49 protein-coding genes (1 of these 49 cut by a window edge) are annotated in these 56,638 nt (G+C 73.4%); 32 read left to right on the top strand and 17 right to left on the bottom strand.

The genetic code is table 11. The features are described from left to right. The 4 genes in view from ACGFMP_RS09575 to ACGFMP_RS09560 are tightly spaced (at most 56 nt apart) and all read left to right on the top strand, a layout consistent with a single transcriptional unit that may run on beyond the window. Positions 1-509: the 3' portion of a response regulator transcription factor gene (locus ACGFMP_RS09575; RefSeq protein ID WP_393671449.1), read on the top strand. 226 nt of this gene lie to the left of the window's left edge; 509 of the gene's 735 nt are visible here — the last part of the coding sequence; its start codon lies beyond the left edge, outside the window; it ends in the stop codon at positions 507-509. Beyond that, positions 506-1,987 (top strand): sensor histidine kinase, encoded by a 1,482-nt coding sequence (locus tag ACGFMP_RS09570; RefSeq protein ID WP_393671448.1) that lies wholly within the window; start codon positions 506-508, stop codon positions 1,985-1,987. The genes ACGFMP_RS09575 and ACGFMP_RS09570 overlap by 4 nt, the downstream gene beginning before the upstream one ends. A gap of 56 nt (positions 1,988-2,043) precedes the next feature. Then, positions 2,044-2,484: a hypothetical protein gene (locus ACGFMP_RS09565; RefSeq protein WP_393671447.1), complete on the top strand. Its 441-nt coding sequence runs from the start codon at positions 2,044-2,046 to the stop codon at positions 2,482-2,484. Next, entirely contained in the window at positions 2,481-2,699 is a 219-nt protein-coding gene (locus tag ACGFMP_RS09560) for a hypothetical protein (protein ID WP_393671446.1), read from the top strand. The genes ACGFMP_RS09565 and ACGFMP_RS09560 overlap by 4 nt, the downstream gene beginning before the upstream one ends. A gap of 212 nt (positions 2,700-2,911) precedes the next feature. Here ACGFMP_RS09560 and ACGFMP_RS09555 read toward each other — a convergent pair whose 3' ends face one another. Then, entirely contained in the window at positions 2,912-4,609 is a 1,698-nt protein-coding gene (locus ACGFMP_RS09555) for a bifunctional 3'-5' exonuclease/DNA polymerase (protein WP_393671445.1), read from the bottom strand. Between the two features lie 360 nt (positions 4,610-4,969). Continuing rightward, positions 4,970-5,341: a thioredoxin gene (trxA, locus tag ACGFMP_RS09550; protein WP_333769794.1), complete on the bottom strand. Its 372-nt coding sequence runs from the start codon at positions 5,339-5,341 to the stop codon at positions 4,970-4,972. A gap of 121 nt (positions 5,342-5,462) precedes the next feature. On the opposite strand from trxA, the gene ACGFMP_RS09545 reads away from it, so the two are divergent. Next, positions 5,463-5,672 carry a hypothetical protein gene (locus tag ACGFMP_RS09545; RefSeq protein ID WP_393671444.1) on the top strand — a complete coding sequence of 70 codons (210 nt, stop codon included), beginning with the start codon at positions 5,463-5,465 and terminating at the stop codon, positions 5,670-5,672. Between the two features lie 55 nt (positions 5,673-5,727). Here ACGFMP_RS09545 and ACGFMP_RS09540 read toward each other — a convergent pair whose 3' ends face one another. Further along, positions 5,728-7,101 carry a citrate/2-methylcitrate synthase gene (locus tag ACGFMP_RS09540; protein ID WP_393671443.1) on the bottom strand — a complete coding sequence of 458 codons (1,374 nt, stop codon included), beginning with the start codon at positions 7,099-7,101 and terminating at the stop codon, positions 5,728-5,730. Positions 7,102-7,211: 110 nt separating this feature from the next. Here ACGFMP_RS09540 and ACGFMP_RS09535 point away from each other — a divergent pair, with 110 nt between their 5' ends. The 6 genes from ACGFMP_RS09535 to ACGFMP_RS09510 all read left to right on the top strand — a co-directional run bounded on the left by ACGFMP_RS09535 (position 7,212) and on the right by ACGFMP_RS09510 (position 11,929). Continuing rightward, positions 7,212-8,387, top strand: a complete 1,176-nt coding sequence (locus ACGFMP_RS09535) for a citrate synthase (RefSeq protein WP_393671442.1) — start codon at positions 7,212-7,214, stop codon at positions 8,385-8,387. A 157-nt stretch (positions 8,388-8,544) separates the two neighbouring features. Next, positions 8,545-9,498, top strand: coding sequence for a zinc-binding alcohol dehydrogenase family protein (locus tag ACGFMP_RS09530; protein WP_393671440.1), 954 nt, complete (start codon positions 8,545-8,547; stop codon positions 9,496-9,498). 129 nt (positions 9,499-9,627) lie between these two features. Further along, positions 9,628-10,527 (top strand): zinc metalloprotease HtpX, encoded by a 900-nt coding sequence (gene htpX, locus ACGFMP_RS09525; protein ID WP_393671439.1) that lies wholly within the window; start codon positions 9,628-9,630, stop codon positions 10,525-10,527. After that, on the top strand, positions 10,527-11,084 hold the full coding sequence (locus ACGFMP_RS09520) for a hypothetical protein (protein WP_393671438.1): 558 nt from the start codon (positions 10,527-10,529) through the stop codon (positions 11,082-11,084). The genes htpX and ACGFMP_RS09520 overlap by 1 nt, the downstream gene beginning before the upstream one ends. Before the next feature lie 152 nt (positions 11,085-11,236). Further along, entirely contained in the window at positions 11,237-11,422 is a 186-nt protein-coding gene (locus tag ACGFMP_RS09515) for a hypothetical protein (RefSeq protein WP_393671437.1), read from the top strand. Between the two features lie 63 nt (positions 11,423-11,485). Continuing rightward, a complete protein-coding gene (locus ACGFMP_RS09510; RefSeq protein WP_393671436.1) occupies positions 11,486-11,929 on the top strand; it encodes a nitroreductase family deazaflavin-dependent oxidoreductase in 444 nt (147 codons plus the stop codon). A gap of 189 nt (positions 11,930-12,118) precedes the next feature. Here ACGFMP_RS09510 and ACGFMP_RS09505 read toward each other — a convergent pair whose 3' ends face one another. The 3 genes from ACGFMP_RS09505 to ACGFMP_RS09495 form a co-directional block, all read right to left on the bottom strand. Beyond that, entirely contained in the window at positions 12,119-13,573 is a 1,455-nt protein-coding gene (locus ACGFMP_RS09505) for an MFS transporter (RefSeq protein ID WP_393671435.1), read from the bottom strand. Positions 13,574-13,621: 48 nt separating this feature from the next. Further along, positions 13,622-13,987, bottom strand: a complete 366-nt coding sequence (locus ACGFMP_RS09500) for a nuclear transport factor 2 family protein (RefSeq protein WP_393671434.1) — start codon at positions 13,985-13,987, stop codon at positions 13,622-13,624. A gap of 96 nt (positions 13,988-14,083) precedes the next feature. Next, the gene (locus ACGFMP_RS09495; protein ID WP_393671432.1) at positions 14,084-15,493 is read right to left on the bottom strand and encodes a hypothetical protein; all 1,410 of its coding nucleotides are present in this window, start codon (positions 15,491-15,493) and stop codon (positions 14,084-14,086) included. Positions 15,494-15,737: 244 nt separating this feature from the next. On the opposite strand from ACGFMP_RS09495, the gene ACGFMP_RS09490 reads away from it, so the two are divergent. From ACGFMP_RS09490 to ACGFMP_RS09465, 6 genes are all read left to right on the top strand, one after another. Further along, positions 15,738-16,694, top strand: coding sequence for a hypothetical protein (locus tag ACGFMP_RS09490; protein WP_393671431.1), 957 nt, complete (start codon positions 15,738-15,740; stop codon positions 16,692-16,694). 48 nt (positions 16,695-16,742) lie between these two features. Then, positions 16,743-18,269, top strand: a complete 1,527-nt coding sequence (locus ACGFMP_RS09485; RefSeq protein WP_393671430.1) for an APC family permease — start codon at positions 16,743-16,745, stop codon at positions 18,267-18,269. Between the two features lie 179 nt (positions 18,270-18,448). Then, positions 18,449-20,416, top strand: a complete 1,968-nt coding sequence (locus ACGFMP_RS09480) for a primary-amine oxidase (RefSeq protein ID WP_393671429.1) — start codon at positions 18,449-18,451, stop codon at positions 20,414-20,416. Between the two features lie 162 nt (positions 20,417-20,578). Continuing rightward, positions 20,579-21,763 (top strand): CaiB/BaiF CoA transferase family protein, encoded by a 1,185-nt coding sequence (locus ACGFMP_RS09475; protein WP_393671428.1) that lies wholly within the window; start codon positions 20,579-20,581, stop codon positions 21,761-21,763. Positions 21,764-21,821: 58 nt separating this feature from the next. Beyond that, the gene (locus ACGFMP_RS09470) at positions 21,822-23,036 is read left to right on the top strand and encodes an acetyl-CoA C-acetyltransferase (RefSeq protein ID WP_393671426.1); all 1,215 of its coding nucleotides are present in this window, start codon (positions 21,822-21,824) and stop codon (positions 23,034-23,036) included. Positions 23,037-23,087: 51 nt separating this feature from the next. Beyond that, positions 23,088-25,271 carry a 3-hydroxyacyl-CoA dehydrogenase NAD-binding domain-containing protein gene (locus tag ACGFMP_RS09465; protein ID WP_393671425.1) on the top strand — a complete coding sequence of 728 codons (2,184 nt, stop codon included), beginning with the start codon at positions 23,088-23,090 and terminating at the stop codon, positions 25,269-25,271. 111 nt (positions 25,272-25,382) lie between these two features. Here the strand turns inward: ACGFMP_RS09465 and ACGFMP_RS09460 are convergent, their stop codons facing one another. Next, a complete protein-coding gene (locus tag ACGFMP_RS09460; protein WP_393671423.1) occupies positions 25,383-26,099 on the bottom strand; it encodes a MerR family transcriptional regulator in 717 nt (238 codons plus the stop codon). Between the two features lie 94 nt (positions 26,100-26,193). Between ACGFMP_RS09460 and ACGFMP_RS09455 the strand changes: the two genes are divergently transcribed. Further along, positions 26,194-27,633 (top strand): M1 family metallopeptidase, encoded by a 1,440-nt coding sequence (locus ACGFMP_RS09455; RefSeq protein ID WP_393671421.1) that lies wholly within the window; start codon positions 26,194-26,196, stop codon positions 27,631-27,633. Positions 27,634-27,655: 22 nt separating this feature from the next. Here ACGFMP_RS09455 and ACGFMP_RS09450 read toward each other — a convergent pair whose 3' ends face one another. Then, on the bottom strand, positions 27,656-28,699 hold the full coding sequence (locus ACGFMP_RS09450) for an acyl-CoA desaturase (RefSeq protein WP_393671420.1): 1,044 nt from the start codon (positions 28,697-28,699) through the stop codon (positions 27,656-27,658). A gap of 174 nt (positions 28,700-28,873) precedes the next feature. Between ACGFMP_RS09450 and ACGFMP_RS09445 the strand changes: the two genes are divergently transcribed. The 5 genes from ACGFMP_RS09445 to ACGFMP_RS09425 all read left to right on the top strand — a co-directional run bounded on the left by ACGFMP_RS09445 (position 28,874) and on the right by ACGFMP_RS09425 (position 33,323). Then, positions 28,874-29,380: a GNAT family N-acetyltransferase gene (locus tag ACGFMP_RS09445; protein WP_393671418.1), complete on the top strand. Its 507-nt coding sequence runs from the start codon at positions 28,874-28,876 to the stop codon at positions 29,378-29,380. Positions 29,381-29,446: 66 nt separating this feature from the next. Continuing rightward, positions 29,447-31,843 carry a Tex family protein gene (locus tag ACGFMP_RS09440; RefSeq protein ID WP_393671417.1) on the top strand — a complete coding sequence of 799 codons (2,397 nt, stop codon included), beginning with the start codon at positions 29,447-29,449 and terminating at the stop codon, positions 31,841-31,843. A gap of 98 nt (positions 31,844-31,941) precedes the next feature. Beyond that, positions 31,942-32,124, top strand: a complete 183-nt coding sequence (locus tag ACGFMP_RS09435; protein WP_393671416.1) for a hypothetical protein — start codon at positions 31,942-31,944, stop codon at positions 32,122-32,124. Positions 32,125-32,190: 66 nt separating this feature from the next. Further along, positions 32,191-32,736, top strand: a complete 546-nt coding sequence (locus ACGFMP_RS09430) for an MOSC domain-containing protein (RefSeq protein ID WP_393671414.1) — start codon at positions 32,191-32,193, stop codon at positions 32,734-32,736. Between the two features lie 5 nt (positions 32,737-32,741). After that, complete coding sequence (locus ACGFMP_RS09425) at positions 32,742-33,323, top strand: NADAR family protein (protein ID WP_393671413.1); 582 nt, start codon at positions 32,742-32,744, stop codon at positions 33,321-33,323. A gap of 37 nt (positions 33,324-33,360) precedes the next feature. On the opposite strand, the gene ACGFMP_RS09420 is transcribed toward ACGFMP_RS09425, so the two are convergent. After that, on the bottom strand, positions 33,361-36,378 hold the full coding sequence (locus ACGFMP_RS09420; protein ID WP_393671411.1) for a carbohydrate binding domain-containing protein: 3,018 nt from the start codon (positions 36,376-36,378) through the stop codon (positions 33,361-33,363). Between the two features lie 244 nt (positions 36,379-36,622). Here ACGFMP_RS09420 and ACGFMP_RS09415 point away from each other — a divergent pair, with 244 nt between their 5' ends. Next, complete coding sequence (locus ACGFMP_RS09415) at positions 36,623-38,002, top strand: FAD-dependent oxidoreductase (RefSeq protein WP_393671409.1); 1,380 nt, start codon at positions 36,623-36,625, stop codon at positions 38,000-38,002. 79 nt (positions 38,003-38,081) lie between these two features. On the opposite strand, the gene ACGFMP_RS09410 is transcribed toward ACGFMP_RS09415, so the two are convergent. Together ACGFMP_RS09410 and ACGFMP_RS09405 are read right to left on the bottom strand one after the other, a co-directional pair. Then, positions 38,082-39,092, bottom strand: a complete 1,011-nt coding sequence (locus ACGFMP_RS09410) for a hypothetical protein (protein WP_393671408.1) — start codon at positions 39,090-39,092, stop codon at positions 38,082-38,084. Positions 39,093-39,218: 126 nt separating this feature from the next. Further along, entirely contained in the window at positions 39,219-39,749 is a 531-nt protein-coding gene (locus ACGFMP_RS09405) for a PadR family transcriptional regulator (RefSeq protein ID WP_393671407.1), read from the bottom strand. Between the two features lie 108 nt (positions 39,750-39,857). Here ACGFMP_RS09405 and ACGFMP_RS09400 point away from each other — a divergent pair, with 108 nt between their 5' ends. Then, on the top strand, positions 39,858-40,616 hold the full coding sequence (locus tag ACGFMP_RS09400) for an alpha/beta fold hydrolase (protein ID WP_393671406.1): 759 nt from the start codon (positions 39,858-39,860) through the stop codon (positions 40,614-40,616). Here the strand turns inward: ACGFMP_RS09400 and ACGFMP_RS09395 are convergent. Further along, positions 40,600-41,211 carry a class I SAM-dependent methyltransferase gene (locus ACGFMP_RS09395; RefSeq protein WP_393671405.1) on the bottom strand — a complete coding sequence of 204 codons (612 nt, stop codon included), beginning with the start codon at positions 41,209-41,211 and terminating at the stop codon, positions 40,600-40,602. The two genes, ACGFMP_RS09400 and ACGFMP_RS09395, sit on opposite strands and share 17 nt — an antisense overlap. Before the next feature lie 476 nt (positions 41,212-41,687). Between ACGFMP_RS09395 and ACGFMP_RS09390 the strand changes: the two genes are divergently transcribed. Both ACGFMP_RS09390 and ACGFMP_RS09385 read left to right on the top strand, forming a co-directional pair. Beyond that, positions 41,688-42,089 (top strand): roadblock/LC7 domain-containing protein, encoded by a 402-nt coding sequence (locus ACGFMP_RS09390; protein ID WP_393671404.1) that lies wholly within the window; start codon positions 41,688-41,690, stop codon positions 42,087-42,089. A gap of 136 nt (positions 42,090-42,225) precedes the next feature. After that, complete coding sequence (locus ACGFMP_RS09385; RefSeq protein WP_393671403.1) at positions 42,226-43,173, top strand: DUF6397 family protein; 948 nt, start codon at positions 42,226-42,228, stop codon at positions 43,171-43,173. 54 nt (positions 43,174-43,227) lie between these two features. On the opposite strand, the gene ACGFMP_RS09380 is transcribed toward ACGFMP_RS09385, so the two are convergent. Further along, positions 43,228-45,741, bottom strand: coding sequence for a DEAD/DEAH box helicase (locus tag ACGFMP_RS09380; protein WP_393671402.1), 2,514 nt, complete (start codon positions 45,739-45,741; stop codon positions 43,228-43,230). Positions 45,742-45,875: 134 nt separating this feature from the next. On the opposite strand from ACGFMP_RS09380, the gene ACGFMP_RS09375 reads away from it, so the two are divergent. Beyond that, a complete protein-coding gene (locus tag ACGFMP_RS09375) occupies positions 45,876-46,670 on the top strand; it encodes a metal-dependent hydrolase (RefSeq protein WP_393671401.1) in 795 nt (264 codons plus the stop codon). Positions 46,671-46,718: 48 nt separating this feature from the next. Here the strand turns inward: ACGFMP_RS09375 and ACGFMP_RS09370 are convergent, their stop codons facing one another. Together ACGFMP_RS09370 and ACGFMP_RS09365 are read right to left on the bottom strand one after the other, a co-directional pair. Then, on the bottom strand, positions 46,719-48,500 hold the full coding sequence (locus ACGFMP_RS09370) for an ABC transporter ATP-binding protein (protein WP_393671400.1): 1,782 nt from the start codon (positions 48,498-48,500) through the stop codon (positions 46,719-46,721). After that, positions 48,497-50,494, bottom strand: coding sequence for an ABC transporter transmembrane domain-containing protein (locus tag ACGFMP_RS09365; RefSeq protein WP_393671399.1), 1,998 nt, complete (start codon positions 50,492-50,494; stop codon positions 48,497-48,499). The genes ACGFMP_RS09370 and ACGFMP_RS09365 overlap by 4 nt, the downstream gene beginning before the upstream one ends. A gap of 340 nt (positions 50,495-50,834) precedes the next feature. Between ACGFMP_RS09365 and ACGFMP_RS09360 the strand changes: the two genes are divergently transcribed. Together ACGFMP_RS09360 and mscL are read left to right on the top strand one after the other, a co-directional pair. Next, positions 50,835-52,640, top strand: coding sequence for a carbohydrate-binding module family 20 domain-containing protein (locus ACGFMP_RS09360; protein WP_393671398.1), 1,806 nt, complete (start codon positions 50,835-50,837; stop codon positions 52,638-52,640). A 101-nt stretch (positions 52,641-52,741) separates the two neighbouring features. Then, positions 52,742-53,182, top strand: a complete 441-nt coding sequence (gene mscL / locus ACGFMP_RS09355; RefSeq protein WP_393671397.1) for a large conductance mechanosensitive channel protein MscL — start codon at positions 52,742-52,744, stop codon at positions 53,180-53,182. Between the two features lie 100 nt (positions 53,183-53,282). On the opposite strand, the gene ACGFMP_RS09350 is transcribed toward mscL, so the two are convergent. After that, a complete protein-coding gene (locus tag ACGFMP_RS09350; protein ID WP_393671396.1) occupies positions 53,283-53,780 on the bottom strand; it encodes a MarR family winged helix-turn-helix transcriptional regulator in 498 nt (165 codons plus the stop codon). 109 nt (positions 53,781-53,889) lie between these two features. Here ACGFMP_RS09350 and ACGFMP_RS09345 point away from each other — a divergent pair, with 109 nt between their 5' ends. After that, entirely contained in the window at positions 53,890-55,704 is a 1,815-nt protein-coding gene (locus ACGFMP_RS09345; protein ID WP_393671395.1) for an ABC transporter ATP-binding protein, read from the top strand. 90 nt (positions 55,705-55,794) lie between these two features. Beyond that, a complete protein-coding gene (locus ACGFMP_RS09340) occupies positions 55,795-56,175 on the top strand; it encodes a hypothetical protein (protein WP_393671394.1) in 381 nt (126 codons plus the stop codon). On the opposite strand, the gene ACGFMP_RS09335 is transcribed toward ACGFMP_RS09340, so the two are convergent. Further along, the coding region (locus tag ACGFMP_RS09335; RefSeq protein WP_393671393.1) for a lactate utilization protein C at positions 56,141-56,638 on the bottom strand (498 nt) is incomplete at its 5' end. The genes ACGFMP_RS09340 and ACGFMP_RS09335 overlap by 35 nt on opposite strands.

Genomic DNA, 56,638 nt, shown 5'->3' with positions numbered 1-56,638 from the left:
TCTGCCGCACCCTGCGCGCCACGGGCGACGACCTGCCGGTGCTGGTGCTCTCCGCCCTCGACGAGGTCGCCGACCGCGTCGCAGGACTCCAGGCGGGCGCCGACGACTACCTGGTCAAGCCCTTCGCGCTCGAGGAGCTGGTGCTGCGCCTCGGAGCGCTGCTGCGCCGCCGCCCGCCCCGCCCCGACGACCAGGTGCGCGCCTGCGGCCTCGTCCTCGACCCGGCCGCAAGGACCGCCACCAGGGACGGCGACCCGCTCGACCTGACCCGGCGCGAGTTCGAGCTGCTGGAGACGCTGGCCCGCAACACCGGCATCGTCCTCACCCGCGACCAGCTGCTCGACCGGGTGTGGGGCTACGACTTCGAGGTGCGCACCGACGCCGTCGACACCTTCGTCAGCTATCTGCGGCGCAAGCTGGAGGCCGGCGGCCGGCCCCGGATCCTGCACACCGTACGCGGCGTCGGGTTCGTCCTGCGCCCCGGCGACGGCGGCGGGAGCGGCACATGAGACTCTCCGCCCGCATCGCCCTGGCCGTCGCCGTCGTCGTGCCGCTGCTGGTCCTCGGCTCCGGCTGGATCATGGTCCGGCTGGTCGGCCGGGACGTGCACTCAGCGGGCGACGCCCACCTGCGCGAACGCGCCGCCGCCGTGCGCCCCGCGGCTCTCGGGCTGCTGCGGGCGATGGCCAACGACCGCCCGGCGAGCGTCGAACAGGCCAAGCAGCGCAAGCTGTTCACCACGGCGCTCGACGTCGGCATCCGGGTGGCGGGTCCCGACGGCACGGTCACCGGCGGCCCGCAGCCCGCCGCGTCCGTCACCCTGCCCCCGGCGCAGGACGCCGCCCGCCCGGTCACCGTCGCGGCGGGACCGCGGAGCTGGCGGGTGCTGGCCGTGCCGCTCACCGCGGTGAGGCCGGACGCGACCGGCACCCTCTGGCTGTTCTCCACCGACGCCGCCGGCCAGCGGCAGATCGCCCAGGTACGCCGCCGGGTGCTCACCGTCGCCCTGCTGACCGCGCCGGCCGCCGGCCTCGCCGCGTGGCTGGCCGCCGTACGCCTGGCACGCCCGCTGCTCGCACTCCAGCGCAGGGCCGCCGGCATCGACCCGCGGACCAGCGCCGCGCGGCTCGACCACGCCCCTACCGGCGTCCCCGAGGTCGACGGCCTGGCCCGCACCCTGGAGACCGTCCTGGCCCGCTACGACGAGCAGGCCGCCCGTACCGCAGAAGCCCTGGTCACCGCCAGGTCCTTCTCCGCCGCCGCGTCCCACGAACTGCGCACCCCGCTGATGAGCATGCGGATCAACCTCGACGTCCTCGACGGCGACCCGGCACCCGAGGGCGCGGAACGCGCGGAGGTCGTCGCCGACCTGCGGGCCGGCCACGAACGGCTGCTCGGCCTGCTGGTGATGCTGCGCACCCTCGCACAGGGCGACCTGGTCGAGGCCGACGCCTTCGTGCCCGTCGACCTCGCGGAGCTCCTCGACTCGGCGGTGCGCGACCTGCGCCGCGACCACCCGGCGGCCAGGATCACCGCCGACGCGGCGGGTCCCTGCGTCGTACGCGCCTGGCCGCAGGGCCTGCGCTCCGCCGTCGACAACCTGCTGGTCAACGCGATCGTGCACGGATCGGGCCCGGTCGAGGCCACTCTGCGGCCCGCCCCTGACGGCACCGCCGTACGGCTGACCGTCGGCGACCACGGGCCCGGTGTGCCGCCCGAGGCCGCGAGCGCCGTCTTCACCCGCTTCCGGCGCCGCCCCGACAGCCCCGGATCAGGCCTCGGCCTGGCCCTGGTCGGCCAGCAGGCCGCGCTGCACAGCGGTACCGCCACCGTGACCGGCCGCCCGGACGGCGCGCCCGGCGCCTGGTTCGTCCTCGACATCCCCCACATGGCGCAGGGCCCCGACCTGCCCCGCCGGCGCGACTGGCTCACCGCGGACGCCGCCGTGCCCGCGGGGCCACAAGGTTTCCACAAAGACCGCTCCTAGCCTCCGGCGAAACCGGCACCGCGCAGCAGCCGGTGCCGTCACCGAGGAGGTCAACCATGCGCACCACCCGTACCGCGGTCGCCGTCACCGCGGCGGCCGCGGCCCTGCTCACCGCGGCCGGGACCGCCGCAGCCGACACCGCCACCCCCAAGCCCTCCGCGTCGGCCCCCGCGACCGGCAAGGCGCCGACCGGGGACGGCGCCCGCGCGCTGTGCAAGCGGCTGCCGCAGGTCGACGCGCACATCGACCGGGCACTGGCCCGGCTCAACGGCCCGGCCACCGAGCGCGGCTCCATCGCCCGGGTCCAGCAGCGGATCGCCAACGCCGACGCCAAGGGCGACACGGCCGTCTCGACCTTCCTCAAGGACCGGCTGGCCTTCCGCCAGTCGCTGCTCCCCAGCCTCAACAAGCGCTCCACCGACCTCGGCGCCGTACGCACCTGGTGCGGCACGCAGGACTTCCCGGCCAAGGGCGCCAAGAAGGGCAAGACCAAGTGAGCCGGGCGCACCGGCGGGCGCTCGCCCTGCTGCCGGCCGGAGCCCTGGCCGCGCTGCTGCTCACCGGCTGCGGCAGCCACGGCAGCGCGGCCGGCACCCCGGGCAGCACCTCGCCGGCCCCGGCCGCGTCGGAGATCGCCCACATGCAGAAGCTGCTGGACGACGCTGACTCCGCAGCCTCGGCGGCCGACTCCGACGCCGCATCCGACAACTGACCCCCGCCGCCCCGCCCGGCCCACCCGGAGCCGCACACCCGCCGCGCCACCGGCCCGGCTCCGGGGCGGCCGGCCCCGGTGGTTTCGCCTCCCGGCCGGGTGGGGCTGCCGGGGCGTCGTGGCTGCTAGCCGCGGGCGGACCGGCTGGCGTTCCTCCCGGCCGCCGGGCCGGCCCGGGAACGCGCGGGTCGGTGCAGGAGCGAAGGCGAGGGCTACTTCGCGTCCGCGTAGCGCTGCACGGCGTGGGTCTCCAGCGGGAAGGGCACCGGAGTGGCGCCGAAGACCAGTCGGCTGGCCTCGCCGGCTGCCGCAGCGACCGCGGACTCCACGGCGGGGGCGAGGCCGGCCGGGGTGTGCACGACCACCTCGTCATGCTGGAAGAACACCAGCCGCGGCGCGGGATCGATCGCGGCCAGCTCGCGGCGCAGCGCCGCGAGCATGGCCAGCGCCCAGTCCGCGGCGCTTGCCTGGATCACGAAATTCCGGGTGAAGCGGCCCCAGGACCTGGCCGCCCTGCGATCGGGGGAGGCCCCCTCGGCCGGGTCCGCCGTCTCGTCCACGAACCTTTCCGCCGAGGGTGCGGGCGAGGTACGGCCGAGCTGCGAGCGGACGATCCCGCCCGCCTCACCGGTACGGGCCGCGGCCTCCACCAGCGCGAGCGCGACCGGGAAACGTTTCCGCATCACCGCGAGGAGCTGCCCCGCCTCACCGCTGGTCTGGCCGTACATGGCGGCCAGCAGGGCGATCTTGGCCCGCGGCCGGTCCCCGGAGAAGGCGTCACGGGCCACCGCCGTGTACAGGTCGCCGCCGGCCGCGGCCCGGGCCAGGCCCTGGTCGCCTGACATCGCGGCCAGCACCCGGGGCTCCAGCTGGCCGGCGTCCGCGACCACCAGCAGATGGCCGGGGTCGGCGACGACGGCGGCCCGCAGCGGGCGGGGGATCTGGAGCGCCCCGCCGCCCCTGGTCGCCCAGCGCCCCGACACCACACCGCCGACCACGTACTCCGGCCGGAAGCGGCCGTCGCGCACCCACGCCTCACGCCACGCCCAGCCGTGCGCGGCATGGATACGCGACAGCTCCTTGTAGCGCAGCAGCAACTCGGCCGCGGGGTGGTCGACCCTGCGCAGCTCGTGCGAACGGGTCGAGGGCAGCTGCACCCCGACCCGCGCGAAGGCGGGCAGCAGCTGGGCGGGGGAGTCGGGGTTGACCGGGCGGCCCAGCTCGTCCTGGATGCGCTGCGCCAGCTCCCCGAGCCTGGCGGGCCTCGCACCGCCGGCCGGGCGCGGGCCGAGCAGCCCGGTCAGCACCTCGTCGTGTGCCCGCGCGCTCCACGGCAGGCCGTCCCTGCGCATCTCGACCGCGGCCAGCGCGCCCGCGGACTCCGCCGCGCACAGCAGCCGCATCCGGCCGGGGCGCTCTCCCACGGCGATCCGCCGCTGCTGGGCGGCGTGCACCTCGACCAGCGCGGTCAGCGGGTCGGTGCCGGGCGGCAGATGGTGCCGGTCCGCGGCGAACAGCACCGGCTGGTCACCGCCCCCGGACTCCGGCGCGTCCTGCGGCTCGGGCAGCCCGTGCAGCCGCGCCCACGCCGCCCCGAGCGAGCGGGGCCTGCCGTGCCTGCCCTCCTGGCCGAGCAGCAGCGACTCGACCAGCTTCACGTCATGGCAGCGTCCGACCCTTGCCCCGCCCCGGTCGAGCAGCCCCTGGTAGAGCTCCTCCGTCCCGCCCCACACCCAGCGGGGACGGGACGCGGCCTCGATCTTCCGCACCGCCCCGGCGAGATCGGCCACCACTTCGGAGCCGCCGACCCTCGCGCCGTCTTCACCGACCCCGCACAGCCTTCCGCCGCCGCCGACCGGATCGGCCACGACAGCCACCCGCCCGGCTCCGGCGTCCACGGCTCCACCCACTCCACGAGAGTAGGTCCGGCCACTGACAACGGCCGCAATGCCGGCACGGCCGGCAACCGACACGGTCGGCAACCGGCACGGCCGGCAACCGACACGGCCGGACGGCTGACGGCGGAGGCGGCCGGCCACGGAAGGACGGCCGACCACGGAGGGGCGGCCGGCTTCCCGACCGCCCGCGACAGAAGATCCGAGGGAGGCCTGTGAACCGAAGGATGACCGGCGGAGACAGAAGCCCTGGGGGAGGCCTGCGACCCGAAGGACGACCGGCGGAGGATGAGCGGTGAACGATGACCGGTGCACGATGACGGAACGCCGAAAAGCCCGGCGGCGCGTGGCGCCTGCCGGGCTCAGGGGCGGAGGTCAGCCCTGCTGCGCCTGGGCTTCCTCGACCGACTTGTGCACCTCGGCCATGTCCAGGGCGCGGGCCTGCGCGATGACGTCCTCGAGCGCGGGCTCGGGCAGCGCGCCGGGCTGGGCGAAGACCGCCACCTTGTCCCTGACGATCATCAGGGTCGGGATCGACTGGATCTGGAAGGCCGCGGCGAGCTCCGGCTGGGCCTCCGTGTCGACCTTCGCGAAGACCAGGTCCTGATGCTTCTCCGACGACTTGTCGTACACCGGCGCGAAGGACCGGCACGGACCGCACCAGGCGGCCCAGAAGTCGATGAGGACGAAGTCGTTGGCGGACACGACCTCGTCGAAGTTCTCCTTGGTCAGCTCCACAGTGCTCATGCCCCCCACAACGGGTGGCGGCTCCGGGAAATTCCGCGCCACTCCCGCCCTCATGTCACTCGTCCGAGTGATGCCGGGCGCGGGTCCATGGCGGGCGGCGCCGCGCACTCGTTGTCGGCGTATGGCACCGACACAGTGGCAGAGACAGCGGAAAGCGGAAGTCGCCGAGCAGCCGGCGCCGGGCGGAACGGTTCTGCGGCACGGTGCGGAGGCGCCGGTCTTCGCGGCGCTCGCCGACCAGTGGCGTTCCGCCGGGCGTATGGTCCCCGGCCAGACCGACACGGAATGGGCCGAACTGGTCGGCCGCATGCCCCGCCTCGTGCGCAGGTAGCGCCCGCCCGGCAGCCCCGCGGACGGTCGCGGCCGCCGCCCCGGGCGCAAGCACCTCACGACCGCGGCAGCGGCAGCGGCTGGGGGGCCGGCGGCCCGTCGTACACCCCGGTCGGACGCATGCGGAGGGCCGGCTCCCCGTACTCCTCGAGCGCGTGCGCGACCCACCCCGCCGTCCTGCCCACGGCGAAGATCGCCTCGCCCGCCTCCGCCGGCATCCCTGAGGCGACCGACAGCACCGCGAGCGCGAGGTCGACGTTCGCGTGCAGCGGGGTGTGCCGGGCCGCCGTGCGGACCGTGTCGTGTGCGGCGGCGAGCGCGTCGGCCGCCGCTGGCACCTCCGCGAGCCGGCTGAGCAGCAGCCGGGCCCTGGGGTCCTCGCCGCGGTAGAGCCGGTGCCCGAGCCCCGGCACCCGCTGCCCCGACCGCAGGTGCGCGGCGACCACGGGTCCCGCGCCGCCCTGGTCGAGGACGTCGCGGAGCATCCGGTGGGCCAGCGCGCTCGCCTGCCCGTGCAGCGGCCCGTCGAGTGCGCCCAGCCCCGCGGAGACCGCGGCGTAGGGGTGTGCGCGACCCGAGGCGGCGAGGCGTACCGCGAGGGTCGAGACGGCCAGGTCGTGGTCGATGAGCAGGGTCAGCGCCGTGTCCAGCACCCGCAGGGACGCCGGGTCCGGGTCCCGCGGGGTGAGCCGGGACCACAGCCGCCCGGCGATCGGCCCGCTCCCGCCGGTGCCGGCGGCGTCCGCCGCGTCCCTACCGGTCCCGGCCGCCTCCCGCGCCGCCTGCGCGTCGCGCGCGTCCCGCGCGGCCGCACCATCCGCCCCGCCGGCCGGCGGCAGCGCGTCGACCAGTGTCGGGATGAGCCCGCGCGCCGACCCGAGCACGGCGTCCTCGGTGAGGTCGAAGCGCAGCGGGTCCGCCCCGCCCGCGGCGATGACCGCGACCCGCATCCGGTCCATCGGCCCGCTGCCCGCGGGCAGCGCGCCGGCCGCCGCCCGCGCGGCGGCGAGCGGCTGCGGGGGAGCGGAGAAGCGGATGCCGCGCCGCAGTTCGCCGGTCCACAGCCAGTGCGCGACCTCCTCGTAGGCGTACGACTCCGCGAGCGCGACCGCGTCGACGCCGCGGAAGGCGTAGCGGTCCGCGGCCGGGTCGATGAGGGTGATGCCGGTGCGGATCCTGCCCCAGCCGCCCTCGGAGCCGCCGCCTTCCGCCCCGCCCGCGGTGCCGGCCCGGCCCCTGGCCGCCAGCGCGGCGACCTCGGCGGGGTCGAAGGTGCTGCCCCGCCCGCCCGCGGCCCGCCTGCTGCCGAGCAGTCCGCGGCTGACGTAGGCGTAGAGGGTCTCCGGCTTGACCCCGAGCCGTGCGGCCGCCTCCCGCGTGCCGATGCGGCCCTCGCCGCTGTTGCCGCCGCCTGCCGTCCCGTCCGTCATGGGCGCCACCGTATCCACTCCGTGCCGGCCTTCGTTCATATTGATCAGTCAATATTGACACCGTCAGAATCAATCATGGACAGTCAAGTCAAGAGTCAAGGAGGAAACCGATGCCCACCACAGAACTGCCCGCCCCGCCGCAGGTGCCCGCGCCGATCGAGGCCCCGCGCGGCCTCAAGGGCGTGATCGTCACCGACACCGCGATCGGCGATGTCCGCGGGACCGAGGGCTTCTACCACTACCGGGAGTTCTCCGCGGTCGAGCTGGCCGAGAGCCGCGGCTTCGAGGACGTGTGGCATCTGATGTTCCACGGCACGCTGCCGTCGGCGGCCGAGCGCTCCCGCTTCACCCGGCAGACCGCCCGGCTGCGCCACCTGCCCGCCGAGGTGCGCGACGCGCTGCCCGCCGTGGCCCGCGCCACCGGCGCGTCGGGGCCGCTGGCCGGGCTGCGCACGGCGCTGTCGCTCACCGGCGCGGCCGCAGGACTGCGGCCGCTCTACGACCTCGACCCCGAGCAGCGCAAGGCGGACGCGCTGGCCGCCTGCGCGGCCGTGCCGACGCTGCTGACCGCGCTGCACCGGCTGGGGCGCGGCCTGGCGCCGGTCGAGCCGCGCGACGACCTGCCGTACGCCGCGAACTACCTGTACATGCTCACCGGCGAGGAGGCGGAGCCCGCCCGGGTGCGGGCCGTCGAGCAGTATCTGATCTCGACCGTCGACCACGGCTTCAACGCCTCCACCTTCACCTCCCGGGTCATCGCCTCGACCGGCGCGGACCTGGCGGCCTGCCTCGTCGGGGCGATCGGGGCGCTGTCAGGACCGCTGCACGGCGGGGCGCCGAGCCGCGCGCTCGACACGCTGGACGCGATCGGCAGCCCGGACCGCATCGACGGCTGGCTGCGCGAGCACATCGCGGCCGGCGAGCGGATCATGGGCTTCGGCCACCCCGTCTACCGCACCGAGGATCCGCGGTCGCGGCTGCTCAAGGGCATCGCCAGGGGGATCGGCGGCGACCTGGTCGACTTCGCCGTCCAGGTGGAGGCGCGCGCCGAGGCGCTGCTGGCCGAGTTGAAGCCGGGGCGCGAGCTGCACATCAACGTGGAGTTCTACGCCGGTGTGGTCATGGAGCTGTGCGGGCTGCCGCGGGAGATGTTCACGCCGACCTTCGCCGCCGCCCGCGTGGTCGGCTGGAGTGCGAACATCCTGGAGCAGGCGGCGGACACCAAGATCATCCGCCCGGCTGCCCGCTATGCCGGCCCGCCGCCGCGGCCGGTCCCCGCGGCCTGACCGCGGCCTGACCGCGGGGACCGGCCGCGGCCTGATCGCGACGGCGTACGGCGGCTCCCTGTCGGGCGGGGATTGCGGCTGGTGTCCATACCGACCAGTCGGTAATATCTGGGCCGATGCCGGGACCCCGGCATCGGGCACACCCCGAGGAGCCGCCGTGCGCGCGATCCAGATCACCGAATTCGGCGGACCCGAGGTCCTGCGGGAGGCAGAACTGCCCGACCCGGTCGCCGGCGAGGGACAGCTGCTGCTCGACGTCGACTCGGCAGGGGTGAACTACGCCGACACCCACACGGTGGAGGACTCGTACCTCGCCCGCTCCAGCCTGCCGATGGTGCCTGGCGCCGAGGTCGTGGGCCGCACCGCCGGCGGCCGCCGGGTCGTCGCCCTCACCGACAACGGGGGATACGCGCAGAAGGCCGTCGTGCGGGAGCAGCTGGCCCACGACGTGCCCGACGAGGTCACCGACGGGCAGGCGCTCGCGCTGGTCGTGCAGGGGCTCACCGCGTGGCACCTGCTGCGGACGTCGGCGCGGATGGCGCCGGGCGAGAGCGTCGTGGTGCACGCGGCGGCAGGCGGCACCGGCTCGCTCGCCGTCCAGCTCGCCAAGGAGTTCGGCGCGGGCCGGGTGATCGCCACCGCATCCACCCCGGACAAGCGCGAGCGCGCGCTGCGGCTGGGCGCCGACGCAGCCGTCGACGCCGACCCCGAAGGGCTCACGGAACGGCTCACCGCGGCCAACGGCGGGCGCAAGGTCGACATCGTGCTGGAGATGACCGGCGGCCCGGTCTTCGACGCCTCACTCGCCGCGCTGGCCCCTTTCGGCCGGCTGGTCACCTACGGCATGGCCTCCAGGACCCCGCCCACCCCGGTGCAGGCCGCCCAGCTGATGGGCCGCTCGCGTGCCGTCGTCGGCTTCTGGCTGATGCACTGCCTGGGCCGGCCGGGGATGTACCGCGAGCCGATGGCCGAGCTGCTCGCGATGACGGCGGAGGGCCGGCTGCGGCCGCAGCTGGGCGGTGTCTACGGCCTCTCGGAGGCGGCCAGGGCGCATGCCGAACTGCGTGCGAGGCGCACGGTCGGAAAGCTGGTGCTCGATGTGACCCGATGAGCGGAACCGGATGGGTCGTCCCGCTCGTTGGATCGGTGCAACAGTGGGAGATGCAGACACACCCATATCCAGTGGAGCACGCAGGGCCGCCGCCCGCGACCCGCGCCCCCGCACAGCTCGGGAGGGGCCATGCCACGCAACCGCTTCGCAGAAGACCGGGGACTGACCACCCGCATGGTCGTCACGATGTTCCTGATCGGACTGCTCTACGTCGTCTTCGTCGGCGCCCTGCTCGCCCTGCTGCGCGGCGCGTGGCCGATGATCCTGATCATCGCGGGACTGCTCTTCGTCGTGCAGTTCTGGTTCAGCGACCGCATCGCCGCCTTCAGCATGGGCGCCCATGAGGTCACCCCCGAGGAGCAGCCGGAGCTGCACGGCGTGGTCGACCGGATCTGCGCGCTCGCCGACCTGCCCAAGCCCAAGGTCGCGGTCGCCCGGTCCGACGTGCCCAATGCCTTCGCGACCGGCCGCAACCAGAAGAACACGGTGGTCTGCGTCACCACCGGGCTGCTGCGCCGGCTGGAACCCGAGGAGCTGGAGGGCGTCGTCGCCCACGAGCTCTCCCACGTCGCGCACAAGGACGTCGCGGTGATGACGATCGCGTCCTTCCTCGGCATCCTGGCCGGCGTCATCACCAGGATCGGCCTGTGGGGCGGCTTCCGGCGCAGCCGCGACCCGGGCACCGCCGCCCTTTTCATCCTGGTGCCGCTGGTCAGCGCGGTGGTCTACGCGATCAGCTTCCTGCTCACCCGGATGCTGTCGCGCTACCGCGAGCTGTCCGCCGACCGGAGCGCCGCGCTGCTGACCGGCCGCCCGTCCGCGCTGGCGTCCGCACTGACCAAGGTCAGCGGCGAGCTGGCCGCCATCCCCACCAAGGACCTGCGCGCCGCCGAGCCCTTCAACGCCTTCTACTTCGCCCCCGCCCTCACCACCAGCGCCACCGTCTCCAAGCTGCTCGCCACCCACCCCAGCCTCGAACAGCGGCTCGCCCAGCTGGCCGCCATCACCGTCGAGCTGGACCGGCGCTGATGGGCCTGCTCGACGTGCTGCTCGGCCGCAGCAAGCCGGTCCGCCCCGACCTCGACCAGCTCTTCGGGCTGTCCTCGGCCGCGATCACCCTGGAGGCGGCAAGCGAACTGCGGCCGACAGGGCTGGGCTCGGTGTGCTTCGCCGCCGTCGAGGGCGGCGCCTTCGCCGAGATCCAGCAGGACCTGCGTGCCCTGCTCTCGGTCGAGTCCACCCGCGACTCCTACGGCTACACCTGGCTCCAGTCCCGGCACGAGCCGACCGAGGTCACCGACCTCGTCACCGATCTGCACGCGGTCAACTCCGCGCTCGAGGCGGGCGGATTCGGCCCGCAGCTGCTCTGCTCGCTGGTCGGCTTCCGCGACCCGCAGGGCCGCCGGGTGGCCCTGGTCTACCTCTACAAGCGCGGGTCCTTCTACCCTTTCGCCCCGCTGCCCGGCGAGAAGCGCGACCACGCGCTGGAGCTCCAGGTCAGGGCGCTGGTCGCCGACGACCTCCGGCTGGAGGCCGACCTGTCCCGCTGGTTCCCGGTCTGGGGTGCGCCCGGCATGGCCAGCTGAGCCCCTTCGGCGGACGCCGGACGGAATCGAACCGGCGTGCGTCGAAAAGCGGTTCGCGGGCATGCGGTCGGGGGGGGGGGGCGCCCGCGCCCCGCCCCCCCCCCCCCCCCCCCCCCCCCGCCCGACGGGCGGCCTCAGCCGAGGAGGGGTACATGCTGGCAGCCGTGGGCGCCGTCATCTTCGCCATCGCCTATCTGATCAATGTCACGAGCACCGACACGGACGCGGCCTTCACGCCGATCAGCCTGATGATCGCGGGGCTGTTCTTCGTGGCCCTGCACTTTGCCGGAGTCGGCAGCGGCTGGTCGTACCCGAGCAGACGGCGGCGCCGTCGCTGAGCTGGGGCGGGGCCGGGGATCTACAGTGGGAGCGTTGCCGACAACCCCTCAGGAGGCAGACGGATGACCGCGTACGATCCCGCCGACGTGAAGATCAATCCCGAAGGGTGGGTGGCCGAACAGGCCGAGCGCTACGAGGCGTCGGACGGCACCGAGGCCACCGACCTGAAGGGCTCGCCCTGCCTGCTGCTGGACTACCTGGGGCGCCGCAGCGGTGAATGGCGCCGCACGGTGCTGATCTACGGCCGTGACGGCGACGACTACCTGATCGTCGCCTCCAAGGGCGGCGCCCCCAAGGATCCGGTCTGGGTCAGCAGCCTCGTCGCCCACCCCGAGGTCCACCTCCGGGTGCTCCGCGAGCGCTTCACGGCCCGCGCGGAGGTGCTGTCGCCGCAGGAGAAGGCCCGCGTCTGGCCCCACCTGCTCGACGTCTACCCCCCGTACGCGGACTACCAGCAGAACACCGACCGGGACATCCCCGTCATCCGCCTCACCCGCACCGCGTAGCGGCTCCCGGAGCCGGGCCGGCGGTAGCCGGTCAGGCCCTGCCGTGCCGGCGACGCCGGGTCAGGCGCCGCCCGCCCTTGCGACCGCGCTGGGAGCGGGACGAGGGCGGCCCGCCCAAGGCCCGAGGGGCGCCCATCCCAGGATGGGCGCCCCTCGCCTGCGCGTGCCGCGTGCCGCTGGTGTTCCGCCTCAGCCGGCCGCCTTGCCGCCGCCCGCCTCGCGGGCGGTCAGCGCGGCCAGCAGCATTTCCAGCCCCAGCAGGAAGGCCAGGCCGAGACCGAAGGCGTGCGGGTAGCGGCCCGGCGCCCCGGCGCCCACCGCACCGTAGAAGACGATGCCGATCAGCGCGATGCCCAGCGCACCGCTGACCTGCTGGATGGTCGCCACCACACCGGAGGCCGCGCCGACCAGGTGCGCGGGAACCCTGCCCAGCGCGTCGTGGGTGAGGGGTGCGATCACCATGCCCATCCCCACGCCGTCGAGGAACAGTCCCGGGACCAGGAGCCACAGGCTGCCGCTGGTGCCCGACGCGTGGACCGCGGCAAGCAGCGCACCGAGGCCCGCGGCCATGACCAGCGCGCCGGCCGGCACCGTACGGCTGCCGAGGCGTTCCGCGACCCGGTGCGCGGCGGTCGAGGTGAGCAGGTAGCCGACGCCGATCGCCAGGAAGACCGTGCCCGAGGCCAGCGCGTCCAGGCCGCGGCCCGCCTGGAGGTAGAGCGCCAGGATCAGGAAGAAGGAGCCCTGGCCGGTCCAGAACACCAGCTGCGCCAGCGCGCCTGAGGTGAAGCCCCGCTGCCGGAAGAGCGCGGTGTCCAGCACCGGGTCACCGCCCGCCGCGGCCAGCCGCCGCTGGTGGGACACGAACACCGCGAAGAGCGCGGCCGAGCCCGCCAGGCACAGCCACGTCCACAGCGGCCAGCCCAGCGAACGGCCCTGGATCAGCGGCAGTACCAGGGCGACGACCGCGGCGGTGGACAGCGCCACCCCGGTGTTGTCCAGCCGCGGCCGGCGCGGCGCCCGCGACTCGACCAGCGCGCGCGGGGCCGCGGCCAGGGCGGCGATGCCGACCGGCAGGTTGATCAGGAAGCACGTCCGCCAGCCGAGGCCGAGCAGGTCCGCCTTGATCAGCAGGCCGCCGATCAGCTGCCCGAAGACCGCGCCGACGCCCATGGTCAGCCCGTACATGCCGAACGCCCGGGCCTGCGCCTTGCCCGTCCAGCCGGTCTGCAGGATCGCCAGCACCTGCGGGCCCATCAGGGCCGCGGACAGCCCCTGGAGCACCCGCGCCGCCACCAGTGTCCCCGCGGTCGGCGCGAGACCGCAGGCCGCGGAGGTGGCGGTGAACAGCGCGAGCCCCAGGGTGAACATCCGTCTGCGGCCGAAGATGTCACCGAGCCGGCCCGCGGTGATCAGCCCGGTGGCCACCGCGAGGCCGAAGCCGGCCACCACCCACTGGATCGCCGCGGTGCCGGCCCGCAGGTCGTCCTGCACCGCGGGTATCGCCACATTGACGATGAAGATGTCGAGCGAGGTCATGAAGGTCGCGGCCAGCAGGACCAGCAGGCCGAGACCCGGCCGCCCCGTGTCGGGAGCGGCGCTCCCGGACGCGGACGGGGAGAGCGTGGAGGTGGCCGAGGCCATGGCGGAACTCCTGTCATGGAAGGGAGGGTTCGGTGGTGGGGCCGCGGGTCAGGCGGCGGCCGGCACCTTGTCCAGGAAGCCGAGGACGCGCCGCACCAGCCCGTCGTCGCCGGTGCTGACCACGTCGAAGCCGGCGACGAGCGACTCGCCGCCCGCGGGGCCGAGTTCCCAGGTGAAGCGGGCGATGTCGTGGTGCGCGTCGACGGGGCCGAGGGTGAAGACCAGGCCGGCGAACTGGGCCTGCACCGCCGCGATCACCGCGTCGAGCGCGTCAGGGCCCGTCACGTCGGCCAGCGGGTCGGTGTAGCGGGCGTCGGCCGCGAAGACCGCGTCGATCCCGCGCCGCCGTGCAGCCGGGTCGGTCTCGTTCCACACCGCGATGTACTGCTCGACCAGCTGCTGGATGTCGCTCATGACTACCGTCTCCCTGCTGTCGCCGGCGCCGGGTTGCGCCGTCTCCTTGCAGGTCACGAAGTTACGGAGCCGGTCGAGCGGGGGAATCGGTCATCGTTAGGTAATGACTGTCCTGTCGCGGCGGGCGTCCTGCGGCGCGGCCTGGTCGAGGCAGGCCTTGAGGGAGTCGAGCGCGGCCGCGAGCCGCGGCGAGCCGCAGTGCCGGGACAGCCGGGCCGCCTCCCGGCCCAGCGCCAGTGCCCCGTCCCGGTCGCCGGACCGGGCGTGCGCTTCGGCGGCGCGGGCGGCGTAGAGGCTGCGGTCGCGGACGAAGGACGGCTCCTGCCTTTCGAGCGCCCCGTCGAGCAGCGGCATCGCCTCGGCCGCCCGGCCGAGCGCCAGCAGGCCGAGGCCGCGCTGCGCGTCGAGCTCCGCCGCGTCCAGCCAGTACAGCCACGAGGGCCCCGGGTCCGCGTCCGCCGCGGCCGACTGCCGCTCCGCCTCGGCTGCGGCCCGCCGGCAGGCGCCCTCGGCCCCGGCCGCCGCGTGCGCGCGGGCCAGCCGGGAGGCCGCGAGAGCGCGGACCAGCGGATGGGCGCCGCCCGCCGCCCGTACCGCCGCCTCCGCGGCGGCCACCGCGTCGCGCGGGCGGTCGGCGATCACCGACTGGAGGACCAGGCCGCCCCAGAGTGCGACCGCGAGCGGCCGGTCGCCCGCGCTGTGCGCGAGCCGAAGGCCCGTCAGATAGTGCCGCTGGGCGGCCCCGTGGCGGCCGGAGTCGGTGGCGGCCCAGCCGCCGAGTTGCGCCAGGTCCGCCGCGACCCGCAGCAGCCGCCGCTCCGTGCCGCGCCCGCCGTGCCCCGGCAGCCCGCGCCGCAGCAGCCCGCTCACCAGCCGCAGATCGGCCTCCACCCGGTGCCGTACGGCCGCCCCGCCGAGCCGGTCGTCCAGCTGCCGCAGCCCGGTCACACCGGCCTCCAGCCAGTCGAGCGCGGTCCCGTCGATCACGGAGGGCTCCGCCCGGCCGCCGTCCCGCACGGAGGCCGGTTGCTCCCGGCGTCCGGCGCCGCGGTGGGTGGCGTCCTCTGCGCCCGCCGCGTCCCAGTCGGCGATGGCGTCGAGCAGCGCGTGCTCGTCGGCGATCGGGAAGCCGCGCGGGTCGGCCGCCGCGTCGTCGAGGACCGAGGACAGCGCCGTCAGGCTGCCTTCCGCGGTCCAGGGCAGCCCGTCGGGCATGCCGCCGTGCGCGGGCAGCCAGCGCGGCCACGGGCGGGCGTCGACCTCGCGCGCGGGTATGCCCAGGGCGCGGGCCAGCGCCCGCTGGCTGTCGGCCTCGGGGACCACTCCCCAGTGCTCCCAGCGCCACACCTTCTCCCGCCGGGCCGCCATGGGCACCCCCAGCGCCCGCGCGTGCTCGGCGATCACCCGGGCCAGGTCCTGGTAGCTCCAGCCGTGCCTGCGCCGGACGTAGGCCAGCGGATGTGTCGAGGCGGCGGAGCCCTCGGGTGCCACGTCTGTGCCGTCCATTCCACCTGGTCCCTGCTGCGCCGCCCACGCCGGCCCGACTTCTCGGCGATCGCTTATTCGAATACCAGCCCGGCTGTTGTCCGCGCAGCGGAACTCGCGAACCCGTGGTTTTCGGGATCCAAACCGACGCCACCCTACGGGACTACAGCGAGACAACAGGACCGCACTTGTCGTGGACGGGCGCCGGACTGTTGGCTGTTGGCGATCACATGACGTATCGCGCGCCGTGGAGGGCTGCCCGCGGATGACCCCACCGCCGCCACCCTTCCGCCTTTCGCGTGGCAAGGACGACGTGGCTTTCGACACCGCCCTCGGCGACGAGGAGCTGGTCGCCGTTCGCGCTGCCCTGGGACAGGGCCGCTGGACGGAGGTTCGTGCGCTGCTCGCGCGCACCGGAGACGACTGGGACCTGCGCGGCCACCGGCTGGTCGTGCTCGGCGAAGGCCGTTCCGCCGCGGCCTGGGCCGAGGAGTGGCGGCTCGCGGAACCCGAGAGCGTCGACGCCGCCGCGCTCTGTGCGACCGCCGCCGTCTTCCGGGCCGTGGCCGGCCGGCAGAGCGCCGACTCGGCCCGCGACGCCTGCCTGCGTGCCGCCCGGATGACCCCGGCCGACCCCTCGCCGTGGCTCGGCCTGCTGATCCTGGCCCGCCGCACCGGCACCGACGACGAGCAGGTCCGCGCCTTCGACCAGGTCCGCGGCCGGCACCGGGGCCACCACCACGGCCACTACCTGATGACCCGCTGCCTGGCGGAGCGTCAGAAGGTCGACGGGGACGACCCCTTCCACGAGGTGTACGAGTTCGCCGAGTGGGCGGCCGACGAGGCGGGCCCGGGCTCGCCGCTCGGCGCGCTGCCGGTGGTCGCCCTCGTCGAGCGCTACCACGCGCTGGCCGCCGCGGGCGCGCTGCCCCGCGACCCGGCCCGGCTGCCGTACTGGACGAGCCCGCGGGCCAGGGCGAGCCTGCGCACCTCCTTCGACTGGTGGCTCGACTGGGACGGCCGCAGCCATCCGCGGCTGTTGCTCGACCTGAACCACCTGGCCTTCGTGCACGCCCACGCGGGCGACATGGTGGCCGCCGCCGCACTGTTCAACCGGATCGGCGGCAACGCGACCCGCGTTCCCTGGTCGTACTTCGACCGAGACCCGAAGAAGTCGTTCCGTGCCGCGCGCAACGCCGCGCTCGGCTTCGGTTCCTCGTAGGACCCGCTCCCCCAGCACCACCATCCACGGAAGAAGGACACCAGAGCCATGCTGACGGGCAATACGACCGGGATCAGCACATTCAAGGGAGAGCAGCGCGCGCTGCGCGCGGACCGGATCGGCGCGCCGGCCCTGTTGCTCTCGGTACTCGCGGCGACCGCGCCGCTGATGGTGGTGGCCGGTGTCATCCCCACCACCTTCGCCACCATGGGCATCGTCGGGGTGCCGCTGCTGTTCGTCATCGTCGGCGCCGTGCTCATCCTGTTCAGCTTCGGCTACGCCGAGATGAGCCGGCACGTGCACAACGCCGGTGCGCTGTACGCCTACATATCCCGCGGGCTGGGCGGCACCGTCGGCGCAGGCGCCTCGTACGTCGCGCTGTTCGCCTACAGCCTCATGCAGGCGGGCAGCTACGGCATCTTCGGCTTCGAGATATCGAGCCAGATCGCCCAGCACTGGCAGCACAACGTGGCCTGGTGGATACCGGCGCTCGGCGGTGTCGCGATCACCGCGGTCTTCGGCGCGCTGAAGATCGACCTCAACGCCAAGACCCTCGGTGTGCTGCTGCTCATCGAGACCACGATGACCCTGGTGTTCGACATCGGCTTCATCAGCGACCCGGGTCCGCAGGGCGTCTCCGCGCACGCCTTCGACTTCACCACCCTCAGCGGCGCCGGCTTCGGCACCGCGCTGTGCTTCACCATCGCCGGCTTCCTGGGCTTCGAGCAGGCTCCGGTGTACGCGGAGGAGACCAGCGACCCGCAGCGGGTGGTCTCCAAGGTGATGTTCCTGGCCATCGGGTTCGCCACCGTGTTCTTCGCCCTGAGCGCGTGGGCGATCACCGTGGGCACGGGTCCCGGTGCGGTGGTCGAGGGGGCGCAGAAGCAGGGCCCCAACCTGATCTTCGCGCTCACTCAGGACCGGTTCGGCACCGCCTTCACCGACACCCTCAACATCTTCTTCATCACCGGCATCTTCGCCTCGATGCTGAGCTTCCACAACGTGGTGGCCCGCTACGCCTTCGCCATGGGCCGCGACGGTCTGCTGCCCGCCGCGGTCGGCCGCACCTCGAAGACCAGCGGTGCCCCGGCCATCGGGTCCTTCCTGCAGACCCTGGTCGCGGTGGTGGTCGTCACCATCTTCGCCGTCACCGACGACAAGCCGGTCGGTGACCCGACGGCCCCGATCCTGCGGCTGTTCACCTGGGCCGGCAACGTCGGCGCGCTGGGCGTGGTGCTGCTGATGTGCACCGCGGCGGTCGCGGTCATCGCCTTCTTCGTCAAGCGCGGTGCCGCCCGCGTCCAGGGCTGGCGGCTGGTCACCTCGGGTCTCGCCGCGCTCGCGCTCGGGGCGATCTTCGTCTACTCGGTGAAGGACTTCGCCGTCCTGCTCGGCGCCAACCCCGGCCACGGGCTGCGCTGGATCCTGCCCGGCATCATCGCCCTGGCCGCCGCCATCGGCCTGGTCTACGGGCTGGTGCTGCGCGCCACGAAGCCCGAGGTGCACGCCAGGATCGGGCAGGGCAACGAGGCCTTCCAGCTGGACAAGGCCGCCGCTGCCGAGGCGTCCGCCTGATCCCACGCCGACGGCCCGCGGCAGCGGCCCGCCCCGCCCGGTCGGGTGCGGCGGGCCGCTGCCGTTTCACCCCGGGGACCGCGCGGGCCCGCGTCAGCCGCCCTTGACGGGCGAACGGCCGGGCCCGCCCTCGGCCGGCGCCGTCCCACCACCCCACGTACCCGTCGTCAGGACCCGCCATGACCTGCTGCTCAACGGACACCGAGACCGCTCCCGCCGCCGTCCCGCACCCGCTCGACCCGCTGACCGCCGCCGAGATCGACGCCGCGCGCGCCGCGCTGGAGGCGGAGGGGAAGGTCACCGAGGCCACCCGCTTCCCGCTGGTGCTGCCCGACGAACCCGACCGGCACGCGGTGCTCGCGCACCGCCCGGGTGACGCCGTGACCCGCAGGGTGCGGGTGACCCTGCTGGACTCCGGCACCGGCCGGGCGGCCGAGGCGCTGGTCGACGTCACCGACACCTCCGCGGGTGTGCTGCTGTCCCACCGCGACCTGGACCCGACCGCCGACGGCCAGCCGCCGCTGCTGTTCGAGGAGTACGAGACCTGCGACGAGGTCGTCAAGGCCGACCCCGGCTGGCGCAAGGCGATGGCCGAGCGCGGCATCACCGACCTCTCGCTGGTCATCGCCGCGCCGCTGGCGGCGGGCAACTTCGGCATCGCGTCGGAGACCGGCCGGCGCATGCTGCGCTCGCTGACCTTCCTGCGCTGCGCGGTGGGCGACAACCCGTTCGCCCACCCGGTCGGCGGCCTGGTCGCCGAGGTCGACCTCACCGCCCGCCGGGTGGTCCGGCTGATCGACACCGGCGCGGTGCCCGTGCCTGCCGAGTGCGGGCGCTACGGGGCCGACTCCACCGGGCCGGCGCGCACCGACCTGCGCCCGCTGGAGATCAGCCAGCCGGACGGGCCGTCCTTCGCCCTGGAAGGGCCGGTGCTGAGCTGGCAGAACTGGCGGCTGCGGCTGGACTTCAACGCCCGCGAGGGCCTGGTGCTGCACGAGATCACCCACCGCGACGGCGACCGCGACCGGCGTGTCCTGCACCGCGCCTCGATCGCCGAGATGGCCGTGCCCTACGCCGAGCCCGCCGCCGACCGCAACTGGGTCTGCTACCTGGACGCGGGCGAGTACCTGCTCGGCAGGAACGCCAACGCGCTGCGGCTCGGCTGCGACTGCCTCGGCGAGATCACCTACGTCGACGCGGTACTCGCCGACGACCTCGGCCGCCCCGAGACGCTGCACAACGCGATCTGCATCCACGAGGAGGACATCGGCCTGCTCTGGAAGCACACCGACATCTTCGACGACTTCGCGGTGGACTCCCGCCGTGCCCGCCGCCTGGTGATCTCCTACATCGCCACCCTCGGCAACTACGACTACGGCTTCTACTGGTATCTCCACCAGGACGGCACGATCGCCTTCGAGGCCAAGGCCACCGGCCTGCTCCAGACCTCGGCCGCGCAGCCAGGCGAGGGCTCGCCCTACGCCACCGAGATAGCCCCCGGCCTGCTGGCGCCCTTCCACCAGCACCTCTTCTGCGCCCGGCTTGACGTGACGGTGGACGGCCCAGGCAACACCGTGCAGGAGGTGGACGTCGTCCGGCTGCCCACCGGCCCGGACAACCCGAACGGGAACGCCTTCACCACCCGGGCCACACCGGTCGCCGACAGCGGCGAGGCGGGGCGGGTGGCCGACCCGTCGGTGGGCAGGCGCTGGCGGATCGTCAACCCGACGGCGCACAACCGGATGGGGGCGCCGGTCGCCTACACGCTGGTCCCCGACAGCGGCCCGCTGCTGCTCGCGCAGCCGGGCTCGCCGATCGCCGAGCGGGTCGCGTACGCCACCCGGCACCTGTGGGTGACCCGCTACCGGCCCGACCGGCACTACCCGGACGGCGACTACCCCAACCAGCACGCGGGCGGCCCGGGTGTGACCGCGTGGTCGCAGCCCGGCGAGGCGCTGGAGGACACCGATCTGACCGTGTGGCACTCCTTCGGCCCGACGCACCTGCCGCGGCTGGAGGACTGGCCGGTGATGCCGGTGGACGTCTGCGGATTCAGCCTGCGGCCGACCGGCTTCTTCGACCGCAATCCGGCGCTGGACCTGCCGAAGGAGACCGGCGGCTCCGCCGGCGGGCACTGCCACGCCTGAGCCGCCGGATCCGCCAAGGGCCGTGCTCCGGTCGGCGGTTGCGGGTCCCGGCGGGCCAAGGAGCCGCGATGAAGCGGCCGTTCACGGCCGCCGGGACCGGGGCTAAGCGGTTGCTCAGCCCTGCTCTTGCGGAAACTGGAACACGTTTCTAACATCACCGGTGTGACATCACCACTGTCAAACCGGCTGCCGCAGGCCCCGGCCGACCCCGGCCCGCTGGCCGGTGTGCGGGTGGTCGAGCTGGCCGGGATCGGCCCCGGGCCCTTCGCGGCGATGCTGCTCGCGGACCTGGGCGCCGACGTCGTACGCGTCGACCGGCCGGGCGCCCCCGCGCTCGGCGTCGACCCGGCCACCGACCTCACCAACCGCAACAAGCGGTCGGTGCTGGTCGACCTCAAGGCGCCGCACGGCGCAGGCGCCGTACTCGACCTGGTGGAGCGCGCCGACATCCTGATCGAGGGCTACCGCCCGGGCGTCGCGGAGCGCCTGGGCGTCGGCCCGCGCGAGTGCCTGGCCCGCAACCCGCTGCTGGTCTACGGCCGGATGACCGGCTGGGGCCAGGACGGTCCGCTGGCCGCAAGCGCGGGCCACGACATCGGCTACATCGCGATCACCGGCGCGCTGGCACTCACCGGCCCAGCCGACGGCGACCCCGCCGCCCCCGCCAACCTGCTCGGCGACTACGCGGGCGGCGCGCTCTACCTGGTCACCGGCGTGCTCGCCGCGCTGCACCACGCCCGCGCGCACGGCACGGGACAGGTCGTCGACGCCGCCGTCGTCGACGGAACCGCCCACCTGAGCACCATGCTGCACGGCCTGCTCGCGGCCGGCGCCTGGCAGGACCGCCGCGCGAGCAACCTCCTCGACGGCGGCGCGCCCTTCTACGGCGTCTACCCGACCGCCGACGGCGGCCACATGGCCGTCGGCGCCCTGGAACAGCGCTTCTACGACACCTTCGCGGCGCTGCTCGGCCTGACCGAGGACGAGGCCGCGCTGCGCGGCGACCCCGCGCGCTGGCCGGAGCTGCGCGCCGCGGTCGCCGCCCGCTTCCGCGGCCGTGGCCGCGAGGAGTGGACCGCGGTCTTCGCCGGCACCGACGCCTGCGTGGCGCCCGTGCTGTCGCTGGCCGAGGCGCCGCGGCACCCGCACCTGGCCGCCCGCGGCACCTTCACCGAGGCCCACGGCGCGGTCCAGCCCGCCCCGGCACCGCGTTTCTCGGCGACGCCCACCGCGCTGCGCCGCCCTCCCGCGCTGCCCGGCGCGCACACTGCGGAGGTGGCCCGCGACTGGGACACGCCCGCCCTGACCCGCACCGAAGGCCCGGCCGATCCTGCGCCTGCCGCCTGACGCCCGCACCCCGGCCCTGCCCGCCTCCGCCCGCCCGTTCGCACAGAAAGGCACGACGTTGAGCACCGACGCCTACGTCTACGACGCCGTCCGCACCCCGCGAGGGCGCGGAAAGGCCAACGGATCCCTGCACGGGACCAAGCCGATCGACCTGGTCGTCGGCCTCATCCACGCCCTGCGCGACCGGCAGCCGGATCTCGACCCGGCAGCGATCGACGACATCGTGCTCGGCGTGGTCAGCCCGATCGGCGACCAGGGCTCCGACATCGCCAGGATCGCGGCGGTCGCCGCCGGGCTGCCCGACACGGTGGCCGGCGTCCAGGAGAACCGCTTCTGCGCCTCCGGCCTGGAAGCGGTCAACATGGCCGCGGCCAAGGTGCGTTCCGGCTGGGAGGACCTGGTGCTGGCCGGCGGGGTCGAGTCGATGTCCCGGGTCGCGATGGGCACCGACGGCGGAGCCTGGGCGATGGACCCGATGACGAACTTCGAGACCGGCTTCGCCCCGCAGGGCATCGGTGCCGACCTGATCGCCACCCTCGGCGGCTTCTCCCGCCACGACGTGGACAGCTACGCCTCGCTGTCGCAGGAGCGTGCCGCGGAGGCCTGGAAGGACGGCCGCTTCGCCCGCTCCGTGGTGCCGGTACGGGACCGCAACGGGCTTGTCGTCCTCGACCACGACGAGCACATGCGGCCCGGCACCACCCCCGAGTCGCTGGCCAAGCTCAAGCCGTCCTTCGCCGACATCGGCGACCTCGGCGGCTTCGACGCGGTCGCGCTGCAGAAATACCACTGGGTCGAGAAGATCGACCACGTCCACCACGCGGGCAATTCGTCCGGGATCGTGGACGGCGCCGCGCTGGTGGCGATCGGCAGCCGGGAGATCGGCGAGCGCTACGGCCTGACGCCGCGCGCCCGAATCGTCTCCGCCGCCGTCTCCGGCTCCGAGCCGACCATCATGCTCACCGGACCCGCCCCGGCCAGCCGCAAGGCGCTCGCCAAGGCCGGCCTGACCATCGACGACATCGACCTGATCGAGATGAACGAGGCCTTCGCCGCCGTCGTGCTGCGCTTCGCCGCGGACATGGGCGTCAGCCTCGACAAGGTCAACGTCAACGGCGGCGCCATCGCCATGGGCCACCCGCTCGGCGCCACCGGCGCGATGCTCATCGGCACGCTCGTCGACGAGCTGGAGCGCCGTGGACAGCGCTACGGACTCGCCACCCTCTGCGTCGGCGGCGGCATGGGAGTCGCCACCGTCGTCGAACGCCTCTGACCCCGCCGCCTCTGCCCCCGCCCCGACCCGCCGCTACGGAGCCAACCCGACATGAGCGAGCCCACCACCATCCGCTGGGAGCAGGACGCGGACGGCGTCGTCACCCTCGTCCTCGACGACCCGGCGCAGTCGGCCAACACCATGAACGCCGCGTTCGCCGACTCCCTCGACGCCGTCGTCGACCGGCTGGAAGCCGAGGTCGACGGCATCCGCGGAGTCGTCGTCACGTCCGCCAAGAAGACCTTCTTCGCCGGCGGCGACCTCCGCGACATCATCCGCGCCACCCCCGACGACGCCCGGCAGGTCTTCGACGGCTCCCTGCGCATCAAGCGCCTGCTGCGCCGCCTGGAGACCCTCGGCAAGCCCGTCGTCGCCGCCGTCAACGGCGCGGCGCTCGGCGGCGGCTACGAGATCGCGCTGGCCTGCCACCACCGCATCGCCCTCGACACGCCGGGGACGAAGATCGGCCTGCCCGAGGTCACCCTCGGCCTGCTGCCCGGCGGCGGCGGTGTGGTCAGGACCGTACGGCTGCTCGGCATCGCCGACGCCCTGCTCAAGGTGCTGCTCCAGGGCACCCAGTACTCGGCCCCGCGCGCCCTGGCCGCGGGCCTGGTCCACGAGGTCGCCGCCGACCGCGACGCGATGCTCGCCGCCGCCCGCGCCTACATCGAGGCCCACCCGGAGTCCCGCCAGCCCTGGGACACGCCCGGTCACAAGATCCCCGGCGGCACCCCCAAGACCCCCGCCCTCGCGGCCAACCTGCCGGCCTTCCCCGCCAACCTGCGCAAGCAGCTGGCCGGCGCCCCCTACCCGGCGCCGCGCAACATCCTGGCCGCCGCCGTCGAGGGCGCGCAGGTGGACTTCGACACCGCCTCGGTCATCGAGGCCCGCTACTTCACCGAGCTGGCCTGCGGCCCGATCTCGAAGAACATGATCCAGGCGTTCTTCTTCGACATGCAGGCCGTCAACTCCGGCGCCGGCCGCCCCGCGGACGTGCCCGCCCGCCAGGCCGCCCGGGTCGCGGTACTCGGCGCCGGCATGATGGGCGCCGGCATCGCCTACTCCTGCGCACGGGCCGGCATCGACGTCGTCCTCAAGGACGTCACCCTCGAAGCGGCCGAGCGCGGCAAGGCCTACTCGGTCGCGCTGCTGGACAAGGCGCTGGCCAAGGGGCGGACGACCCCGGAGAAGCGGGACGCGCTGCTCGCCAGGATCACCCCCACGGCGGAACCCGCCGACCTGGCCGGCTGCGACACCGTCATCGAGGCGGTCTTCGAGGACGCCGCGCTCAAGCGCAAGGTCTTCCAGGAGATCGAGCCCATCGTGGCGCCCGACGCGCTGCTGTGCTCCAACACCTCCACCCTGCCGATCTCGCAGCTCGCGGAGGGCGTCTACCGCGGCGCGGACTTCATCGGCCTGCACTTCTTCTCGCCGGTCGACCGGATGCCGCTGGTGGAGATCATCAGGGGCGAGCGGACCGGCGAGGAGGCGCTGGCCCGCGCCTTCGACCTGGTGCGGCAGATCCGCAAGACGCCCATCGTCGTGAACGACTCGCGCGGCTTCTTCACCTCCCGGGTGATCAGCCACTTCATCAACGAGGGCGTCGCCATGATCGCCGAGGGGGTCCCCGCCGCCTCCGTCGAGCAGGCGGCCGCGCAGGCCGGCTACCCGGCCAAGGTGCTGTCGCTGCTCGACGAGCTCACCCTGACCCTGTTCCTCCGCATCGGCCGCGAGACCCGCGGGGCCGTCGAGGCGGCGGGCGGGGTCTGGCGGGAACACCCGGCCGAGGCGGTCATCACCCGCATGGTCGAGGAGTTCGGCCGCCCCGGACGCAGCGGCGGCGCCGGCTTCTACGACTACGCCGACGGCCGCAGGACGGGGCTGTGGCCGGGTCTGGCCGAGCACTTCGGCAGGCCGGCCGCCGAGATCCCCTTCGAGGACCTCAAGGAGCGGATGCTGTTCTCCGAATCCCTCGACACCGTGCGGCTGCTGGAGGAGGGCGTGCTCACCTCGGTCGCCGACGCCAACGTCGGCTCGGTGCTCGGCATCGGCTTCCCCGCCTGGACCGGGGGCGTCCTTCAGTACGTCAACGGCTACCCGGGCGGCGTCGCGGGCTTCACCGCCAGGGCGCGGGAGCTGGCCGCGGCCTACGGCGAGCGGTTCGAGCCGCCGGCGCTGCTGGTGGCCACCGCGGAGAGCGGCGGGACCTTCACCGACCGCAAGGCCGCAGGCTGACACCACCTGACGCCGCGGCCCTCCCCGCGCCACGGGGAGGGCCGCCGTTCCCGAGCCCGCCGCGGTTCCCGAGCCCCGCCGCCCTTACCGAGCCTGCCGCCGGCGGTCGGGTCAGGGCTGATCCGCGGCGGGCGCAGGCCACGCCCACAGCTGCTCGTTCAGCGACCGCTGGAAGGTCGTCACCAGCGCCTGCACGACCAGCGGCTGCATCTGCGCCGAGAGCGACCGTATCGAGGCGTCCGGCTCCGCGTCCCCGACCGGCTCCCACACCGTCTCGCGGAAGATCCGGCCGACCGCACCCGCCGCCGCCTGCGCGTGCCGCTGCATCGCCTCCCTGGCCGCCACGATGGCCTCCAGCGGGATCGGCATGTCCAGCAGCCGCACCCCCAGGTGCAGGGTGCCGGGGTCGACCACGAAGACATCCGGGTCCGCTGTGCGCTCCAGCACGTTCATCGCCGCCAGCCGCTCCACGTCGGCGTCGACCAGCGGGCGGCCCGCCCGCCGCTCCAGCTGCTCCCGGCCGAGCCGCTCGCTGCCCTCCGGCAGCCAGGAGGCCACCAGCGCCCGGTGGATCGCCAGGTCGTGCGCGCTGATCCCCTCGGGCAGCTGGTCCAGATAGCGCTCGATGGCCGCGAGGGTCAGGCCGTGCTGCTGGAGTTCCTCGATCAGTGCCAGCCGCGACAGGTGCTCAGCGCCGTACCGCCCCACCCGGCGCGGCCCGATGTCGGGCGGCGGCAGCAGGCCGCGGGCGCCGTAGAAGCGGACGGTCCGTACGGTCACGCCGGCGCGGGCGGCCAGCTCGTCGATGGTCAGGGCGGTCTGCGGCACCGGAACAGTATCGCCGGGCCGCCTGCCCCGTGAAAGACGCCCGCGCGGCCCGCCCCGGGGCCGGCACCCCTCCCCACCTCGTACGCTGGCCTGCGTGCCCCTTCGCAGAACCGCCGTGCGCGCCGGCCGGCGGCTTTTCACGGCCTGCCTCGCGGGCAGCCTGCTGGCCTGCCTGCCGTCCTGCTCGGGCGGCGGCGCCCAGGACTCGGCCGGCGCCTCCGCCGGCGCGTCAGGCCTCGGCGACCGGCTCTTCCCGCACGCGGGGAACGGCGGCTACGACGTGACGCGGTACGGCCTCGACCTCTCCTACGACCCCGGCTCCGGGCGGCTGTCCGGCACCGCGGTGATCACCGCCACCGCGACCCAGGACCTCGGCAGCTTCGACCTCGACCTCGCCGGCCTCACCGTCACCCGGGTCGCCGTCGACGGGCGCCCGGCACGCACCGGCCGTTCCGGCACCGAGCTGAGCGTGAGGCCGGCCGGCACCCTGCGCAGGGGCGCCCGCTTCGAGACCACGGTGGCCTACGCGGGCGTGCCCCGGCTGCTCACCGACCCCGACGGCTCGCACGAGGGCTGGTTCCGCACCGACGACGGCGCCCTGGCGCTCGGCGAGCCCGTCGGCTCGATGGCGTGGTTCCCCGGCAACGACCACCCCTCGGACAAGGCCGTCCTCGACCTGACCATGTCGGTGCCGACGGGTCTGACCGCGGTCTCCGACGGCGAACCGGCCGGCACCCGCTCCGGCGGCGGCCGTACCTCCTTCCACTGGAGCAGCGGCGCACCCGTGGCCACCTATCTGGCCACCGTGGCCATCGGCCGCTTCACCGTCACCCGCTCCCGTACCCCCGGCGGCGTGCCGCTCTACACCGCCGTCGACCCGCGCTCGGACGACCCGCAGACCGCCGCCGCGCTGCGCCGGATGCCGGAGATCCTGGACTGGGAGAGCGGCCTGTTCGGCCCTTACCCGTTCGGCTCCGCCGGCGCGATCGTGGACCACATCGAGGGCGGGCGGGTCGGCTACGCGCTGGAGACGCAGAACCGCCCGGTCTTCCCCGGCGACGGCGAGGGGGCCGCGGTCGACGTGCCGACCCTGGTGCACGAGCTGTCCCACCAGTGGTTCGGCGACTCCGTCACCCCGCGCAGCTGGCAGGACATGTGGCTCAACGAGGGCTTCGCGACGTACGCGGAGTGGCTGTGGCTGGAGCACTCGGGCGGTGTACCGGTCGCCCGCAGCGCCGCCACCGCCTTCGACGACCCCGCGGCCTGGGCCTTCCCGCCGGCCGCGCCCCCCGGCGCCGCCGACATCTCCGCCCAGCCCGTCTACGACCGCGGCGCCCTGGTCCTCTACGAACTCCACCAGGCCCTCGGGGACACCGCGTTCGCGAAGCTGCTGCGCGGCTGGCCCGCTGCCCACGCCCACGGCAACGCCTCCACCGCCGACTTCACGGCCTACTGCGCGGGACTGACCACCCGCGATCTGACCCCGCTCTTCGCGACCTGGCTGTACGGGGACGCCAAGCCCGCCCGGCTGTGACCGCCGCGCGGCGCCCGGGTGTTCAGCGCAGCGGCGCGCCGACCGCGTGCATATGGCCCAGCGCCTGTGCGTAGGAGTCGAACAGCCCGGTCTCGGTGTACCGGACGCCGATGCGGGCGCAGTGGGCGCGCACCAGCGGGCGGGCCAGCCGCAGGTGCGGACGGGGCAGGCTCGGGAAGAGGTGGTGCTCTATCTGGTAGTTGAGGCCGCCGAGCAGGAAGTCCACCGCCGGATTGCCGCGTACGTTCCGCGAGGTCAGCACCTGGCGCCGCAGGTGCCCCCAGCGCGCGCCCTCCTCCGGCATCTCCATGCCCTTGTGGTTCGGGGCGAAGGCGCAGCCCAGGTGCAGGCCGAACAGCGCGTGGTGCAGCGCCGCGAAGGCCAGCGCCTGCGGCAGCGGCATCGTGGTCAGCAGCAGCGCGGCGTAGCCCGCAAGGTGCGCCACCAGCAGCGAGCCCTCGACCAGCCGCCCGGTGCGGTCGAGACGGCGCAGGTCGCGGAAGCTGGCCACCTTCAGCGCCAGCCCTTCGAGCAGCAGCATCGGGAAGAACAGCCGGGCCTGGTGCCGGGTCAGGAAGCGGGCGAAGCCCTGCCGTTCGACGGCCTGCGCACGCGTCCACACCAGCGCGCCCACCTCCACGTCCGGGTCCTTGCCCACGTGGTTGGGGTTGGCGTGGTGCCGGTTGTGCTTGTCCGACCACCAGGCCGCGCCCATCCCGAGCAGCAGGTTGCCGTGGAAGAGCGCGATGGCCCGGTTGACCCTGCGGTCCGCCGCTATCTGCTGGTGCCCGGCGTCGTGCCCGACGAAGCCGCTGCGCGCCGACAGCACCGCGGCCGGCAGCGCCAGCGCCAGCACCCACCACGACCCGGTGCCGCCGACCAGCGCCACCGCCGCCCACACCGCCGCGAACACCAGGAGGTTGGCCGTGATCGTGAGCGCGTAGTGGGTCCGGCGCCGCCGCAGCAGCCCCGCCTCGCGGACGGCGCGCAGCAGCGGGGTGAACTCGCTCGCCGCGCTGTCGGGGAGTCGCTCGGGGGGTTCGAGTGTGGTCAGAACGGTCGGCATGGACGCTCCTCGGGTGACGGGCGGTGTCCGGCATGACGACCCGGTCGGGCCGTACTGCGACGCTACGAACCACCGCCCGCTGCGGACCATGGCGCCATCACCCGGTTCACCGGGGTGCCAGACCCCCGGAAAACGGGGGGATATCCCCACCCGGCCGCTGCCAGGATGGGCCGCATGACCACGAACGATCTCTGCCCGGCCGTTTGCACGACCGCGCCCGTACCAGTGTCGCATCCCGACGCCGTGACGCTGATCCGGCGCTATTACGCAGAGTTGATCAGCCGCTACTACGGGCGGCCGACCGACGACGCGGAGATCAGCGAGGTGATCGGCGAGGAGCCCAGCGACGATCTGGTGCCGCCCACCGGGATCTTCCTGGTCGCCAGGACCGATGGCGCACCCGTGGGGTGCCTCGGGGTGCGGGTGCTGGACTCCGACACGGTGGAGCTGACTCGGATGTTCGTCGGCCCCGAGGCGCGCAGACGGGGTGTCGCCGGGCGGCTGATCGCGGCCGCGGAGGGCTTCGCCCGTGACACCTTCTGCGCCCGGGTGATCCGCCTCGACACCCGTGCGGACCTGGTCGAAGCCCGTGCGCTCTACGCCCGGCACGGCTACCGGGAGATCGCGCGCTACAACGACAGCCCGTACGCCGACCACTGGTTCGAGAAGGCACTGGACTGACCGGGCCGGCGTCCCTTGCCGCCTGCCGCCACCCCGCGCCGTCTACGATGCTCGCAACCGCCAAGCGTGACGCGTCTTGGCCCGGGCCTGAGGAGCGGCATCATCAGCGGCAACGTTTCGGTCGAACGCAGGATCGCCGAGGAGTTGGGCGTACGCGAAGGTCAGGTGCGGGCGGCCGTCGATCTGCTCGACGGCGGGGCCACGGTGCCGTTCATCGCGCGCTACCGCAAGGAGGCCACCGGCACCCTCGACGACGAGCAGCTGCGCAACCTGGAGGAGCGGCTGCGCTACCTGCGTGAGCTGGACGAGCGGCGGGCGGCCGTCCTGGAGTCCATCGAGGCGCAGGGCAAGCTCGACGACACGCTCAGGGCGCAGATCATGGCCGCGGACTCCAAGGCCCGCCTCGAGGACATCTACCTGCCCTACAAGCCCAAGCGGCGCACCAAGGCGCAGATCGCCCGCGAGGCCGGGCTCGAACCGCTCGCGGACGCCCTGCTCGGCGACCCCGGGCTCGACCCGCAGGCCACCGCGGCGGCCTACGTGTCGGCGGACGCCGGGGTGCAGGACGAGGCGGCCGCGCTGGAGGGCGCACGCGCCATCCTCACCGAGCGCTTCTCCGAGGACGCCGACCTGGTCGGCGAGTTGCGCACCCGGATGTGGAGCCGCGGCCGGCTGATGGCGAAGGTGCGCGACGGCAAGGAGGAGGCGGGCGCGAAGTTCGCCGACTACTTCGACTTCGCCGAGCCCTTCACCAAGCTGCCCTCGCACCGGGTGCTGGCCATGCTGCGCGGCGAGAAGGAGGAGGTCCTCGACCTGACGCTCGAGCCCGAGGAGCCCGCGGAGGGCCCGACGAGCTTCGAGCGGCGCATCGCCCAGCAGTTCGGCGTCGCCGACCGCGGCCGCCCGGCCGACAAGTGGCTCGGCGACACCGTCCGCTGGGCCTGGCGCACCCGCTTCCTGGTCAGGCTCGGCATCGACCTGCGGGTCCGGCTGCGCCAGGAGGCCGAGGACGAGGCCGTGCGCGTCTTCGCCACCAACCTGCGCGACCTGCTGCTGGCCGCACCGGCCGGCACCCGGGCCACCATGGGCCTCGACCCGGGCCTGCGTACCGGCGTGAAGGTCGCCGTGGTCGACGCCACCGGCAAGGTGGTCGCCACCGACACGATCTACCCGCACGTGCCGCGCAACCGCTGGGACGAGTCGCTCGCCACGCTGGCCCGCCTCGCGGCCGCCCACCGGGTGGACCTGATCGCGATCGGCAACGGGACCGCGTCGCGCGAGACCGACAAGCTCGCCGCCGAGCTGATCACGGCGCACCCGGAGCTGAAGCTGACCAAGGCCGTGGTCTCCGAGGCGGGCGCCTCGGTCTACTCCGCCTCCGCCTACGCGAGCGCGGAACTCCCCGGCCTCGACGTGTCGCTGCGCGGCGCGGTGTCGATCGCCCGCCGGCTCCAGGACCCGCTGGCGGAACTGGTCAAGATCGACCCGCGCTCCATCGGCGTCGGCCAGTACCAGCACGACCTGTCCGAGGTGAAGCTGTCCCGCTCGCTCGACGCCGTCGTCGAGGACTGCGTCAACGGTGTCGGCGTCGACGTCAACACCGCGTCGGTGCCGCTGCTGCGCCGGGTCTCCGGCATCACCGAGGGCCTCGCCGCCAACATCGTCACCCACCGTGACGCCAACGGCCCCTTCCGCACCCGCAAAGACCTCAAGGGTGTGGCAAGACTCGGCCCCAAGGCCTACGAGCAGTGCGCGGGCTTCCTGCGCATCCTCGGCGGCGAGGACCCGCTGGACGCCTCGGCGGTGCACCCGGAGGCCTACCCGGTGGTCCGCAGGATCAGCGCGAGCGCCGGCGCCGGTGTCGCCGAGCTGATCGGCAACGGCTCCGTGCTGCGCACCCTGCGCCCGCAGGACTTCGTCGACGACGCCTTCGGCCTGCCGACGGTGACCGACATCCTCGCGGAACTGGAGAAGCCGGGCCGCGACCCGCGCCCCGCGTTCAAGACCGCGGCCTTCAAGGAGGGCGTGGAGGAGATGAAGGACCTGCGGCCCGGGATGCTGCTCGAGGGCGTGGTCACCAACGTGGCGGCCTTCGGGGCCTTCGTGGACGTCGGCGTCCACCAGGACGGCCTGGTGCACGTGTCGGCGCTTTCCCGCAGCTACGTGTCCGACCCGCGGGACGTGGTCAAGTCCGGCGACATCGTGCGGGTCAAGGTGCTCGACGTCGACCTGCCCCGCAAGCGGATCTCGCTGACACTGCGGCTGGACGACGAGCCCAAGGCGGCCGGCGCGGGCGGTGCCGGCGGTGCGGCCGCCGGCGGCGGCGAGCGCCGCGGGAAGGCGCCGCGGCAGGGCGGCCGCCCCGCCCAGGGCGACCGGCGCGGCGGCGGTGGCGCACCGCAGGCGGCGGGCGGCGCGATGGCCGACGCGTTGCGCAGGGCAGGCCTGACCGGCGGCAGGTGAGCGGGAACCAGGACGGCCCGCAGGGCGTTCTGGTGGGTACGGTAGTGAGTAGGGCGCGGCCTGGCGGCCGCCGGCCGCCGTGAACGGAGGCGGGGACAATGTCGAATCGCACGAAGGTCGCCATCGGCGGTGTGGTGCTCGGGCTGATCCTGCTGGCCTGGATTCCGCTGTGGGTGTTCTTCCTGATCATCATCGGTATCCCGGTCGCCGGGTATCTGGCCCTCGACTCCTCGCAGCGGCGCAGGCTGCGCCGGGTCAGCCGCCGGCAAATCGGTCGCTGACCTGGTCCTTCCCTCGATAGGGTGAGCCATCGGGTCAGCGCATCCGATCGAGGGGAAGACCGTCCGATGAGTCATGCGACCGTCATCGCGGTGAGCAGCGACACGGATCACCGTTTCAGCAAGCAGAACCGCTCCCGCGTCCGGCTGCTCGCGGGTCTGGGTGTGGAGGGTGACGCCCATCTCGGCGTCACCGTCCAGCACCTGTCGCGTATCGCCCAGGACCCGGCGCAGCCGAACCTCCGCCAGGTGCACCTGATCCATGCGGAGCTTTTCGACGAGCTGGGCGCCGCGGGATATGCGGTGGCCCCCGGCGACCTGGGGGAGAACGTCACGACCCGGGGCATCGACCTGCTCGCCCTGCCGGCCGGGACCCGGCTGCGCCTCGGCCGCGACGCGGTCGTGGAGATCACCGGCCTGCGCAATCCCTGCCGCCAGATCGACCGCTTCCGCACCGGTCTGCTCAAGCAGGTCGTCGGCCGCGACGCGTCGGGCGCCGTGACCCGCAAGGCCGGCGTGATGGCCGTGGTGCTGACCTCGGGCATCCTCCACCCGGGCGACGCGATCGGCACCGAACTCCCGGCGCTCCCGCACCGCCCACTGGAAAGGGTCTGACCGCCATGTCCCCGCCCCTGTCCGCGGTGCGCTCGGTGGAGTCGCTGATCGGCTACGCGGCCCGCGTCCCGCGGGTGAAGTATCTGCACTTCTGGGGCCACCGGCCGCAGCGGGACGGCAGCGCGGGCCCCGGCTGCCTCAGCCAGTGGTGGCCGGCCCCCTTCACGGTCGACGGCGTCACGTACGCCAGCGCGGAGCACTGGATGATGGCCGGCAAGGCACGGCTGTTCGGTGACGCGGAGGCCGAGCGCCGCGCCGTCGCCGCCGTGCATCCCAAGGCGGCCAAGGACGTCGGCCGCCTGGTGCGCGGCTTCGACGACGCCGTCTGGGCGCGGGAGCGCTTCGCGCTGGTCACCGAGGGCAGCGTGCACAAGTTCTCGCAGCACCCCGAGCTGCGGGACTTCCTGCTCGGGACCGGCGGAAGGGTGCTGGTCGAGGCCAGCCCGCTGGACCGGGTGTGGGGCATCGGCCTGGCAGCCGACGACGAGAGGGCCGCCGACCCGGCCCGCTGGCGGGGCCTGAATCTGCTCGGGTTCGCGCTGATGGACGCCAGGGACCGCCTCGCGCCCGCCCGGCCCGCCGCGTGACGGGGGGACCGGACGGGCGTGGCCTGCCCGGTCCCCGCTACTTCAGGTAGGGCCCGTCAGCGCCGATCTTGCCCGGTGCGGTGTTCTTGCCGCCGAGGTCGAGCACGTAGACGCGCATGTCGCCCTTGCCCGGCGCGGCGATGGACAGCGTGCCATCCGTCACCGTCCGCACATCACCGCTGACCGCGTCCGCGTAGCGCCCGTTCGGGATGCCGGTGAAGGACGCGGCGTCGGTCACCGTCACCAGGGCGAAGCTGTCCACGCCCGACGCGGCGTCGGTGTAGCGGCGCTTGAAGGACATCCCGCCGCCGCTGACGCCGTCGGTGCTGTACTGCCCCGACTGCAGCGCCGGGATCGCCCGCCGGATCTGGTTCAACCGCTGGAGGTGTCTGACCAGCGGCTGTGCGAGGGTGGTGGCCACCGGACCCGACGCGCTGGAGACGGTCCCGAAGTCCGAGGCGGTGACCGTCCCCTCCAGGTGGTCGCCGTAGTAGGCCCGGCCGGTGGTCGCCAGCGGGCAGCTCGGCCCGCAGTCGATGGTCTTGCCCGCCTGGAACTGGATCTCCGAGCCGTAGTAGAGGGTCGGGATTCCGCGGAAGGTCCACATCAGCGCCATGTTCTCGGCCCAGGCGTCCTGCCCGCCCGTGTAGCGCACCGACGACTTGTTCGGGCCGTAGTCGTGGCTGTCGACGTAGACGACGTTGTAAGTGGCGTCGTTCGTCGAGTCGTCGGAGTCCTTGCCGTTGTTGAAGGCATTGTGCGCGTCACCGAAATTCATGTGCATGCGCATGTCGATGATGTTCATCCCGGAGAACTTGCTGTGGTCCGGGGTGTGGTAGCTGTTGCCCTGGAGGAAGGCGTTGGTGGACACCGGCTGGTTCCCGGTGCCGAGCTGCTCCTCGTAGTCGTACTGCTCGATGGCCGCCGTGGCGTCGTCCGCGCTGTATTCCCTGCGTTCCTTCCAGGTGTAGAACTGCGCCGAGTGGTTGACGGAACCGCGGTTCCACTTGTCGTTGACGAATGCGCCGACCTCGCCGAAGACGAAGAAGTTCTGCGCCTTGTCCTGGCCCCAGTCCTGGAGCACCCGCTGCTGGATCGCCGGCAGGAAGCGCCGGTTCCAGGTGACCCGCGGGATGTGGACCGCGGTGTCGATGCGGAAGCCGTCGACGCCCATGTCGATGTACTTGTCGTAGGCGCCGATCAGGTAGTTCTGCACCACGGGATTCTCGGTGTTGAAGTCGGCGAGGTCGTCGGCGAGCCAGCACGACCTGGAGTCCTCGCCCTCCCAGTTCCCGATCCAGCACTGGTGGTAGTAGGCCGCGGGGAACATCTTGGAGGTGGGGCTCGGCCACTGGCAGTTGTAGAGGGTGTAGCCCTCCGGGCTCTTCTGCCCGGTGGGCTTTCCCCAGTTCAGGCAGGTGTTGCCGGACGGCTCCGCGGTGGACCACAGGTCGCCGTTGTAGTACGACTTGCCGGTCTTGGGGTCGATCGTCAGACCGTCGTACTCGAAGCCCGGTTCCTTCTCGTCGTAGTACCACGACCACTGCGCGTCCCTGACGCCGTAGACCGTCGGCACGTACAGGCCCTTGGCGCCCCACCGCGAGCTGTGGTTGTAGACCACGTCCTGGTAGATCTTGATGCCCTTGGCGTGGGCGGCGTTGATCAGGTCCTGGTACGACGCGCCGGCCGACTCCAGGCGCGGGTCCACCCGGTAGAAGTCCCAGCCGTGGTAGCCGTGGTAGTCGTAGTCGCTGCGGTTCAGCACCACAGGGGTGATCCAGATCGCGGAGAAGCCGAGCGCCTTGACGTAGTCGAGCTTCTGCACCAGGCCCTTGAAGTCCCCGCGGAACATCGGGTCGTCATCGGCCGCGTTCCCCGAGGCGACGTCCTGGTTGCCGCCGCGGTCGTTGGAGGTGTCGCCGTCGTAGAAGCGGGCGGTGAGCACGAAGTAGATCGGGTCCTTGCGCGGGTCCGTGCCGATCATCCGGCCCTGGGTCGCGGGCGGCGGGGCGTGCCCGGTGGTCGCGCCGGCCGCGGCGGACGCCGCCGAGGCGTTGCCCGCCGCGTCCAGGGCCACGACGGTGTAGGTGTAAGCGGTGTCCGCGTCGAGGCCGGACTCCGAGAAGACCGTGGAGCCCACGCTGGTCACCACGGTGCCCCTGGTGCCGCCCTTGCGGGTCACCTGGTAGCCCGTCACCGCGGTGTCGTCGGTCGACGGATCCCAGGTCAGCACCACCGAGGTGTCGGTGGCGGTGGCCTTCACCGCGCTCGGCACGGTGGGCGGGGTGGTGTCGGGGACGACGGCCGCGCACGGGTCCGCGGCATGGGCGGTGACCTTGGTGTCCTTGACGGTGCTGACCCCCGAGGACAGCGCGTAGTTGGCGCCGTTGTCGTTGTCCCAGGTGCCGTTGCCGTTGTTGAAGGTGGCGGCGAGGCCGGTGGCGCCCTGGAGGTCGACGGTCTTCTTGACCCAGCCGGCGCAGGCCGCCTCCATGCCGACGCCCGGCACCGCGGTCCAGGCCTTGCCGGTCGGCGCGTAGTGCAGGTTGACGGTGGTCCAGCCGACGGTGGCGGTGGAGTAGAAGACCGTCGCCGACGTGGCCGGCGGCGGGTCGGTGGTGCCGCCGGCACACGGGTCGCTGTGCGCGATGGCGCCGTCCTTGACGGTGATGGTGCCGGTCCCCAGGGCGTAGTTCTTGCCGCCGTTGTTGTCCCAGGTGCCCTGGCCGTTGTTGAAGGTGGCCTGCCAGCCGGTGGCGGTGCCCAGGTCGACGGTCTTCTTGACCCAGCCGGTGCAGGCGGCGTCCATGGCGACGCCCGGCACTGCGGTCCAACTGCCGACGTCCGGCGCCCAGTGCAGGTCGTAAGCCGACCAGCCGGACGCCGTGGTGGAGTAGTAGACGGTGGCGCTGTTGCCGCCGGCCGCGGCCGCCGCGGGGGCCGCGCCGGTGGAAAGGGCGGGAAGCAGGGCGGCGAGCAACGCGGCGACGGCGGCGGCCACCGCTGCGAGCGGCCGCCGCCTGGTCGTGCGGAGATGGCGCGAGAGGGGTTTCACGTCGGGCTCCTCGGACGGGGCCGCTCGGCGGCCGATGTCTGGGAATGCCGTGCCTTCCGCGCGCCACGGGAGGAACGGCCGGATGACTTGCGCAAGTTGCTGCAAGAACCTTCATGAGGTTACTGGGACATGTGAGTGGCGTAAAGAGCCGCGTACGAGGCTGGTGCTGCGCCGCACGTAGGGTGCTGTACGGGTGCGGCGGTTGCATCCGATTCGCGACCTTCGCGGAGGAGGAGCGCAGGACATGACGGAGCGTCTGGTGGTCATCGGCGGCGACGCGGCGGGCATGTCCGCCGCGTCCCAGGCCCGCCGCCGCAGGCCGGCCGAGGACCTGGAGATCGTCGCCTTCGAACGCGGCCACCACACCTCGTACTCCTCCTGCGGCATCCCGTACTGGGTCGGCGGGACCGTCGACGGCCCCGGCGCGCTGGTCGCCAGGACCGCGGCGGAGCACCGCGACCGCGCCATCGACCTGCGGCTCGGCACCGAGGTCACGGCGATCGACGTGGAGCGCGGCCGGGTACGCAGCCGGGACACCGACGGCCGCGAGGAGTGGACCGGCTACGACCAGCTGGTCATCGCCACCGGCGCGGTGCCGGTGCGGCCGCCGCTGCCCGGCATCGACGCGCCCGGCGTCTTCGGCGTACAGACCCTGGACGACGGCGAGGCGGTGCTGCGCGGCCTCGACCGCACGGGCGTGCGCCGGGCCGTGGTGGTGGGCGGCGGCTACATCGGCGTGGAGATGGCCGAGGCCATGCTGCGGCGCGGTCTCGAGGTCACGCTGATCGAGCGGAACGACCAGCCGATGACGACTCTCGACCCCGACATGGGGCGGCTGGTGCGCACCGCGCTCGAAGGCCTCGGGGTGCTGGTGGTCTCCGGCACCCCGGTCCGCGAGGTGCTCACCGGCGACGACGGCCGGGCACGGGCGGTCGCGACCGACGACGCGGAGCACCCCGCCGACCTGGTGGTGCTCGGGCTCGGCGTACGGCCGCAGACCGGGCTCGCCGCCACTGCCGGGTTCCCGCTCGGCGCGCACGGCGGCCTGCTCACCGACCGCGCCATGCGGGTGCTCGGCACCGAACGCGTCTGGGCGGGCGGCGACTGCGTCGAGGTGCTCAACCTGGTCTCTGGCGCCTTCCAGCACATCGCGCTCGGCACCCACGCCAACAAGCACGGCCGGATCATCGGGACCAACATCGGCGGCGGCTACGCCACCTTCCCCGGCGTGGTCGGCACCGCCGTCAGCAAGGTGTGCGACGTCGAGATCGCCCGTACCGGGCTCAAGGAGTCGCAGGCGCGCGCCGCCGGCCTCCGCTACGTGACCGCTGTCATCGAGTCCACCAGCAGGGCCGGCTACTACCCGGACGCCGACCCGATGACGGTCAAGATGCTCGCCGAGCGCCGCACCGGGCGGCTGCTCGGCCTGCAGATCGTCGGCGGCGAGGGCGCGGCCAAGCGGGTCGACGTCGGGGCGGTCGCCCTCACGGCGGGCATGACCGTCGAGCAGATCGTCGGCCTGGACCTCGGCTACGCGCCGCCCTTCTCACCCGTCTGGGACCCGGTGCTGGTCGCGGCCCGCAAGGCGGCCGACGCGGTGGCGGCGGACATCGCGGCGCGCTGATCGGGCCGGGTGCGGGCGGCGGGCCTCGTCGCGCACCCGGGCCGGCGGTCAGGCGGCGCGGCGCCCCCGGCGTGCGGGCTCAGGACGGCGCGGACGCCAGCTTGTCGAGGGCTTCGAGCAGCGGCGGCAGCGCGGGGCCGCGGCCCACGGGCAGCACCTCGCCCGGTGCCTCGTCGAGCAGCACGAAGGCGATGTCGTCGGTCCTGGCGACCAGGCTCCAGCCCGGCCCGTCCGCGCGCAACGACCCGGCGGTGGTACGGACCCGGCCGGGCGGCGGGGGCGTACGGAGGTACCCCTGCGCGCTCTCCAGCGCGCGGCGCACACCGCCGTGGGAGAGCGCGGGCGCGGACTCGGGTGGCGCGGCCGCCGCCGGGTCCTGTGCGGACTCCTGCGTCGCCGACTCCTCCGGCTCCTCCGGTTCCGCTTCCGTCCCGGCAGCCGCCTCCGCCTCCGCCTCCGCCTCCGGCTCCGGCTCCGGCTCCCTTCCTGCCACGGCCGTCCCCGGCTCGGGTTCGGTGCCGGGCTGCGGTACGGGCTCCGGCTCCGGCTCCGGCGACGTCCGCGGCGCGGTGTCGGTCTCCGCTTCCTGCGCGCCGCCTGGTGCCAACTGGTCGCGCCACTCGTACCAGTGCACCGCGATCTCGTCGGCGCCCATCCGCCGCTGGGGCGGTCCCCACACCGAGACGTCGGGCGGCGCGAGAGCGGGGCCCGCCTCCTCGTCCACGGGATCGTGCGGCGCCGGGATGCCCGGCACCGACACGGCGACCGGCAGCGGCCAGCCGGGCAGCGACGCGGCCAGCGTGTCGTCGCCGGGGGAGAGTTCGTATTCGAGCCCGCAGTCCCAGGCCGCGAGCGCACAGGCGACCATGGCCGCGTCGGTGGTCGCGACGGTCCAGCGCGCGCCGCCGCCGTCCTGCCCGAACATCAGGCCGTAGCCGTCAGACAGCGGGTCGAGGCCCAGGTGCGCGCAGGCGGCGGGGTAGTCGTCGCCGAGCACACCGGGGAAGCGTTCCGGCGTCAGCATCGCGGCCGTCAGCACGAACAGCTCGTCGTCGCCCCCCGTGTCCTCCGTGCGGTCGGCCGCGGCCATGTGACGCCCTCTCTCTCATTCCGGTCCGCGCACCTTAACCAGCCGGTAACGTCCGCGTCGAGGGGTCGCGGGGTGCGCGTCCCGCGAGGGGTGGGGGCAGGCTCGGCGGCCGGTCGCCGCGCCCGCTCACCCGGCGGCGTCGAGCGCTGCCAACGTCGTCCGCAGCCAGCCGAGTTCGGCCTTGGTCGTGGCCCGGGCGATGACCAGCACCCCCTGCCGGAAGGGGTCGTCCACCTCTTCGGCGCGCACCGGGCGGTCGTCGGCGTAGAAGAAGCTCGACGGCTCCTCGAGGAAGGCCAGCCGGCGGCGCAGCACCAGGGCCTGCGCCGGGGGATCGGCGAGATGCCGCAGGAAGGCGAGCACCGTGAACCAGCGGTTCTCGTTGCTGATGTCCAGCGCCTCCGGCTCCGCGAGCCGCCGCATCAACTCCGCCCGGCCCGCGGCCGTCAGGCTGAGCACGTGCCGGGGGGCCGCCACCGCGCCGGGCTGCGGGTCGCGTCGCAGCCAGCCCGCCTTCTCCAGCCGCTTGATCGCCGGGTAGAGGGTGCTCTCCGCGATCGGCTTGATGTGCCCGGTCAGCGCGGCCACGCGTTTGCGCAGCTCGTAGCCGTGCAGCGGCGCCTCGTGGAGGAAGCCGAGGATCGCGAGTTCCAGCATGCCGTCATTCTGCCACGCGCCCGTTGTACACCGTTGACGTAATACATCGTGCCCGATGTATAGTCCGGATGCCGTGACAGCGCGGCACGGACTTGGGAGGCGGCAGCGATGCGGCAGACGGAATTCGGCCCGGCGGGCGCGTACATCCGGTGGACCGAGGGGGAGGGCGCGGGTCCTGCCCGCGTCCATGTGCACGGGCTGGGCGCGGCCTCAGGGCCCTACACGGCGCACCTGTCCGCCTATCCGGGACTCGCCGGGCGGCGCACGCTCTACGTCGACCTGCCCGGCTTCGGGATCAGCGACCGCCCCGCCGACTTCGGCTACAGCCTGGAGGAGCACGCGGACGCGCTCGCGGCCGTGCTGGACGCCGCCGGGGTGCGCGGCGCCGAGATCGTCGGGCACAGCATGGGCGGCTCGGTCGCCATCGTGCTGGCCTACCGCAGGCCCGACCTGGTCTCCCGGCTCGTCCTGGCCGAGGCGAACCTCGACCCTGGCCCCGCGCCCGGCGCCGCGAGCAGCGGCGTGGCCCGCTGGTCCGAGGAGGAGTTCGTGCGCGGCGGCGGCTTCGCTGCCACGCTGGAACGGGTCGGCTGGATGTGGCGCTCGACCATGCGCCTCGCCGACCCGCTGGCCCTGCACCGCAGCGCGTGCGGGCTGCTCCGCGGCACGGACCCGACCATGCGCGCCATGCTGACCGCTCTCGACATCCCGCGGACCTACCTGGTGGGAGCGTCGGGCGACCCGATCGACGACCTGGAGGGCCTGGCCGCGTCCGGTGTCGCGGTGGTCGCCGTGCCGGACGCCGGGCACTGCATCATGTTCGACAACCCTCGGGCCTACGCGGCGGCGATCAGTGCCGCTGCCTGACCGCGAGCGCGAGATAGCACTCGTCGGAGTCGTCGAGCAGCGACAGCTCCCAGCCCGTCGCGGACATCGCAGGGCCGAGCCGGGGTGCTGCCCTGATGTCGTCGTCGCGCAGCTCGTGGCCCCGGCGGGCGGCGAGCGCGGCCCGCCCCAGCGGGTGGAAGAGCGCCAGCCGGCCGCCGGGGCGGGTCACCCTGGCCAACTCCCGCAGGCCGGCCGCCGGGTCGGGCAGATGGTGCACGAGACCCGCCGCCAGGACCGCGTCGAACGCACCGGTGCGCAAGGGCAGTCGTGCGCCGTCCGCCTCGACCAGCGCACCGTCGCCGCGCCGCCCCAGCCGGACGGCCTCCCGCAGCATCTCCGGCGTCAGGTCCACCCCGACCACCTCGCCCGCGGGGCCGACCGCTGCCCGCAGCAGCGGCAGTGCCCGCGCGGTGCCGCAGCCCGCGTCCAGGACCCGGCCGCCCGGCGGCAGCCCGAGCGCCGCGACCGCGGCCGCGTAGGCGGGAGTGTCGTCCGGGTAGCGCGTCTCCCAGCCGGCGGCGCGCTCGGCGAAGAACAGCCTTACCCTCTGCCGCTCGCTTCTGATACTGGCCATGCCTCATGGTGGCACGACCACTCTGCGTTCCTTTCCGCCCTTTCGTGCCCGCCGCGGTTGCCGGTGGCCGGGGGCGCGCACCCGTCCGGCGGGATGTGCGCGAGCACCGCCGGATCCGCCGTGCGGGCACGGCTGTCGTGCCCCGGGCCTCTGCGGATGCCGCGCGCCCCGCCGGCGGTTGCGGGCCCGGCCCCTGGCCCGGCCGTCTCCCGGCCGCGTGCGGCGCCGCTTTCGCGGTCTTCCCCCTCGTCCGGCGCCCGGTCGCCCTCGGTCACCGGTCGGAGCGCTCCGACGGCACGGGATCGGTGATGTGCCTGGTCGGGGCGGCTGTCGTCGGGTATGCGCCGCCGGGCGGCTGGATTGCGACGGTCACGGGTGGCGCCCGGCACTTCGATCGACGCGGCGCGCCGAGGCGGGGTTGCCGAAGCGCCTCCGGCGCGACAGGCTCTAGGGCAGGGGAGACGGGAGGCAGGGCGATGACGGTGAGCAACAGGCTCGCGTGGCTGCTCGACGATCTGACACAGCGTGTGCCCCATGTGCAGCACGCGCTCGTCCTGTCCAACGACGGCCTGGTCACGGGAGCCAGCGGCGGCCTCGACCGGCCCGCGGCCGAACACCTGGCCGCGGTCTCGTCCGGCTTCCACAGCCTCGCCAAGGGCGCAGGCAGGCAGTTCGGCACCGGCGGAGTGCGGCAGACCATGGTCGAGTTCGACGAGGGCTACCTCTTCGTGACGGCGGCGGGCGACGGCAGCTGCCTGTCGGTGCTCAGCGGCATGGAGGCCGATGTCGGCCGGGTGGCCTACGAGATGACGCTGCTGGTGCACCGCGTGGGCGAGCATCTGGGCGTGGCCGCCCGCGGGCCGGGCTCGCCCTTCTGATCCGCGGACGCGGGTGCCGGGGGCGGGCTGAGCTGCCGAAACGGGAGTTATCCACAGGGCTGGGAACGGGTGTTCGCCGAACGGGCTAGAGTCGTCGCTGTCAGTAGTTGATCGATGCGGGGGAGTGACGACAGTGGTGACGACGAGGACAGCCGAGACGGGCGTGGCCGCCGGTGCGGGCGGGGCGGCCGGGGGTAGCGGTGCGAGCGTGGCGAGGAGGGCGACCGGGCGGGCCGGGGCCGTATCGCCCGGACGGTCGCGCACCCTACGGGTCCGGGGCACGGATCAGGGCACACCGCGCACGCTCACCCTCAACCGCGCCCGCGAGGAATTGGGCCTGGACCACGCGGACTTCGAGCTGGCCCTGGCACTCGGCGAGATCACCACGGTCGGCGGCGACGCGGGCCGGCCGCGGGTGCCCGAGCGGGAGATCGCCAGGGTACGGGAGGCCGGGGGCGGCACCGGGGCCCTGCTGGCGAGGCTCAAGCTGGTCAACACCACCGAGGGCGCGGAGCTGCTGGGGATCAGCCGTGCCCGGCTGCTCCGGCTGACCAGGGCCGGACACATCCGCCCGGTGCGCTGGTATGTGAACCGCTACCGCGCCCTGGTGTGGCTCTATCTCGCCGACGAGCTGCGGGAGTTCGCGGCGGCAAGCCCTGCGCTGCTGGCCGGCCGGCTGCCCGCGGCGGTGCGCGAGGCGGCCGAGGACGGGGAGGACCAGCGGCCCCGCGGCTGGCGGTCGCGCCGGGTCGCCCAGCTGGTCAGGGACGCGCCGGGGCCCTGGGAGGAGGCCGCCGTGTGGGCCGCGCTGCTCGGCCGGGGGATCACCGACTCCGCGCTGCCCGATCCGTCCGAGCGCGCGCGGCTGCGCGCGATCCACGCGGCGCTGCCGCCCGGCCGGCCCGGTCCGCTGGCCGACGCCGCGCTGATCGCGCGGCTCACCACCGCGGACGACCCCGACGAGATCGCGCTCGGCCTCGTCGCCCTGGCCGACGCCCTGGGCCGGGCGCGGGACCGCGACCCGGCGCCGAGGCGCAGCCTGCGCAGACTCCTGCGGGCCCGCAGGCAGGTCACCGACGGGTGACCGCCGCGCGACGGCCGGGGCGCGGGGCGCCGCACGGCCACCGGGCAGGCGCCCTCACAGCTCGCCGACACCGGTGAGCCTGATCACCGCCCTGCCCTCCTCGTCGGAGGCCGCCAGGTCCACCTCGGCCGAAATGCCCCAGCCGTGTTCGCCGTTGGGATCGGCGAAGGTCTGGCGCACCCGCCACAGCCCGTGCTCCGGCTGCTCCTCGATCATCAGCAGCTTCGGCCCGCGGGCGTCGGGGCCGGTGCCCAGGTCGTCGTACTCGTCCCAGTAGGCGTCCATCGCGTCCGCCCAGGTGTCGGCGTCCCAGCCGGACTCCGCGTCCAGCTCGCCGAGCTGGTGGTATTTCTCCAGCGCCGCCAGCTCCACCCGGCGGAAGAGCGCGTTGCGGACCAGCACCCGGAAGGCGCGGGAGTTCGCGGTGACCGGCTTGACCTGGTCGGCGCGCTCCGCGGCCTCCTCAGCGGTCTCCTCCTCGGGGTTGGCCAGCTGCTCCCACTCGTCGAGCAGGCTGGAGTCGACCTGCCGGACCAGCTCACCGAGCCAGGCGGTCAGATCCTGGAAGTCCTCGGACTTGAGGTCGTCGGGCACGGTGTGCTCCAGCGCCTTGTAGGCGCCGGCCAGATAGCGCAGCACGATGCCCTCGGTCCTGGCCAGCTCGTAGTACGAGGTGAATTCGGAGAACGTCATGGCGCGCTCGTACATGTCGCGCACCACGGACTTGGGGGACAGCGGATGATCACCGACCCACGGGTGGCTCTTGCGGTACACGCCGTAGGCGTGCAGCAGGATCTCCTCCATCGGCTTGGGGTAGGACACGTCCTGGAGGCGCTCCATGCGCTCCTCGTACTCGACGCCGTCGGCCTTCATCGCGGCCACCGCGTCGCCCCTGGCCTTGTTCTGCTGGGCCGCCAGGATCTGCCGCGGGTCGTCCAGCGTCGACTCCACGACCGACACCATGTCCAGGGCGTAGGAGGGGGAGTCCGGGTCGAGCAGTTCGAAGGAGGCCAGCGCGAAGGTCGACAGCGGCTGGTTCAGCGCGAAGTCCTGCTGGAGGTCGACGGTCAGCCGGACGATCCTGCCCTCCGCGTCGGGCTCGTCGAGCCGTTCCACCACGCCGCCGGCCAGCAGCGAGCGGTAGATGGCGATGGCCCTGCGGATGTGCCGCAGCTGCGCCCTGCGGTCCTCGTGGTTGTCCTCGAGCAGCCTGCGCATCGCGTCGAAGGCGTTGCCGGGTCGGGCGATCACCGACAGCAGCATGGCGTGGGTGACCCGGAAGCGGGAGGTCAGCGGTTCCGGGTCGGAGCCGATGAGCTTCTCGAAGGTGGCCTGCGACCAGCCGACGAAGCCCTCGGGAGCCTTCTTCCGCACCACCTTGCGGCGCTTCTTCGGGTCGTCGCCGGCCTTCGCCAGCGCCTTCTCGTTCTCGATGACGTATTCGGGCGCCTGCGCCTCCACGAAACCCGCGGTGTCGAAGCCTGCCCGGCCCGCACGCCCGGCGATCTGGTGGAATTCCCTGGCCCGCAGCACCCGCACCCGCTGGCCGTCGTATTTGGTGAGCGCGGTGAAGAGCACCGTGCGGATCGGCACATTGACCCCGACGCCCAGGGTGTCCGTACCGCAGATCACCTTGAGCAGGCCGGCCTGGGCCAGTTTCTCCACGAGCCTGCGGTATTTCGGCAGCATCCCCGCGTGGTGCACACCGATGCCGTGCCGGACGTAGCGCGACAGGTTGCGGCCGAAGGCGGTGGTGAAGCGGAAGTTGCCGATCAGGTCGGCGATCGCGTCCTTCTCCGCCCGGGTGCACATGTTGATGCTCATCAGCGCCTGCGCCCGCTCCACGGCGGCGGCCTGGGTGAAGTGCACGATGTAGACCGGCGACTGACGGGTCTCCAGCAGTTCGGTCAGCGTCTCGGTCATCGGGGTGCTGCGGTATTCGTAGCTCAGCGGCACCGGGCGGGTCGCCGAGCGCACCACCGCGGTCGGCCGCCCGGTGCGCCGGGTCAGGTCCTCCTCGAAGCGCGACACGTCACCGAGCGTCGCCGACATCAGCAGGAACTGCGCCTGCGGCAGTTCCAGCAGCGGGATCTGCCAGGCCCAGCCGCGGTCCGGCTCCGCGTAGAAGTGGAATTCGTCCATGACCACCTGGCCGACGTCCGCGGCCCTGCCGTCGCGCAGGGCGATGGAGGCCAGCACCTCCGCCGTGCAGCAGATCACCGGTGCGTCGGGATTGACCGAGGCGTCGCCGGTCAGCATGCCGACGTTCTCGGTGCCGAAGAGCTTGCAGAGGTCGAAGAACTTCTCCGAGACCAGGGCCTTGATCGGCGCGCTGTAGAAAGTGACCTCGTCGCGGGCCAGCGCCGCGAAGTGCGCACCCGCCGCGACCAGGCTCTTTCCGGATCCCGTCGGGGTCGAGAGGATCACGTTCGCACCCGAGACCACTTCGATCAGCGCCTCCTCCTGGGCCGGGTAGAGCGAGATGCCCTGCCCCTGCGACCACGTCGAGAACGCTTCGAAGAGGGCATCGGGATCGGGATCGGACGGCAGCTGATCGATAAGGGTCACCCCACCATCTTGCCTGTCCCAGCCGTCACAGGAGGAACCGGAGGCGGCAGCCGTGATCATCGGCGATAGGGTGTGCCGTCGACCAAGCGTCAACTCCGCCTGCGGGCGGCACAAAAGGGGGGCGGACCAGCACCATGATGGGACCTGCGCACTCACTGTCCGGAGCGGCGGCCTGGTTGGGCGTCGGAGCGATCTCGGCGGGTCTCGACCACCCCATGCCCTGGCCGACCCTGCTGGTGGGCGCGCTCATCTGCGCCGGCGCGGCGCTCGCCCCCGACCTGGACCACCACGCCGCGACGATCTCCCGCGCCTTCGGACCGCTGTCCAAGGCCATGTGCAAGATCGTGGACCGGCTGGCGCACTCCGTGTACAAGGCGACCCGCAAGCAGGGCGACCCGCGGCGGGCCGGCGGGCACCGCACCCTCACCCACACCTGGCTGTGGGCCGTGGTGGTCGGCGCCGGCTTCACGGGAGCCGCGCTGCTCGGTGGCCGCTGGGCGGTGCTGGTCATCCTCTTCATCCACATGGTGCTCGCGGTGGAAGGCCTGCTGTGGCGGCAGGCCAGGATGTCGAGCGACGTGCTGGTCTGGCTGCTCGGGGCGACGAGCGCCTGGATGCTCGCCGACGTGCTGGACGACCCGGGCAACGGCAAGGACTGGCTGTTCACCCAGCCCGGCCAGCACTACCTGTGGATCGGCCTGCCGATCGTGCTGGGCTCCCTGGTGCACTGCATCGGCGACGCGCTGACCGTCTCCGGCTGCCCGGTCCTGTGGCCGATCCCGATCGGCCGCCGCCGCTGGTATCCGGTCGGGCCGCCGAAGGCCATGCGCTTCCGGGCCGGCAGCTGGGTGGAGATCAAGGTCCTCACGCCGGTCTTCTTCATCCTCGGCGGCGGCTGCGCGCTGGGAGCTCTCGGCGTCTTCGGCTGACCTCCCGCCCGGACGCGGTGCTTTGCGGGGCGGGAGGCCGGGAGCCGGTCAGCCGTGCCAGGACCGCCACAGCGCCGCGTAGGCGCCGTCCGCGGCGACCAGCTGGTGGTGGCTGCCCAGCTCGCTGATCATGCCGTCCTCGACCACGGCGATCACGTCGGCGTCGTGCGCGGTGTGCAGCCGGTGCGCGATGGCGACCACGGTTCGGCCGTCCAGGACCCGCGCCAGCGAGCGTTCCAGGTGGCGGGCGGCCCGCGGGTCGAGCAGCGAGGTGGCCTCGTCGAGCACGAGCGTGTGCGGGTCGGCGAGCACCAGCCGGGCCAGGGCCAGCTGCTGGGCCTGCGCGGGGGTCAGGACAGCGCCGCCCGAGCCCACCTCGGTGTCCATGCCGTCCGCCAGTGCCCGCCCCCACTGCTCGGCGTCCACCGCGCGCAGCGCCTCCCACAGCTCGTCGTCCCCCGCGGCGGCCCGCGCCAGCCTGAGGTTGTCGCGGAGCGTGCCGACGAAGACGTGGTGCTCCTGGTTGACCAGGGCCACATGCTCGCGGACCCGCTCGGCGGGCATGCCGGCGAGCTCCGCGCCGCCGAGGGTGACCTCGCCGGTCCGCGGCGCGTAGATCCCGGCCAGCAGCCGGCCGAGGGTGGACTTGCCCGCGCCGGACGGTCCGACCAGGGCCACCCGGGTGCCGGGCGGCACGCTGAGACTGATGCCGTGCAGCACGTCGGCGCCCTTGCGGTAGCCGAAGCGCACCCGGTCGGCGTTGACCTCCCGGCCCTGCGGGGAGATTCGCTCGTCCCCCGGCGACTCCTCGACCTCGCGCACCCCGACGAGCCGGGCCAGCGAGACCTGGGCGACCTGCAGCTCGTCGTACCAGCGCAGGATGAGGTTGACCGGGTCCACCAGCATCTGGGCGTAGAGCGCGCCGGTGGTCAGCTCGCCCGCCGTCACCCACCCGTGCAGCGCGAAGACGCCGCCGATCATCAGCACCGAGGTCAGGATCAGCACATGGGTGGCGTTGATCACCGGGAAGAGGACGGTGCGCAGCCACATCGTGTAGCGCTCCCACGCCACCCACTGGCCGATCCGCTGCCGCGACAGCTCCTCCCTGCGGCCGCCCAGGCCGTGCGCCTCGATGGTGCGGCCGGCGTCGACGGACTCGGCGAGCACCGCGGCGACGGCGGCGTATCCGGCGGCTTCGGAGCGGTAGGCCTGCGGGGCGCGGCGGAAATACCAGCGGACCCCGACAAGCAGCAGCGGCACCGCGATCAGCACCGACAGCGCGAGCGGCGGCGAGGTCACGGTCAGCGCGCCCAGCAGCAGCCCCGCCCAGACGACGGCGATGGCCAGCTCGGGCACCGCCTCGCGCATCGCGTTGGCCAGCCGGTCGATGTCGGTGGTGATCCGGGACAGCAGGTCACCCGTCCCGGCCCGCTCCAGGACGCCGGGCGGCAGCGACACCGATCTGACCAGGAAGTCCTCCCGCAGGTCGGCCAGCATCAGCTCGCCCAGCACCGCCCCGCGCAGCCGCACCAGCCGGACGAAGTACGCCTGCACCGCGAGCGCGACCAGGAAGAAGGCCACCACCCGGCCCAGATGGACGTCGCGCCTGCCGTCCGACAGGTCCTGCACCAGCCCGCCGAGCAGGTAGGGGCCGACCATCGAGGCCAGCACGGCCACCGTGTTCACGCCCACCAGCAGCGCGAAGGCGCCGCGATGCCGCCGGGACAGCTCGCGGACGTAGGCCCGGACCGTCGCGGGGGAGCCCACCGGCAGGGTGCTGCTCTGCTGCGGCGCGGCCGGGTCGTGGTCCGGCGGTCGCACGCCGATCATGCGGATCCCTCCATCGTGGCAGTGGTGCGCGGGGCGCCGACGGCGGTCGCGAGCGCGCCCGCCTCGGGGTCGGCTTCCCGGGTGACGACGGCGCGGTAGCGCGGGTCGGCCCGCAGCAGTTCGTGGTGCGAGCCGGTGGCGACGGCGGTGCCTTCGTCGACGAAGACCACCCGGTCGGCCCGGTCGAGCACCAGCGGGCTGGAGGTGAGGACGACGGTCGTACGGCCGTCCCTGACCGTGCCGAGGGCGCGGGCGATCCTGGCCTCGGTGTGGGCGTCGACGGCCGACGTCGGCTCGTCGAGCACCAGCACCTCGGGGTCGGCGACCAGCGAGCGGGCCAGCGCGAGCCGCTGCCGCTGGCCGCCGGACAGCGAGCGGCCCCGCTCGGTGATCCTGGCCGTCATCGGATCACCGGGGCCCGCTCCGCTGCCGGGGTCGATCAGCGACTGGGCCAGCGAGTCCAGCACGTCGCCGCACTGGGCGGCGGCCAGTGCCGCCTCCGGCGTGACGCGGCCCGACGACGGCACCGCGAGCAGTTCGGCCAGCGTGCCGGACAGCAGCACCGGGTCCTTGTCCTGGACCAGCACGGCGGTCCTGACCGCCGCCAGCGGCAGCCCGTCGAGCGGGCGGCCGCCGAGCGTCGCGGAAGGGTCGGCGTCGACCCTCGAAGGGCTGTGGCCGCCCAGCCGGTCCGCCAACCGCCCCGCGGCGTCCGGGTCGCCGCACACCACCGCGGTCAGCAGCCCCGGCGCGGCGCGCAGGCCGGTCAGCGGGTCGTACAGCTCGCCGCCCGGCGCAGGCAGCGCCGCCGCGAAGGCGGCCCCGGCGTCCGCCACCGAGTCCGCCCTGCCGTCCGCTGCCGGTACAGCTCCGCCGTCCGCTGCCGGTACAGCTCCGCCGTCCGCCGCCGAAGGCGCCCTCTCGTCCGCCGCGGGCGCAACCCCGTCGTCCGCCGCCGAGGCCGCGTCCCGGGGTTCGGCGTGCGGATCGATGTGCTCCCGCCGCAGTGCCAGCACCCTTGCCGCGCGCTTCGCCGACGGGCGGGAGAAGGACCAGGCCATGGCGATCTCCTCGAAATTCCGCAGCGGCATCATCAGGAAGGCCACCGAGCCGTACACCGTGACCAGTTCGCCCACCGAGATCCGCCCGTCCAGTGCGAGCCTGGCGCCGTACCAGGCGACCGCCACCAGCAGCAGGCCGGGCAGCAGCACCTGCACCGCGCTGATCAGCGCCCACATCCGGGCGCTGTGCACCGCGGCCGCCCGCACCTGCTGCGAGGCGCGGCGGTATCTGTCGAGGAAGAGTTCCTCGCCGCCGATGCCGCGCAGCACCCGCAGCCCGGCGACGGTGTCGGACGCCAGCTCCGTGGCCTTGCCCGCCTTCTCCCGCTGGAGATCGGCGCGCCGGGTCGCCGCGGGCAGCAGCGGCAGCACCGCGAGGGCGAGCACCGGCACGGACGCGGCCACGATCACGCCGAGCGCGGGCTGGTAGACCACGAGGGCCACGGCGACCCCGATGGTGGCGAGCAGCGCGGAGGTGAAGCGCGCGAGCGCCTCCACGAACCAGCCGATCTTCTCGACGTCGCCGGTGCTGACGGCCACCACCTCGCCGGCCGCCACCCGCCGGGTGAGCACGGCGCCCAGCTCGACGGTCTTGCCCGCGAGCAGTTGCTGGACCCTGGCGGCCGCACAGATCCAGTTGGTCACCGCCGTGCGGTGCAGCATCGTGTCGCCGAGGGCGGTGAGCACCCCGAGCAGCAGCATCAGCCCGCCGGCCAGGGCAAGGTGCCTGCCGGAACGGTCCACCACCGCCTGGACGGCCAGGCCGACGGCGGCGGGGAAGGACGCGACCGCGGCCATGTGCAGGGTGCCCCAGGCGGCGGCGAGCACCTGGCCGCGCCATTGCCGCACCTCCAGCCAGAGCAGGAGGCGGAAGCCCGACCGCGCGTCGGGGACACCGGGGTCGGACAGCGGGAGATCGCGTAGGGACGTCATGATGTCCTGGGGTCGAAGCGGTGGATCACAGGATTCGGCGGACCTGGCGGGCGGAAGGGGAGAAAGCGCGCGAAGTGCGGTCCTGAACCGTGCAACCTTGGCGAAAGGCCCCCTGCCGGGTCAACCGGATTTCCGCTGCCGTCCGACGCGATGGCAACAACTTGCAGCAAGGCGACGAAAGTTCTTTCCGTCCATGTCTTGACGTGTACGCATCGGCGGCGGGAAGCTCCTGGGCGGAGCCCCGAGGGACCGGGGCCCCGATGTTCCCCCCACCCGGCGGCCAGGCGCGTGGCTGCCTTCGCAGGGGCACAGCTGTGCCCGCTCACCGAAGGAGCCGCCCATGAGATCCCGTGTACTGAACGGTTCGCTGGCCGCCGTCGTCGCGGCCGCGGGACTGTTCGCCGCCTCACTCCAGCAGGCGCAGGCGACCCCGCCAGGCAGCAAGGACGTCACGGCGACGCTCTTCCAGTGGCGCTACGACTCGGTCGCCAAGGCGTGCACCGACCAGCTGGGACCTGCCGGCTACGGCTACGTCGAGGTCTCACCCGCCACCGAGAACATCCAGGGCGGCCAGTGGTGGACCTCCTACCAGCCGGTCAGCTACAAGTTGCAGAACCGCCTCGGCAACGAGGCGTCCTTCGCGAGCATGGTGGGCACCTGCCACGCCGCGGGTGTGAAGGTCGTCGCCGACGCGGTGATCAACCACATGTCGGCCGGCTCGGGCACCGGGACCGGCGGGACGAACTACAGCAAGTACAACTACCCCGGCTACTATCAGGACCAGGACTTCCACACCTGCCGGTCGAACATCTCGAACTACCAGGACCGCTCCAACGTCCAGAACTGCGAGCTCGTCGGCCTCGCCGACCTCGACACCGGCAGCGACTACGTGCGCGGCACCATCGCCGGCTATCTGAACCACCTGATCTCGCTCGGCGTCGACGGCTTCCGTGTCGACGCCGCCAAGCACATGGCGGAGTCCGACCTCGCGGCGATCAAGTCCAAGCTCAGCAACCCGAACATCTACTGGGCGCAGGAGGCGATCTACGGCGCGGGCGAGGCCGTACAACCCGGCGAGTACGTCAACACCGGTGACGTGGACGCCTTCCAGGGTGCCTTCGACCTCAAGCGGATCTTCAGCGGACAGCAGCTCGCGTCGCTGAAGACCTGGGGGGCCTCCTGGGGAGCCGGCTACGTGTCCGGCGACAAAGCCCGCACCTTCATCGACAACTGGGACACCGAGCGCAACGGTTCGACGCTCAGCTACAAGAACAACGCGACCTACACCCTGGCCAACGTCTACATGCTCGCCTGGCCCTACGGCTCGCCGAACGTCTTCTCCGGCTACGAGTTCTCCGACAACGACGCGGGGCCGCCGAACGGCGGAACGGTCAACGCCTGCTACAGCGACGGCTGGAAGTGCCAGCACGCGTGGCCGCAGATCTCCGGCATGGTCGGATTCCGCAACGCGGTGTCGGGCACGGCGGTGACCGACTGGTGGGACAACGGCAACAACGCGATCGCGTTCGGCCGCGGCGGCAAGGGCTTCGTCGCGATCAACCACGAGGGCGGCGCGCTCACCCAGACCTTCACCACCTCGCTGCCCGCCGGCACCTACTGCGACGTCCAGCACGCCGGCGCGACCTATGCGGTCGGCTCCGACGGCAGGTTCACCGCCACCATCGGCGCGAACGACGCGGTCGCGCTCTACGTCGGCGGCCCCTGCGGCGCGACCGGCGGCACGACGGCCGGTTCGACGACGGGCGGTTCGACGACGGCCGGTTCGACGACGGCCGGTTCGACGACGGGCGGTTCGACGACGGGCGGCACCACGGGCGGTACGACCAACCCCGCGGCGGGAGCGTCCTTCGCGGTGAACGCCACCACCGTCTTCGGCCAGAACATCTACGTCGTCGGCGACAACTCCACGCTGGGCAACTGGAACACCGGCAGCGCCCTGCCGCTGTCCTCGGCGAGCTACCCGGTGTGGAAACTGGACGTCACCATGCCCGCCGGCACGTCCTTCCAGTACAAGTACATCCGGAAGGACGGCAGCGGCAACGTGACCTGGGAGTCGGGTGCCAACCGGACGGCCACCGTCCCCTCCGGCGGCAAGGTCGTGCTGAACGACACCTGGCGCAACTGACGGCCCGTCGCGGCACGGGCACGGCCGATTCACCCCCGCGGGGCAGGACCCGGCACACTGTGGTCTTCCACTGATCTTGACCACAGAGGGGACCCCCACCCATGAAGGGCTTCCGCACCTTCCTGCTCCGCGGCAACGTCGTCGATCTCGCGGTCGGCATTGTCATCGGCGCGGCCTTCACCGCACTGGTCAACGGCTTCGTCAAGGCGTTCCTGACCCCGATCGTCGGCCTTGTCAGCGGTGCCACCGGCAACTTCAGCGCCAGGAGCTTCCACGCCTCGGGAGTCACCTTCCCGTACGGCACCTTCATCGACGCGACGATCAGCTTCGTGATCGTCGCGGCGGTGATCTACTTCCTGGTCATGCTGCCGATGAACCGGATGCAGGAGAGGTTCTTCCCCAAGGCCACGGGCGCGCCGATGCGCGAGTGCCCGGAGTGCCTGACGGCGATACCGGCGGCGGCCAAGCGGTGCAGCGCCTGTACCGCGGAGGTCCCGCCGACCGTGGTGGCCCAGGGCGGCCCTGCCGACCTCGGGAAGTAGCCGCCGCGCCGAGCGGCGGCAGGACCAGGGCCCCGGGGCATCGTGCCCCGGGGCCCTGGTCCGTTCCCTAACAGGGACGGGGACGGGCTGCGGCACCGCCTCAGCAGCGGTGCGGCTCGGCGGCCTCGTCCCGGTCGAGTACGGCCAGCAGTTCCGTCAGTGCCGCGCGCCTGTCGTCGTCGAGCGGTGCCAGGATCTCCGCGGCGGCCGTGCGCCTGGCGTGCCGCAGATCGGCCAGCGCCCGCCGGCCGCCGTCGCAGAGCTCGATCCTTATCACCCGGCGGCTGTGCGGGTCCGGCACCCGGCGCAGCAGCTGCAGCTCCTCCAGGGCGTCCACCAGCGTCGTCACCGCTCTCGGCACCACGTCGAGGCGCTGGGCGAGGTCGGCCATCCGCGGCGGCTCCTCGCAGTGCGCGAGGGCCCGCAGCAGCCGGGCCTGCGCGGGCGTGATGCCCAGCGGCTCCAGCAGCCGCCGCTGTGCGCGGTGCAGCCGCCGGCTCAGCCGCAACAGCTGGTCGGCGAGCCGTCCGGTGACCTCGTCCGCGGGGGCGGGCACGGGTGCGGCGGCCGGTGCGGCCTCCGTGGTGCGGGTGTCCATGGAATACAGCGTAGCAGGATGAAGTTCATTGTGAGCATAGGTAACAATGACTTACACTCTCCGTCGAGAGTCCTGTGCCGTACCGTGCCCCCACGTTCCGAGGAGTCCTTTGCGCCCCGACAACGATCTCGTATCCCGGTGGACCCCACCGAAGAAGAAGCCCGCCTCGCCCACCGACGTCCGCCGCATCGTGCGGCTTTTCCGCCCCTACCGCGCCCGGCTGGCCGTCGTCGGCGTCCTGGTCGCGCTGTCCTCGCTGGTCTCCGTCGCCTCGCCCTTCCTGCTGCGGGCGATCCTGGACACCGCGATCCCGCAGGGCCGCACCGGCCTGCTGAGCCTGCTCGCGCTCGGCATGATCGCCACCGCCGTCGCCACCGGAGTCTTCGGCGTCCTCCAGACCCTGATCTCCACCACCGTCGGCCAGCGCGTCATGCACGACCTGCGGACCTCGGTCTACGAGCGGCTCCAGCGCATGTCGCTGGCCTTCTTCACCCGCACCCGCACCGGCGAGGTGCAGTCCAGGATCGCCAACGACATCGGCGGCATGCAGGCCACCGTCACCTCCACCGCGACCTCGCTGGTCTCCAACGCCACCGCCGTGATCGCCTCGGTCGTGGCGATGGCCGCCCTGGACTGGCGGCTGACCATCGTCTCGCTGCTGCTGCTCCCGCTCTTCGTGTGGATCGCCCGCCGGGTCGGCCGCGAACGCAAGAAGATCGCCACCGAGCGGCAGAAGCAGATGGCCTCGATGTCCGCCATCGTCACCGAGTCGCTGTCGGTCAGCGGCATCCTGCTCGGCCGCACCATGGGCCGCGCCGACTCCCTCACCCGCGACTTCTCCACCGAGTCCGAGCGCCTGGTCGACCTCGAAGTGCGGTCCAACATGCAGGGCCGCTGGCGGATGGCCGTGATCGGCATCGTGATGTCCGCGATGCCCGCGCTGCTGTACTGGGCCGCCGGGCTGACCACAGGACACGGCGGTCCCGCCATCTCCATCGGCACCCTGGTCGCCTTCGTCTCGCTCCAGCAGGGCCTCTTCCGGCCCACGGTCTCGCTGCTGGCCACCGGCGTGCAGGTGCAGACCTCGCTCGCCCTCTTCCAGCGCATCTTCGAATACCTCGACCTGCCGCTCGACATCACCGAGCGGCCCGGCGCGCAGAACCTGGGGGCCGTTCGAGGCGACGTCGCCTTCGAGGGCGTGGACTTCGCCTACGACCCCGAGTCCGGCGATCCGACGCTGCGCGGCATCGACGTGGCCGTGCCCGCGGGCGGCAGCCTGGCCGTCGTCGGCGCGACCGGCTCCGGCAAGAGCACCCTGAGCTATCTGGTGCCGCGCCTGTACGACGTGACGGCCGGCCGGGTCACGATCGACGGTACCGACGTCCGCGACCTGACCTTCGACACGCTGGCCGCCGCGGTCGGCGTGGTCTCCCAGGAGACCTACCTCTTCCACGCCTCGGTCGCGGAGAACCTGCGCTTCGCCAAGCCGGACGCGACCGACGAGGAGATCCACGACGCGGCCCGTGCCGCCCAGATCCACGACCACATCGTCGGGCTGCCGGACGGCTACGACACGCTCGTCGGTGAGCGCGGCTACCGGTTCTCGGGCGGCGAGAAGCAGCGGCTGGCCATCGCCCGCACGATCCTGCGGAATCCGCCGGTGCTCATCCTCGACGAGGCCACCAGCGCGCTGGACACCAGGACGGAACAGGCCGTCCAGGACGCCATCGACACCCTGTCGGCCGGGCGCACGACCCTCACCATCGCCCACCGGCTGTCCACCATCCGCGACGCCGACCAGATCGTCGTCCTCGACGCCGGGCGCATCGTCGAACGCGGCACCCACGACGAACTCCTCGCGGCGGACGGCCGTTACGCGGCGCTCGTGCGGCGTGACACGCGGATGGCCGCCAGCACGTCCTGAACCGGGCGCCGTTCCTCGCGGACCGGACATTACCGAAGAGTAAGGTGTGGGTCCGGTGGGACGCGCCCGCCGGTCAGGAGGTACGTTCCGGTGTCCGCACGGTCCGCCCGACTTCTCGCCGGCCTGCTCGCCGGCGCCGCCGTCACCCACTTCGCGCGCCCGAAGCCCTACGACGCCCTGGTGCCGTCCGCGCTCCCCGGCAGCGCCCGCACCTGGACCCGGGCAAGCGGCGCGGTGGAAGCCGCGCTGGCCGCGGCCGTCGCCCTGCCCGCCACCCGCCGCACCGGCGCCCTGCTCACAGCGGGCTTCTTCGTCGCCGTCTTCCCGGCCAACGTCAAGATGGCCTACGACTGGCGCCACCGCCGCACCCCCTACAAGGCCGCCGCCTACGCCCGGCTGCCGGTCCAGTTGCCGCTGGTGCTGTGGGCGCTGGAGGTCAGCCGCTCCGCGGCGACGGACTCACCAGGATGACGTCGAGGGTGCGGGGGCCGTGGACGCCTTCGACGCGGTCGAGTTCGATGTCGCTGGTGGCGGAGGGTCCTGAGATCCAGGTGAGGGGTCGGGTGGGGTCGAGTCGGGGGAGTGCTTGGGGGAGTGAGTCGACGATCTGGTCGGGGGTGATGACGCAGATGTGGTGGTCGGGGATGAGGGTGATGCGGCGTCGTCCTTGGTCGGGTGAGGTGTCGAGGACGATGGTGCCGGTTTCTGCGATGGCCAGGGCGCAGGCGGTGATGACGGTGTCGACGCGGTCGAGTTGGTGGGGGGTGTGGTCGGGGTCGTCGGTGAGGTGTCGGATGGTGGGGTTGATGGTGCTGGTCCAGGGGGTGGGCAGGCCGGGTGGGGTGAGCAGGGTGCGGGTGCCGTGCTGGGTGAGCAGTCGGGCGATGGTGGTGGGGAGTTCGGTGGCTGTGGTGCGGTGGACGTTGGCGCGGTA

Origin of the sequence: Streptomyces sp. NPDC049040 (genome assembly GCF_043197715.1) — a bacterium.
Classification (GTDB): domain Bacteria; phylum Actinomycetota; class Actinomycetes; order Streptomycetales; family Streptomycetaceae; genus Actinacidiphila.
The sequence above is the reverse complement of the archived record's forward strand: the minus strand, read 5'-3'. Positions and strand labels throughout refer to the sequence as shown.

What these genes read in the sequence shown, in the direction of transcription:
- ACGFMP_RS09570 (WP_393671448.1), top strand. Translation starts at nt 506, where the DNA reads ATGAGACTCTCCGCCCGCATCGCCCTGGCCGTCGCCGTCGTCGTGCCG.
- ACGFMP_RS09565 (WP_393671447.1), top strand. Translation starts at nt 2,044, where the DNA reads ATGCGCACCACCCGTACCGCGGTCGCCGTCACCGCGGCGGCCGCGGCC.
- trxA (WP_333769794.1), bottom strand. Translation starts at nt 5,341, where the DNA reads ATGAGCACTGTGGAGCTGACCAAGGAGAACTTCGACGAGGTCGTGTCC.
- ACGFMP_RS09545 (WP_393671444.1), top strand. Translation starts at nt 5,463, where the DNA reads ATGGCACCGACACAGTGGCAGAGACAGCGGAAAGCGGAAGTCGCCGAG.
- ACGFMP_RS09540 (WP_393671443.1), bottom strand. Translation starts at nt 7,101, where the DNA reads ATGACGGACGGGACGGCAGGCGGCGGCAACAGCGGCGAGGGCCGCATC.
- ACGFMP_RS09535 (WP_393671442.1), top strand. Translation starts at nt 7,212, where the DNA reads ATGCCCACCACAGAACTGCCCGCCCCGCCGCAGGTGCCCGCGCCGATC.
- htpX (WP_393671439.1), top strand. Translation starts at nt 9,628, where the DNA reads ATGCCACGCAACCGCTTCGCAGAAGACCGGGGACTGACCACCCGCATG.
- ACGFMP_RS09520 (WP_393671438.1), top strand. Translation starts at nt 10,527, where the DNA reads ATGGGCCTGCTCGACGTGCTGCTCGGCCGCAGCAAGCCGGTCCGCCCC.
- ACGFMP_RS09515 (WP_393671437.1), top strand. Translation starts at nt 11,237, where the DNA reads ATGCTGGCAGCCGTGGGCGCCGTCATCTTCGCCATCGCCTATCTGATC.
- ACGFMP_RS09510 (WP_393671436.1), top strand. Translation starts at nt 11,486, where the DNA reads ATGACCGCGTACGATCCCGCCGACGTGAAGATCAATCCCGAAGGGTGG.
- ACGFMP_RS09505 (WP_393671435.1), bottom strand. Translation starts at nt 13,573, where the DNA reads ATGGCCTCGGCCACCTCCACGCTCTCCCCGTCCGCGTCCGGGAGCGCC.
- ACGFMP_RS09500 (WP_393671434.1), bottom strand. Translation starts at nt 13,987, where the DNA reads ATGAGCGACATCCAGCAGCTGGTCGAGCAGTACATCGCGGTGTGGAAC.
- ACGFMP_RS09495 (WP_393671432.1), bottom strand. Translation starts at nt 15,493, where the DNA reads ATGGACGGCACAGACGTGGCACCCGAGGGCTCCGCCGCCTCGACACAT.
- ACGFMP_RS09490 (WP_393671431.1), top strand. Translation starts at nt 15,738, where the DNA reads ATGACCCCACCGCCGCCACCCTTCCGCCTTTCGCGTGGCAAGGACGAC.
- ACGFMP_RS09485 (WP_393671430.1), top strand. Translation starts at nt 16,743, where the DNA reads ATGCTGACGGGCAATACGACCGGGATCAGCACATTCAAGGGAGAGCAG.
- ACGFMP_RS09480 (WP_393671429.1), top strand. Translation starts at nt 18,449, where the DNA reads ATGACCTGCTGCTCAACGGACACCGAGACCGCTCCCGCCGCCGTCCCG.
- ACGFMP_RS09465 (WP_393671425.1), top strand. Translation starts at nt 23,088, where the DNA reads ATGAGCGAGCCCACCACCATCCGCTGGGAGCAGGACGCGGACGGCGTC.
- ACGFMP_RS09450 (WP_393671420.1), bottom strand. Translation starts at nt 28,699, where the DNA reads ATGCCGACCGTTCTGACCACACTCGAACCCCCCGAGCGACTCCCCGAC.
- ACGFMP_RS09445 (WP_393671418.1), top strand. Translation starts at nt 28,874, where the DNA reads ATGACCACGAACGATCTCTGCCCGGCCGTTTGCACGACCGCGCCCGTA.
- ACGFMP_RS09435 (WP_393671416.1), top strand. Translation starts at nt 31,942, where the DNA reads ATGTCGAATCGCACGAAGGTCGCCATCGGCGGTGTGGTGCTCGGGCTG.
- ACGFMP_RS09430 (WP_393671414.1), top strand. Translation starts at nt 32,191, where the DNA reads ATGAGTCATGCGACCGTCATCGCGGTGAGCAGCGACACGGATCACCGT.
- ACGFMP_RS09425 (WP_393671413.1), top strand. Translation starts at nt 32,742, where the DNA reads ATGTCCCCGCCCCTGTCCGCGGTGCGCTCGGTGGAGTCGCTGATCGGC.
- ACGFMP_RS09415 (WP_393671409.1), top strand. Translation starts at nt 36,623, where the DNA reads ATGACGGAGCGTCTGGTGGTCATCGGCGGCGACGCGGCGGGCATGTCC.
- ACGFMP_RS09410 (WP_393671408.1), bottom strand. Translation starts at nt 39,092, where the DNA reads ATGGCCGCGGCCGACCGCACGGAGGACACGGGGGGCGACGACGAGCTG.
- ACGFMP_RS09405 (WP_393671407.1), bottom strand. Translation starts at nt 39,749, where the DNA reads ATGCTGGAACTCGCGATCCTCGGCTTCCTCCACGAGGCGCCGCTGCAC.
- ACGFMP_RS09400 (WP_393671406.1), top strand. Translation starts at nt 39,858, where the DNA reads ATGCGGCAGACGGAATTCGGCCCGGCGGGCGCGTACATCCGGTGGACC.
- ACGFMP_RS09395 (WP_393671405.1), bottom strand. Translation starts at nt 41,211, where the DNA reads ATGGCCAGTATCAGAAGCGAGCGGCAGAGGGTAAGGCTGTTCTTCGCC.
- ACGFMP_RS09390 (WP_393671404.1), top strand. Translation starts at nt 41,688, where the DNA reads ATGACGGTGAGCAACAGGCTCGCGTGGCTGCTCGACGATCTGACACAG.
- ACGFMP_RS09375 (WP_393671401.1), top strand. Translation starts at nt 45,876, where the DNA reads ATGATGGGACCTGCGCACTCACTGTCCGGAGCGGCGGCCTGGTTGGGC.
- ACGFMP_RS09370 (WP_393671400.1), bottom strand. Translation starts at nt 48,500, where the DNA reads ATGATCGGCGTGCGACCGCCGGACCACGACCCGGCCGCGCCGCAGCAG.
- ACGFMP_RS09365 (WP_393671399.1), bottom strand. Translation starts at nt 50,494, where the DNA reads ATGACGTCCCTACGCGATCTCCCGCTGTCCGACCCCGGTGTCCCCGAC.
- ACGFMP_RS09360 (WP_393671398.1), top strand. Translation starts at nt 50,835, where the DNA reads ATGAGATCCCGTGTACTGAACGGTTCGCTGGCCGCCGTCGTCGCGGCC.
- mscL (WP_393671397.1), top strand. Translation starts at nt 52,742, where the DNA reads ATGAAGGGCTTCCGCACCTTCCTGCTCCGCGGCAACGTCGTCGATCTC.
- ACGFMP_RS09350 (WP_393671396.1), bottom strand. Translation starts at nt 53,780, where the DNA reads ATGGACACCCGCACCACGGAGGCCGCACCGGCCGCCGCACCCGTGCCC.